The sequence below is a fragment of the Corallococcus sp. EGB genome, assembly GCF_019968905.1.
Taxonomy (GTDB): domain Bacteria; phylum Myxococcota; class Myxococcia; order Myxococcales; family Myxococcaceae; genus Corallococcus.
In genome coordinates this window covers 8,631,996-8,688,107 of record NZ_CP079946.1, presented here as the reverse complement: position 1 = coordinate 8,688,107, position 56,112 = coordinate 8,631,996, and the positions used below count along the sequence as shown (strand labels likewise).

General features: G+C 70.9%; 51 protein-coding genes and 1 pseudogene (2 of these 52 running past the window's edge). 30 read left to right on the top strand and 22 right to left on the bottom strand.

Features of this window, described 5'->3' with window-relative positions:
• From KYK13_RS35435 to KYK13_RS35405, 7 genes and pseudogenes are all read right to left on the bottom strand, one after another.
• Positions 1-448: the 5' portion of a hypothetical protein gene (locus KYK13_RS35435; RefSeq protein WP_223638986.1), read on the bottom strand. Its footprint begins 1,124 nt before the window's first position; the window shows 448 of its 1,572 coding nt (coding positions 1-448); its start codon is at positions 446-448; the stop codon falls past the left edge of the window.
• 190 nt (positions 449-638) lie between these two features.
• Positions 639-1,883 (bottom strand): hypothetical protein, encoded by a 1,245-nt coding sequence (locus tag KYK13_RS35430; protein WP_370645222.1) that lies wholly within the window; start codon positions 1,881-1,883, stop codon positions 639-641.
• Positions 1,884-1,891: 8 nt separating this feature from the next.
• Positions 1,892-2,203: a 4a-hydroxytetrahydrobiopterin dehydratase gene (locus KYK13_RS35425; RefSeq protein ID WP_223638984.1), complete on the bottom strand. Its 312-nt coding sequence runs from the start codon at positions 2,201-2,203 to the stop codon at positions 1,892-1,894.
• Positions 2,204-2,287: 84 nt separating this feature from the next.
• Positions 2,288-3,770, bottom strand: a pseudogene (gene glpK / locus KYK13_RS35420) (glycerol kinase GlpK).
• 213 nt (positions 3,771-3,983) lie between these two features.
• Positions 3,984-4,211: a hypothetical protein gene (locus KYK13_RS35415; RefSeq protein WP_223638981.1), complete on the bottom strand. Its 228-nt coding sequence runs from the start codon at positions 4,209-4,211 to the stop codon at positions 3,984-3,986.
• Between the two features lie 362 nt (positions 4,212-4,573).
• On the bottom strand, positions 4,574-5,560 hold the full coding sequence (locus KYK13_RS35410; RefSeq protein ID WP_223638978.1) for an SDR family NAD(P)-dependent oxidoreductase: 987 nt from the start codon (positions 5,558-5,560) through the stop codon (positions 4,574-4,576).
• Positions 5,561-5,859: 299 nt separating this feature from the next.
• Entirely contained in the window at positions 5,860-6,480 is a 621-nt protein-coding gene (locus tag KYK13_RS35405; protein ID WP_223638975.1) for a TetR/AcrR family transcriptional regulator, read from the bottom strand.
• A 78-nt stretch (positions 6,481-6,558) separates the two neighbouring features.
• On the opposite strand from KYK13_RS35405, the gene KYK13_RS35400 reads away from it, so the two are divergent.
• Entirely contained in the window at positions 6,559-7,452 is an 894-nt protein-coding gene (locus KYK13_RS35400) for an NmrA/HSCARG family protein (RefSeq protein ID WP_223638973.1), read from the top strand.
• Here the strand turns inward: KYK13_RS35400 and KYK13_RS35395 are convergent.
• Positions 7,388-7,795 carry a helix-turn-helix domain-containing protein gene (locus KYK13_RS35395; protein WP_223638970.1) on the bottom strand — a complete coding sequence of 136 codons (408 nt, stop codon included), beginning with the start codon at positions 7,793-7,795 and terminating at the stop codon, positions 7,388-7,390. The genes KYK13_RS35400 and KYK13_RS35395 overlap by 65 nt on opposite strands.
• Positions 7,796-7,894: 99 nt before the next feature.
• Between KYK13_RS35395 and KYK13_RS35390 the strand changes: the two genes are divergently transcribed.
• Together KYK13_RS35390 and KYK13_RS35385 are read left to right on the top strand one after the other, a co-directional pair.
• Positions 7,895-8,296: a Dabb family protein gene (locus tag KYK13_RS35390; protein ID WP_223638969.1), complete on the top strand. Its 402-nt coding sequence runs from the start codon at positions 7,895-7,897 to the stop codon at positions 8,294-8,296.
• Positions 8,297-8,379: 83 nt separating this feature from the next.
• On the top strand, positions 8,380-8,793 hold the full coding sequence (locus KYK13_RS35385) for a DUF6194 family protein (RefSeq protein WP_223638968.1): 414 nt from the start codon (positions 8,380-8,382) through the stop codon (positions 8,791-8,793).
• A gap of 1 nt (position 8,794) precedes the next feature.
• Here KYK13_RS35385 and KYK13_RS35380 read toward each other — a convergent pair whose 3' ends face one another.
• Genes KYK13_RS35380 through KYK13_RS35370 form a run of 3 tightly spaced genes read right to left on the bottom strand, consistent with a single transcriptional unit; the run spans position 8,795 to position 13,260 of the window.
• Positions 8,795-9,991, bottom strand: coding sequence for a lipocalin-like domain-containing protein (locus tag KYK13_RS35380; protein ID WP_223638967.1), 1,197 nt, complete (start codon positions 9,989-9,991; stop codon positions 8,795-8,797).
• A 3-nt stretch (positions 9,992-9,994) separates the two neighbouring features.
• Positions 9,995-12,535, bottom strand: a complete 2,541-nt coding sequence (locus KYK13_RS35375; RefSeq protein WP_223638966.1) for an ABC transporter permease — start codon at positions 12,533-12,535, stop codon at positions 9,995-9,997.
• Positions 12,532-13,260, bottom strand: coding sequence for an ABC transporter ATP-binding protein (locus KYK13_RS35370; protein WP_223638965.1), 729 nt, complete (start codon positions 13,258-13,260; stop codon positions 12,532-12,534). The genes KYK13_RS35375 and KYK13_RS35370 overlap by 4 nt, the downstream gene beginning before the upstream one ends.
• A 224-nt stretch (positions 13,261-13,484) precedes the next feature.
• Here KYK13_RS35370 and KYK13_RS35365 point away from each other — a divergent pair, with 224 nt between their 5' ends.
• Complete coding sequence (locus tag KYK13_RS35365; RefSeq protein WP_223638964.1) at positions 13,485-15,602, top strand: ATP-binding protein; 2,118 nt, start codon at positions 13,485-13,487, stop codon at positions 15,600-15,602.
• Here KYK13_RS35365 and KYK13_RS35360 read toward each other — a convergent pair.
• Complete coding sequence (locus tag KYK13_RS35360; protein WP_223646921.1) at positions 15,556-16,377, bottom strand: carboxylesterase; 822 nt, start codon at positions 16,375-16,377, stop codon at positions 15,556-15,558. The two genes, KYK13_RS35365 and KYK13_RS35360, sit on opposite strands and share 47 nt — an antisense overlap.
• 70 nt (positions 16,378-16,447) lie before the next feature.
• Between KYK13_RS35360 and KYK13_RS35355 the strand changes: the two genes are divergently transcribed.
• From KYK13_RS35355 to KYK13_RS35310, 10 genes are all read left to right on the top strand, one after another.
• Positions 16,448-16,741, top strand: coding sequence for a DUF3467 domain-containing protein (locus KYK13_RS35355; protein WP_223638963.1), 294 nt, complete (start codon positions 16,448-16,450; stop codon positions 16,739-16,741).
• 59 nt (positions 16,742-16,800) lie between these two features.
• Positions 16,801-17,553 carry a hypothetical protein gene (locus KYK13_RS35350; protein ID WP_370645461.1) on the top strand — a complete coding sequence of 251 codons (753 nt, stop codon included), beginning with the start codon at positions 16,801-16,803 and terminating at the stop codon, positions 17,551-17,553.
• A gap of 43 nt (positions 17,554-17,596) precedes the next feature.
• Positions 17,597-18,496: an oxygen-dependent coproporphyrinogen oxidase gene (gene hemF / locus KYK13_RS35345; protein WP_223638959.1), complete on the top strand. Its 900-nt coding sequence runs from the start codon at positions 17,597-17,599 to the stop codon at positions 18,494-18,496.
• A complete protein-coding gene (locus KYK13_RS35340; protein WP_223638957.1) occupies positions 18,496-19,008 on the top strand; it encodes a hypothetical protein in 513 nt (170 codons plus the stop codon). The genes hemF and KYK13_RS35340 overlap by 1 nt, the downstream gene beginning before the upstream one ends.
• A 168-nt stretch (positions 19,009-19,176) precedes the next feature.
• Positions 19,177-20,256 carry an Immediate early protein ICP0 gene (locus tag KYK13_RS35335; protein WP_223638955.1) on the top strand — a complete coding sequence of 360 codons (1,080 nt, stop codon included), beginning with the start codon at positions 19,177-19,179 and terminating at the stop codon, positions 20,254-20,256.
• Positions 20,257-20,317: 61 nt separating this feature from the next.
• On the top strand, positions 20,318-20,932 hold the full coding sequence (locus tag KYK13_RS35330) for an RNA polymerase sigma factor (RefSeq protein WP_014400131.1): 615 nt from the start codon (positions 20,318-20,320) through the stop codon (positions 20,930-20,932).
• Positions 20,933-21,016: 84 nt separating this feature from the next.
• Complete coding sequence (locus tag KYK13_RS35325) at positions 21,017-21,676, top strand: anti-sigma factor (protein ID WP_223638954.1); 660 nt, start codon at positions 21,017-21,019, stop codon at positions 21,674-21,676.
• Positions 21,673-22,125 carry a hypothetical protein gene (locus KYK13_RS35320; RefSeq protein WP_223638952.1) on the top strand — a complete coding sequence of 151 codons (453 nt, stop codon included), beginning with the start codon at positions 21,673-21,675 and terminating at the stop codon, positions 22,123-22,125. Before KYK13_RS35325 ends, KYK13_RS35320 begins: the two co-directional genes overlap by 4 nt.
• Positions 22,126-22,734: 609 nt before the next feature.
• Complete coding sequence (locus KYK13_RS35315) at positions 22,735-22,971, top strand: chaperonin (protein WP_223638949.1); 237 nt, start codon at positions 22,735-22,737, stop codon at positions 22,969-22,971.
• 60 nt (positions 22,972-23,031) lie between these two features.
• Complete coding sequence (locus KYK13_RS35310) at positions 23,032-24,645, top strand: phospholipase D-like domain-containing protein (protein WP_223638947.1); 1,614 nt, start codon at positions 23,032-23,034, stop codon at positions 24,643-24,645.
• Between the two features lie 3 nt (positions 24,646-24,648).
• On the opposite strand, the gene KYK13_RS35305 is transcribed toward KYK13_RS35310, so the two are convergent.
• Positions 24,649-25,998 (bottom strand): hypothetical protein, encoded by a 1,350-nt coding sequence (locus tag KYK13_RS35305; RefSeq protein ID WP_370645221.1) that lies wholly within the window; start codon positions 25,996-25,998, stop codon positions 24,649-24,651.
• Between the two features lie 119 nt (positions 25,999-26,117).
• Positions 26,118-26,705: a hypothetical protein gene (locus KYK13_RS35300; RefSeq protein WP_223638944.1), complete on the bottom strand. Its 588-nt coding sequence runs from the start codon at positions 26,703-26,705 to the stop codon at positions 26,118-26,120.
• Between the two features lie 348 nt (positions 26,706-27,053).
• On the opposite strand from KYK13_RS35300, the gene KYK13_RS35295 reads away from it, so the two are divergent.
• The 5 genes from KYK13_RS35295 to KYK13_RS35275 all read left to right on the top strand — a co-directional run bounded on the left by KYK13_RS35295 (position 27,054) and on the right by KYK13_RS35275 (position 33,378).
• Positions 27,054-27,434 carry a BlaI/MecI/CopY family transcriptional regulator gene (locus KYK13_RS35295; protein WP_223638943.1) on the top strand — a complete coding sequence of 127 codons (381 nt, stop codon included), beginning with the start codon at positions 27,054-27,056 and terminating at the stop codon, positions 27,432-27,434.
• A gap of 5 nt (positions 27,435-27,439) precedes the next feature.
• The gene (locus KYK13_RS35290; protein ID WP_223638942.1) at positions 27,440-29,725 is read left to right on the top strand and encodes a M56 family metallopeptidase; all 2,286 of its coding nucleotides are present in this window, start codon (positions 27,440-27,442) and stop codon (positions 29,723-29,725) included.
• A gap of 86 nt (positions 29,726-29,811) precedes the next feature.
• On the top strand, positions 29,812-31,527 hold the full coding sequence (locus KYK13_RS35285; RefSeq protein WP_223638941.1) for an aldehyde dehydrogenase: 1,716 nt from the start codon (positions 29,812-29,814) through the stop codon (positions 31,525-31,527).
• Between the two features lie 52 nt (positions 31,528-31,579).
• On the top strand, positions 31,580-32,752 hold the full coding sequence (locus KYK13_RS35280; protein ID WP_223638940.1) for a tetratricopeptide repeat protein: 1,173 nt from the start codon (positions 31,580-31,582) through the stop codon (positions 32,750-32,752).
• A 74-nt stretch (positions 32,753-32,826) separates the two neighbouring features.
• A complete protein-coding gene (locus KYK13_RS35275; RefSeq protein ID WP_223638939.1) occupies positions 32,827-33,378 on the top strand; it encodes a hypothetical protein in 552 nt (183 codons plus the stop codon).
• An 89-nt stretch (positions 33,379-33,467) separates the two neighbouring features.
• Here the strand turns inward: KYK13_RS35275 and KYK13_RS35270 are convergent, their stop codons facing one another.
• The gene (locus tag KYK13_RS35270) at positions 33,468-34,607 is read right to left on the bottom strand and encodes a cyclic nucleotide-binding domain-containing protein (RefSeq protein WP_223638937.1); all 1,140 of its coding nucleotides are present in this window, start codon (positions 34,605-34,607) and stop codon (positions 33,468-33,470) included.
• Positions 34,604-36,193, bottom strand: a complete 1,590-nt coding sequence (locus KYK13_RS35265) for a sodium:proton antiporter (protein WP_223638935.1) — start codon at positions 36,191-36,193, stop codon at positions 34,604-34,606. The genes KYK13_RS35270 and KYK13_RS35265 overlap by 4 nt, the downstream gene beginning before the upstream one ends.
• 170 nt (positions 36,194-36,363) lie before the next feature.
• Here KYK13_RS35265 and KYK13_RS35260 point away from each other — a divergent pair, with 170 nt between their 5' ends.
• Both KYK13_RS35260 and KYK13_RS35255 read left to right on the top strand, forming a co-directional pair.
• On the top strand, positions 36,364-37,134 hold the full coding sequence (locus KYK13_RS35260; protein ID WP_223638932.1) for an ABC transporter ATP-binding protein: 771 nt from the start codon (positions 36,364-36,366) through the stop codon (positions 37,132-37,134).
• Positions 37,131-37,934, top strand: coding sequence for an ABC transporter permease (locus KYK13_RS35255; RefSeq protein WP_223638929.1), 804 nt, complete (start codon positions 37,131-37,133; stop codon positions 37,932-37,934). The genes KYK13_RS35260 and KYK13_RS35255 overlap by 4 nt, the downstream gene beginning before the upstream one ends.
• On the opposite strand, the gene KYK13_RS35250 is transcribed toward KYK13_RS35255, so the two are convergent.
• Positions 37,931-39,103 (bottom strand): sorbosone dehydrogenase family protein, encoded by a 1,173-nt coding sequence (locus tag KYK13_RS35250; protein ID WP_223638927.1) that lies wholly within the window; start codon positions 39,101-39,103, stop codon positions 37,931-37,933. The genes KYK13_RS35255 and KYK13_RS35250 overlap by 4 nt on opposite strands.
• Before the next feature lie 166 nt (positions 39,104-39,269).
• On the opposite strand from KYK13_RS35250, the gene KYK13_RS35245 reads away from it, so the two are divergent.
• Together KYK13_RS35245 and KYK13_RS35240 are read left to right on the top strand one after the other, a co-directional pair.
• On the top strand, positions 39,270-39,848 hold the full coding sequence (locus tag KYK13_RS35245; protein ID WP_223638923.1) for a type 1 glutamine amidotransferase domain-containing protein: 579 nt from the start codon (positions 39,270-39,272) through the stop codon (positions 39,846-39,848).
• A gap of 414 nt (positions 39,849-40,262) precedes the next feature.
• Positions 40,263-41,162, top strand: coding sequence for a hypothetical protein (locus KYK13_RS35240; protein WP_223638920.1), 900 nt, complete (start codon positions 40,263-40,265; stop codon positions 41,160-41,162).
• Positions 41,163-41,239: 77 nt separating this feature from the next.
• Here KYK13_RS35240 and KYK13_RS35235 read toward each other — a convergent pair whose 3' ends face one another.
• Positions 41,240-42,166, bottom strand: coding sequence for a DUF1684 domain-containing protein (locus tag KYK13_RS35235; RefSeq protein WP_223638917.1), 927 nt, complete (start codon positions 42,164-42,166; stop codon positions 41,240-41,242).
• A 108-nt stretch (positions 42,167-42,274) separates the two neighbouring features.
• Here KYK13_RS35235 and KYK13_RS35230 point away from each other — a divergent pair, with 108 nt between their 5' ends.
• Both KYK13_RS35230 and KYK13_RS35225 read left to right on the top strand, forming a co-directional pair.
• Positions 42,275-43,117: a 2-oxo acid dehydrogenase subunit E2 gene (locus KYK13_RS35230; protein WP_223638914.1), complete on the top strand. Its 843-nt coding sequence runs from the start codon at positions 42,275-42,277 to the stop codon at positions 43,115-43,117.
• A gap of 28 nt (positions 43,118-43,145) precedes the next feature.
• Complete coding sequence (locus KYK13_RS35225) at positions 43,146-43,376, top strand: hypothetical protein (RefSeq protein ID WP_223638912.1); 231 nt, start codon at positions 43,146-43,148, stop codon at positions 43,374-43,376.
• A gap of 25 nt (positions 43,377-43,401) precedes the next feature.
• Here the strand turns inward: KYK13_RS35225 and KYK13_RS35220 are convergent, their stop codons facing one another.
• Positions 43,402-44,151: an SDR family NAD(P)-dependent oxidoreductase gene (locus KYK13_RS35220; RefSeq protein WP_223638909.1), complete on the bottom strand. Its 750-nt coding sequence runs from the start codon at positions 44,149-44,151 to the stop codon at positions 43,402-43,404.
• A gap of 145 nt (positions 44,152-44,296) precedes the next feature.
• Between KYK13_RS35220 and KYK13_RS35215 the strand changes: the two genes are divergently transcribed.
• Positions 44,297-44,902, top strand: a complete 606-nt coding sequence (locus KYK13_RS35215) for a TetR/AcrR family transcriptional regulator (protein WP_223638907.1) — start codon at positions 44,297-44,299, stop codon at positions 44,900-44,902.
• 93 nt (positions 44,903-44,995) lie between these two features.
• Positions 44,996-45,565 carry a hypothetical protein gene (locus KYK13_RS35210; protein ID WP_223638905.1) on the top strand — a complete coding sequence of 190 codons (570 nt, stop codon included), beginning with the start codon at positions 44,996-44,998 and terminating at the stop codon, positions 45,563-45,565.
• A 54-nt stretch (positions 45,566-45,619) separates the two neighbouring features.
• On the opposite strand, the gene rsgA is transcribed toward KYK13_RS35210, so the two are convergent.
• Complete coding sequence (rsgA, locus tag KYK13_RS35205) at positions 45,620-46,708, bottom strand: ribosome small subunit-dependent GTPase A (RefSeq protein WP_223638903.1); 1,089 nt, start codon at positions 46,706-46,708, stop codon at positions 45,620-45,622.
• Positions 46,709-47,065: 357 nt separating this feature from the next.
• On the opposite strand from rsgA, the gene KYK13_RS35200 reads away from it, so the two are divergent.
• Entirely contained in the window at positions 47,066-47,803 is a 738-nt protein-coding gene (locus tag KYK13_RS35200; protein ID WP_223638901.1) for a MerR family transcriptional regulator, read from the top strand.
• A gap of 77 nt (positions 47,804-47,880) precedes the next feature.
• Here the strand turns inward: KYK13_RS35200 and KYK13_RS35195 are convergent, their stop codons facing one another.
• A complete protein-coding gene (locus tag KYK13_RS35195) occupies positions 47,881-48,675 on the bottom strand; it encodes a hypothetical protein (protein ID WP_223638898.1) in 795 nt (264 codons plus the stop codon).
• 160 nt (positions 48,676-48,835) lie between these two features.
• Positions 48,836-49,546 (bottom strand): transglycosylase domain-containing protein, encoded by a 711-nt coding sequence (locus tag KYK13_RS35190; protein WP_223638895.1) that lies wholly within the window; start codon positions 49,544-49,546, stop codon positions 48,836-48,838.
• A 160-nt stretch (positions 49,547-49,706) separates the two neighbouring features.
• On the opposite strand from KYK13_RS35190, the gene KYK13_RS35185 reads away from it, so the two are divergent.
• Both KYK13_RS35185 and KYK13_RS35180 read left to right on the top strand, forming a co-directional pair.
• A complete protein-coding gene (locus KYK13_RS35185; RefSeq protein ID WP_223638892.1) occupies positions 49,707-50,606 on the top strand; it encodes a hypothetical protein in 900 nt (299 codons plus the stop codon).
• A 225-nt stretch (positions 50,607-50,831) separates the two neighbouring features.
• On the top strand, positions 50,832-56,112 hold the 5' portion of the coding sequence (locus KYK13_RS35180) for a HAMP domain-containing protein (RefSeq protein ID WP_223638889.1). It continues 2,153 nt past the right edge of the window; 5,281 of the gene's 7,434 nt are visible here — the first part of the coding sequence; the start codon lies at positions 50,832-50,834; the stop codon falls past the right edge of the window.

The window sequence follows — 56,112 nt, the reverse complement described above, 5'->3', positions numbered from 1 at the left end:
CGGTGCGCCGCGTGAGGACCAGCTCCACCGCGTCATCCGTGGGCGCGCGCGCGTCCAGGTCGTCGTAGCCGTGCGCGGCGGCGGTGAAGAGGTCGCCCGTGGCGCCGTCCACCGCCAGGTCCAGCGCCAGGTCATCCTGCGCGGTCCCCTCCTTCACGAGCCACAGCGTGGCCCCCGACGCCGGTGGCGGCGTCTGCGGCTGCGTGGCCGGAGGCGGCTGGGTCTGCGGATTGCCGTTGCCCGGCGGCGTCTGCGTGCCGCTGCCCGGCGGGGGAACGTCGACGGGGACCGAAGGTTGATCCGCCGGCGGACACCCCGTCTTCGAATCCTGGCAGTTGCCCGGAGCGGGCTTGTCGGCCCCGCCTCCGCACCCCCACCCTCCGCCCGCCGCGAAACCCAGCACCGTCGCACCCACGACAGCCCGGCGCCACCCCCGCCCCAGATGCATGGAACCCCCTCCGTCTACGGCAGGGTTCGCATGCCATCCCACACCGGCAAATACGGCACGGAAGGTTGCTCGGCTGGCCGCTGCGCGACGGCGGATCCGTCGCGCGGATGGGGCTGTGGAAGCCGTGGATGGGCGACGCGAGCACCCACGAGGGTCCTCGCGTTTACCCACCCATGGTCAATGGCAGACACTACCGCCAGAAGCCGATGGAGACGCCCCAGTTGGAGTAGCGGCTCGCCAGGTCGAACGAGGCGGTGAGCGACCAGTCCTCCCAGTAGCGCAGCACGAACAGCTCGAAGCCGCCGGTGAGGTGCGGCCGGGGGTTGCGGCCCTGGAAGGGGGACGGCTCCAGCCAGGTGCCCGCGCGCAGGCGCAAGAGGCCCGGGAAGGTGTCCCACTCCGCGCCCAGGCGCGGCTGGAAGAGGGCGGTGTCGCCCACGAACTGCGGCGCCGTGGTGGTGGCGAGCGAGCGCGCCGCCACCGCGTTGCTCACGCTGGAGATGAGGTCCACCTGCGCGGTGATGAGCCAGCGTCCCGCCAGCGCGTCGCGGGGCTCCTCCTCCGGCACCGGCAGTGCGTCTCCGTCCACCTGCAGCTGCCGCCGGGCGGCGGGGGACAGCCGGTTGTAGCGGTGCGCGCCCTCGCCCAGCCGCCAGCTGGCGCCCAGCGACAGCACCGCGGGTGACACCACGGCCGCGTAGACCTGCCGCCCCACGATGAAGGGGCTCTGGTCGTCATCGCGGCGCCAGCCCGCCACCACCTCCGGACGCACCGACACGCCGATGCGGTAGGGCCGCCCGTGCGGACGGAAGAGCATGTCCACCGCCACGCCGGTGTCGCCGTAGCGCCAGGACTCGTCGCCCAGGGCGTTGAAGCTGGCCTGCGCGGAGAAGATGCCCAGCGACAGGATGAAGTCGTCCTGGCCAAAGGCCACCGAGCCCGCGAGCACGGACTGGGTGAGGGAGATGCGCAGCTTGTCGCCCTCGCCGCGGCAGCCCAGGGTGATGCAGTAGCCGGTGCGGCTGTTGCGCCACAGGAAGCCGATGCCGAAGCGCTTGTATTGCAACATCAGCGCGCCCAGCAGCTGGCGGCTGTCCACGGTTTCATCCGCCAGGCCGTCGTTGTCCACGTCCCGGCGCTTGGTGCCGGTGAAGGGCAGGTCCAGCCAGGACAGGGTGACGCCCAGGTCCCAGTCCCGGTCCAGGGACGGGCTGCGCTGGGCCAGGGCGGCCAGGTTGCTGGACACGCCTGCCGCGCCCTCGGCGATGCCCACGTAGGCGCCGCCCAGGCCCACCACGCGCGCGGAGCCCAGGAGCGCGCCAGAATTGAAATACAGACGCTCCGGCCGGGGCTCGGTGGGGACGTCTTGCTGGGCCAGGGCCGGGAGCGCGGCGAGGGACACCGCGCAGGCCAGGGCCGCCAGGAGACCGCGCACGCCGGGAATCACCGGGCCGCGGCCCCTTCGCTGAAGAGGCGGTCCGCCTCCGCCGCCAGGGCGGTGTCGCGCGAGGTGAGGCCGCCCGCGTCGTGCGTCACCAGCGCCAGCGTCACCTTGCGCCACCGGATGTCGATGTCCGGGTGGTGGTCCGCGGCCTCGGCCGCCTTCGCCACGCGCTCCACGAAGGCGATGCCCTCCAGGAACGAGGGCGCCTCATAGGTGCGGCGGATCATCCCGCCCTCGTGCTTCCAGGCGGGGTGCTGGGTGAGGAAGGTCTGGAGCGCATCCGGGGAGAGCAACGTGCGGTCGTAGGCCATGGCGGCCGTTCTACCCGCTCCCCCGCCCGATGGAAGCCCCGGCGCGTTCAATGCGCCGGGCCCCGGTGTTTCATCTGTCTCATGTCAGGCGCGCGAAACCGCCTGCTTCCATTTTTCCAGGTGGCGCGCGCACCTCGGGCTTCATCTTCGGCTTGAAGGTCCGGTCCGCCTTCCACGCGCGGCGGATGGCGTCCGGGCTGGTCCACACGCCCGCACCCAGGCCGCCCAGGAAGGCCGCGCCCAGGGACGTGGTCTCCAGGTTGCGCGGACGGACCACCGGCACGCCCAAGAGGTCCGCCTGGTACTGCATGAGCAGGTTGTTGGCCGCGGCGCCGCCGTCCGCCTTGAAGACGGGGATGTCCCGCCCACTGTCGCGGCGCATGGCCTCCGCCAGGTCGTGGATCTGGAGCGCCACGCCCTCCAGCGTCGCGCGCGCCAGGTGCGCCACGGTGGTGGAGCGGTCGATGCCGGCGAACAGGCCGCGCGCCTCCGGGCGCCAGTGCGGCGCGCCCAGGCCCGCGAGCGCCGGGACGAAGACGACGTCCCCGGAGTCCTTCACGCTGGCGGCCAGCGCCTCCACGTCCGGGGCCTTCTTGATGACCTTGAGCCCGTCGCGCAGCCACTGCACGGCGGCGCCCGCGATGAAGGAGCTGCCCTCCAGCGCGTAGTGCGTGGTGTTGCCCAGCTTCCACGCCACGGTGGTGAGCAGCCCCGCGGTGGAGCGCACCGGCTGCGTGCCGGTGTTCATGAGGAGGAAGGCGCCGGTGCCATAGGTGCACTTGGATTCGCCGGGCTCGAAGCACGCCTGCCCGAAGAGGGCCGCCTGCTGGTCGCCGGCCATGCCCGCGACGAGGATGCCGTCCGGCAGGCTGCGCATGCCGCGCGTGGTGCCGTACACCTCCGCGTTGCCGCGGATCTCCGGCAGGCAAGAGCGCGGCACGCCCAGGAGCGAACACAGCTCGTCATCCCAGCTGAGCGTGCGCAGGTCCATGAGCAGCGTGCGGCTGGCATTGGACACGTCCGTGACGTGGGCGGCGCCGCCGGTGAGCTTGAAGACGAGCCACGAGTCCATGGTGCCGAAGCACACGTCTCCGCGCTCGGCGCGCTTCCTGGCGCCCTTGAGGTGATTGAAGAACCAGGTGAGCTTGGTTCCGGAGAAGTAGGGGTCCAGCACCAGGCCCGTCACCTCGCGCACGCGGGGCTCCACGCCCTGCGCCTTGAGCTGCTGACAGATGTCCGCGGTGCGGCGGTCCTGCCAGACGATGGCGTGGGCCAGGGGCTCGGCGGTCTCCCGGTCCCAGAGGCCCGTCGTCTCACGCTGGTTGGTGATGCCCACCACGGCGATGTCGCTGCCGGTGAGGCCGGCGCTCTTGAGGGCGCGGGCGATGCACCACTCGCTGGTGTTCCAGATGTCGATGAGGTTGTGCTCCACCCACGACGGCTTGGGGAAGTGCTGGGGCAGCTCCTTGTAGGAGCGGCCCACCACCTGCAACCGGGTATCGAGGATGGAGACGTGGGTTCCCGTGGTGCCCTGGTCCAGCGCCAGGACGTATCTCGCCTTCGCCATGCGTGCGGAGCCTCTCTCGTCGGCCAGTGGCCGGACACGGAAGGGGACCCTACTCCAAGCGGAGGCGCCGCCACTGACGGAGCGTGCGAGATGTCAGGCACCGGGAGCTGTCCGTGGAACGCTCCCGTGCCCGCGTGGGGGTGCCATGGCGGTGCGCCTTGCCGGGGGAAGTCCACGGTACTTCCCGGCGTCACCGTGCACGGCGACCCGCTTTCAGTACCCCGTGGCTCGCGAGCGGTTGTTGAGGAGGCGGCGCAGGCCGTAGGCGCCCAGGCCCGCGAGAATCATCCGGCCCAGCGAGCTGCCCGCCCCGGAGGACCTGCGTCCCCGGTAACCGTAGCCGATGGGATGGCGGCCGTAGGCGGTGCGGCCGCGGTTCCAGTCGCGGCTCCCGAAGCCGCGCCGTCGTGGCGCGCCCAACAGGTTGGAGAGCAATGCCATGGTGTCACTCCGTGGTGAGGGGTCCTGGCCCGTGCGCCGTGAAGGACGCGCGTGCATTGAAAGGTGGGCCTCACGCCGTGTGACGACACCCCGTGTCGAGCACGGCCCCCGGAGCGTCGAGTCCCGGGCCGGAGGGCAGGCGGGCGGTTTGCGAACGCGACGGCTACGGGAATGGGGTGGAGCCGGATGCACGGCATTGGACCCAGGGGGCACTGGCCGCCTGCCCCTCGAACGAAAGCGTCGGACAGGGGAGGCGTGGCCCACCCGGTTCCCTGCCCTGGAGGGCGTCTCCAGATTTCGCTCCAGTCGGGTGAAACGCATGGGGGTTCGTCATCCCTGTGGGACGGACCCCCATGTTCTCCTCAGGCGCGAGGGATGTGTCCCTGCTCACGAAGGAAGGCCACGGTGCGGGCCACGCCGTCCGCGAGCGGGGTGGGGCGGAAGGCCAGCTCCCGCTGGGCCCGCGCCGCGTTGACGCGCGCCTCCCAGCGCATGAAGGACAGCTGTCCGGGCGCGACGAGCGGCGTGAAGGGGAACACGCGCGCGAGCGGCGCGGACACGCGGGCCATGGCTTCGATGAGGAAGACGGGCGCGACCGGGGGCGGCTTGCCGGCAACCCCGGCGGCCAGGTGGATGGCGAGCGCGAGGTCCGCGTTGCTGACGAACTGGTCGGACACGAGGTAGCGCTCGCCGTTGACGCCATCCTTCGCGGCGGCGAGGTGCACGTCGGTGCAGCCGTCCACGTAGACCACGGACATGCCGCCCGGCGGCAGCAGCGGGGCCTTCTTGTTGAGCAGCTGGATGAAGAAGGAGTTGAGTCCCACGTGCACGGGGCTGGGGCCGTAGACGGCGGCCGGGTTGACGTAGACGACGTCCAGGCCCTGCTGGCGGATGGCCTCCACGGCGCGCTCGGCGTCCTGCTTGGAGCGCTCGTAGGCGGTGGGCTTGGGGTGCGGATCGACGTTGGCTTCGGTCAGCTCACCGCCCCGGGGCGCGGCGAAGACATCCATGGTGGACGTGTAGACCACGCGGCGCACTCGCGCGGCGTGCGCGGCGGACAGGACGTTCACGCTGCCCTGGCGGTTCACGCGGTCGAAGATGGAGTCATCCCGGTGCCACTGCTCCGGCATGCCCGCGGCGTGGAACACGAGCTCCACGTCATGCATCGCGGCGGGCAGGGTGCCCGGGGCCGTGACGTCGCCCTGGATGAGGTGCACGTTGGACGGGAGCAGCTTCGAGGCACGGGCCACGTCCCGCACGAGCGCGCGGACAGCGGCACCCTGCTTCACGAGCCGATGGGCAATGGCGTTGCCGATGAGGCCGGTGGCCCCGGTGACGAGGACGTTCATGAGGCCCGCAATCTAAGCCCCCGGACCTCCAGGCTGTACACCACCCCTCTGACGCGGACTTTCAAAAACCGGCCCGACAGTCGGACAGGTTCTCCGTGGCTCGCGTGGCAGGGCCGCCCCCTGCTGGGTCGCCCCATCTTGTCCGACAGTCGGACAGGTTCTCTCAGCCCCCTGCCGACGGGGAGGCCCTACGGCGTTCTTGCCTTCTCATCCATGACGACACGTTCATGCCCGAAGGGCTGGCCGGGCCTCCGTGCATCGTGGATGGCCGAGCCTTCGTGGCCATGAGGACCGCCGCGTCAGCGCCGCCGCGAGCCGCGCGCGCCGAGGGGCTCGGGGCGGGAGCGCAGCCCGTCGAAGAACATGGCGGTCAGCCGGGGAAGACGCTTGGGGTCCGGGGCGTCCTGCGCGGCGGCGAGGGAGATGGCCATCGCCATGCACACCACGTCATCCAGGAGGATGTCGCGTCGCACCTCGCCCGCGCGCTGGGCGGCCTCCAGCAGGCGCTGCCCTTCGGCCGTCGTCGCGTCACAGCCCGCGGTGTGGCTCTTGAGGACGATGCCCAGTGACGCCGCGAGCCCTTTGTACATGCCCGCGGAGTGCACGAGCTCCGACAGGAAGACGCGCAGCGCTTCGAGCGGGGGCTGGGCCTCCGAACGTTCGCGGCTCTCCCTCGCGAGCAGCAGGAGCCGTTCGTCGCACGTCGCGGCGAGGAGCGCCTCCCGCGACTCGAAGTGACGGTAGAGCGTGCCGATGCCGACCTCCGCCCGCTTCGCCACGTCATTGAGCGACGCGTCCGCGCCGCGCTCGGAGAACACCGCATGCGCCGCCATGAGCAGCCGCTCCCGGTTGCGCCGCGCGTCCGCGCGCAGGGCTCCGCCCGTCGCGTCCTCCACCGGTTGATTCTTTGAGTGCTTCATCGCCACTTGAAAAACGGAGGATAGCTCCGTATTCAACCGGAGCAACCCTCCGTTTGGCAAGGGAAAGGCAGGATCCCGATGGCGACGAAGCGTGAAACCGTGTTGGTGCTGGGTGCGACAGGCGTGCAGGGAGGCGCGACGGCGCGGGCGTTGCTGAAGGACGGCTGGCGGGTCCGCGCGCTCGTGAGGGAGCCGGCGGGCACGAAGGCCCGGGCGTTGGAAGCGATGGGGGTGGAGTTGGTGCGTGGAGACATGGGGGATCGCGCGTCGCTCGACCACGCGGTCGCGGGGGCCTATGGCGTCTTCAGCATCCAGCCCAGTTCGGGGCAGCAGGTGTACGGCGTCACGGATGAAGACGAGGCCCGCTTCGGAATGTCCATCGCGGACGCGGCGAAGGCCGCGGGCGTGGAGCACTTCGTCTACACGTCGGTGCTGGGGCTGCGTCCCGGGACGGGCGTGGGCCACTTCGAGAGCAAGTGGCGCATCGAGGAGCACATCCGTGCGAGCGGCCTGCGCGCGACCATCGTGAGGCCCGCGACGTTCATGGAGTTGCTGCTGATGCCGAACTTCACCCCGTCACGAGGGGCGCTGCAGTTCTTCGCCCATCCGGACCAGCCCATGCAGTTCATCGCGGGGGAGGACATCGGCGTGCTCGCGGCGCGCGTATTCGCGGATCCACGCACGCATGTGGGGACCGCGCTGGAACTGGCGGGGGATTCGCTGACCGGCAACGCGCTCGCGGAGAAGATTGGCCGGGCCACCGGGACATCCATCTCCTACGGGCGCTTCCCGCCAGAGGTGCTCGCGGCGCTCCCGTTCCTGGGCCGGATCGTGGAGTTGGTGGATGCCGGATGGGTGACCGGGGTCGCGGACATCGCGGCGCTGCGGCGGCTTGCGCCGGGCCTGCTCACGTTCGATGCGTGGCTGGAGCGCGGGGGCGCCGAGGCGTTCCGGGAGCGCTTCGCGGCATAGCGTCCTGCATGCGCTGGAGCTTCATCCCCACCTGCACGATGGTTTCGATGACCGGGAGGAGTTCCCGGCCCAGCAGGGTCAGCGAGTATTCGACCGACGGCGGTGAACTGGCGACGGCGTGACGCGTGAGCACGCCGTTCGCCTCCAGGGCGCGCAGCTTCGCGCTGAGCACCTTGGCGGAGATGCGAGGGATGTCGGAGCGCAGCTCGCTGAAGCGGCGAGGGTCTCCGCTCAGGCGCCAGACGATGTTCGCGGTCCACGCACCGCCAAGAAGACGCATGCATTCCGTGAGCGGGCAGAGCGGCGGAAGTGGCGGCGTCTTGTTCTTGCGGCGGCGGAGCATGCGCACCTCTCCGAATGGGTTACCAACGGGAAACCCCATTGTGGTGGTTACCGGAGGTTACCGCCTGTCCCGACGCGGCCGCGTCGTTATCCTCCGTGCATGTTCATCAACCTGCTGCGCTTTCGCTTCAAGGACAGCGTGTCCGAGGCGGAGAGGGCTCAAGCCCTGGAAGCCATCACCCGGACGGCGAAGTCGGAGGCCGTGTCGTTCTCTGTCGTCGGGAGGGACCTGGGGAACCCGGCTGACGGTTTCACCCACGCGTACTGCGTGGGCCTCGCGGACCTGTCCGCCCTGCGCCGTTACTTCGATGAACCCCTGCACCGCGCGGGGGACCTGCTCTTCCTGCCGCGCGTGGGAAGGCTCTGGCGCATGGCGCTGACCGACGATGCCGACCCCGCGCTGGGCGAGAAGATCCAGGCGATGCACGCGGAGAAGATGGCGGGGGACCCCGAGTGGGCCGCGCTGCTCGCCGCCATCCCCGACCTCCAGCTTCAGGGCTGACCAGGGGCATCCGCACACGCCCTGTCCCTGACTGCTTCGTCGCGTGCTAAGTCCCGCACGGTTCGACCTCAGGGGAGGGCGTCATGACAGGAGCCATCAGCCTGGAAGCGCTGGCGGCGTACATCCGGGACGCGTTCAGGGACGTGCACATGGATACCAGCACGCCGGACCTCTTCTTCTTCGCGGGGGAAGAGCGGAAGTTCCCCTTCGCGACCATCGTCACACACGACACCGAGCACGACTACCACTCGGAGCTGGACCGCGACGGCGTGTTCCGGCTGAACCTGGGCGTGAGCAAGGAGAGCTTCCAGAAGCTGTTCCCGGAGCCCGACCCGAACGTGGACTACGCGGACCTGGATGTGGTCCTGCCGCATCCGGTCTACGCGCGCATGTTCTGGCTGTGCGTGCTCAATCCCAGCCACGAGACGCTCCACGTGCTGCGCCCCTACCTGAAGGAGGCCCACGCCATCCAGCTACAGCGGGGCGCCCGGGGTTGAATCACGGCGTGCGGCTGCGCACCGTCTGCTCGTTCCGGGGCACGTCCGCGTACCCGGTCATCTCCAGGTAGCCGCGCCCCTGCACGGGCTGGCCCTCGCGCGTGCCATCCACCGTCACCGCGCCCTCCCAGTAGCGCACCAGCACCGGCAGCTCCTGGTCCGGCAGCTTCGGCGTCACGTTCAGAGACAGGGACACCTTGGGGACCTGGACGCGCCAGCCCGCCGGGTACTCGCCGCCGCGAGGGCTCTTCCAGGCGCCCTTCGGCTCCAACTGCATGTCGTCCGCGGTCAGGTGCACGGCGTCGCCCTTCGCGGGGACATACGTGCCCGCGCTGAACGCGTCCTTCGTCCCGTCCTTCTTGCGCAGCTGGTAGAGCATCAACTCGCTGCCGTCGGAGAGCTGGAGCGCGAACCAGTCCCAGCCCACCTGATCTCCGCTCAGCGCGCTGGTGCTCCATTCGCGGTCCATCCAGCTTTCACCCTGGACCTGCACCGTCTGCCCATCCACCGACACCGTGCCCCGCGAGGGCATGCGCGACAGCGAGTAGTAATAGGACGCGTTGCCCCGCTCCGGTCCCTTCTGGCTCAAGCCCCTGTCTCCCTCGAGCACCGGCGGCTTGCCCTCGTGCAGCGTCAACTCCAGCGTCACCCCGTCGCCCTGCGCGCGCAGGTGCATGGGCCACGTGTCGCTGCCTTCGCTGCGCACGTCCCAGTCCTGAAGCCAGACATGGAACGGCGTTCCCTCCGCGCCCGCCAGTCCCTGCGCCGCGCGGCTGAAGCGCTCCGTGACGTGGAAGCGACCGGCGCTCACGTCCGTCAGCGTGAAGTGCCCCATGAAGACCTGTCGCGTGGCCCAACCGGACTCCCGCTTCGACTGCTCCGGTGTCAGCGCGCTGCGGAACAGCGTGAACTGGTAGCCGAAGGCGCGCCCGTCCTGCGTCTCCAGGTTGCCCGTCCAGTACCACCACTCGGTGCGGAAGTCGGGGTGGGGGCCGTGGTCCTCCGGGAACTGGAAGGGCCGGGGCTCCATCGCGCGCGCGTAGCCCTCCGCGCCGCCGTCGCCGCCCATCGCGGACGCGACCGTCATTCCGCCAGCGTTCGCGGGCCCGCTGTTCTCCGTGTCCCGCAGCACCACGCCCACCGCCACGCCCAACGCGGCGAGCACCAACACCACCCCGATGACGAGTCCCCGCCCCATGTCTCACTCCTCCCGCAGCGCCATGGCCGGGTTCGCGCGCGCCATGCGCCACGCCGGGTACAGCCCCGCGAGCGCCGCTGCCACCAAGGCCAGCACCACCGCCTGGCCCACCACGCCGGGCGACACCACCAGCTGCAACGTCCACCCGAACGAACGTTGGTTGATGACGTGCACCAGCACGTAGGCCAGCGCCAATCCCAACGGCACGGAGAACAACCCCGCGAGCAATCCCAACAGCCCCGTCTGCAACGACACCATGCCCCACAGTTGTCCCGGCGTGAGCCCCGTCGCGCGCAGCACCGCGAACTCTCGAGCCCGCTCCAGTTGCAGGGACATCAGTGCGCTCAGCACGCCGACGAACGCGACGCCAATGGCCAGCAAGCGCAGCACCTGCGTGATGGTGAAGGTGCGGTCGAAGACCTCCATCGATGCCTGCCGCAGCGCCCGGTTCGCGCGCACGTTCAACGCCTGCTCACCGCCCGCGCGGTCGCGCACGTGGGCCACCAGTTCGTCCACGTCCTGCCCGGGCGCGGCGAAGAGGGACAGGCCAGACACACCCCGGTCCTCGTACCAGTGCTCATACGTGGCGCGCGGCATCAGCACCGTCCCCACATCCGAGCCATAGTCGAAGTACACGCCCGCCACGCGGAAGTCGTGCGGCCCCTTGTCCGTGGCGACCCGCAGCGTGTCGCCCACGTGCACGTTCCGGTGGAACGCGAACGGCTCCGACACGATGAGCGCATCCGTTGACGCGTCCAACTGCCGCCACACGTCCTCCGCGCGCCCTTCCTTGAAGCGGTACGTCCGCTCGTGGCCCTTCGCGAAGTCCACCGCGAGCAGGTCCGTGTCCACGTCGTTGATGCGCACGTGGATGACCCGGATGGAGCCGCTCGCCTCGACGCCGGGCGTGGACCGCAGCTTCTCCGCGAGCCCCGGCACCAGCGACGAGTCCCCGCGCCGCGCCACCAGTGACGGCGGCGACACGAACACGTCCGCTTGCAGCGCGGACTCCAGCCACGCCGCCACCGTGCCCCGGAAGCTGGACACCATCAGGCCCACGCCCACCGTCGTCGCCACCGCGACCATCAGCGCCGCCAGCGCCACCGCCGTGCGCGACAGGCTCGCAGTCACCCCGCGCGCCGCCATGCGTCCCAACGGACCGAACATCGCGCCCAGGGGCCGCGCCGCCGCCACGGTCAGCTTCTCCGTCACCCAGGGCACCAGCAGCGCGCTGCCCAGCAGCACGCCGAAGAGGCCCGTGTACGCTGGCAGCAGCGCCTGCGTGGGCCACGCGAGCACCGCCGCCGCGACGGCCAGGAGGACCAACCCCAGCACCGCCAGCCGGGGCGCCCGGCCGCGCGACACGTCCTCCACCGTCGACCGCCGCAGCGCTGTCACCGGCGCCGCCCGAGCCGCCTCCCACGCGGGCACCAGCGCCGCCAGCACCGTCGCGCCCAGCCCCAGGCTCAAGCCCTTGAACAACGTGAACGGCTCCAACGACAGACGCCGCACGTTCACCACGAAGTACAGGTCATTGATGGTGCGGGTGATGAGGCCCACCAGTCCGCTGGCCATCAGGATGCCCAGGAGCAGCCCCGCCGCGGTGCCCACGATGCCCAACAGCAGCGCTTCACCCAGCACCACCGCGAACAGCTCCCCGCGCGTCACGCCCACCGCGCGCAGCCGGCCCAGCATCCCGCGCCGCTGCACCACGGAGAACGTCATCGTGTTGTAGATGAGGAACATCCCCACCACGAGCGCCAGCAGCGACAGCGCGGTGAGGTTGGTGCGGAACGCCCGCGTCATCTGCTCCACCGTGCCCGCGCGCCCGGAGGTCTGGAGCAGCTCCGCGCCCGGCGGCAGGGTGGCTCGCAGCAGTGCGGCCTGCGCCTCTCCGCCCTTCAAGCGCAGGTCCACGCGCGTCAGCCGGCCCTCCATGCCCAGCACTTCCTGCGCGGTGGAGATGTCCGCGATGAGCAGCGACTCCAGCGCGCGCTCCGTCGTCTCCTGCGCGGGCGTCAGCAGGGCGGACACGCGCAGCTCCCGGCGAAGCCCCGTCACCGTCACCGGCAGCGTGTCCCCCGCCTTCACGCCCAGGCTCCGCGCCGTCTTCGCGCCCATCACCACCGTGCCGGGCCGCGTGAGCAGTGTTCCAACGTCTCCCACCGCGCCGCCCGTGGAGAAGTCCCGGAAGGGCGCCTCCGCGAACGGATCCAACCCCAGCAGCGTGAGCGTGCGGTGGTTGCCGCCCTCCACCTGCACGAAGCCCTGCACCACGGGCGCCGCGTCCGGCGCGTCCGGCCGCAGCTTCAGCGCCGTGTAGACACCCTCCGGCAGTCCGGACGTGCCTCCGGTGATCTGATGCGTGGCGCGGCCCGCGACGACGTCCGTGGACTGCTCGAAGGCGCGCAGCGCGCTGCCGCTCGCCAGGTCGATGGACACCACCACCGCCACGCCCATGGCGATGCCCAACAGCGACAGCGCCGTGAGCCACGGGTGCCCGCCCAGGTGCCGCAGGCTGGAGCGTGCGAGCAGCGCCCTCATGGCGTCCTCCGGCCGCGCGCGCCGCCGGGCTTCTCCACCAGCCGCCCGTTCTCCATCATCAGCACGCGGTCCGCGCGCTCCGCCATCGCGGGCTCGTGCGTGACGATGAGCGCGCACGCGTTGCCCTGCCGGGTGAGCCCCTCCAGCAGGTCCAGCACCTGACCGCCCGTCTCCTCGTCCAGGTTGCCCGTGGGCTCGTCCGCCAGCAGCAGCGGCGGGGAGTGGGCCAGGGCTCGCGCCACCGCCACGCGCTGCTGCTCACCGCCGGACAGCCGGTCCGGGAAGCTGTTCGCGCGACCACCCAACCCCACGCGCTCCAAGAGCTCCCGTGCCCGCGCGCCGGCCTCCGCGCTCGAACGGCCGAGCAGCTCCAGCGGCAGCCGCACGTTCTCCTCCACCGTCAGCGTGGGCAGCAGGTTGAACGCCTGGAAGATGAAGCCGATGCGCTCGCGGCGCAGCAGGGTGCGGTCGCGCTCGGGGAGGCGCCCCAGGTCGCGGCCCTCCACCCGGATTTCGCCGTGCGTCGCCTGGTCGATGCCGCTGATGAGGTTGAGCAGCGTGGACTTGCCGGAGCCGCTGCGGCCCAGGAGCACCACGAACTCGCCCCGGTGCAGGGCGAGCGACGTGCCGGAGAGCACCTCGCGCACGGAATCGCCTTCCGCGTAGGACTTGGTGACGGCGCGCAGCTCGACGAGGGGAGCCGAATCAGGAGGAGAGGAGGGCATGCCTGTCATCCGACATAACGGATGTCCGGCGGCCGTGAGCGTCTACCTGACCCGGAGGGACGGATGCCCGCTACTGGACGCCAGCAGCGCCAGGGAGCGCTCAGCCCATGACACCTGGCAGGTTGTCCGAGTTGCTTTTCGTGCGTGCCGGCACGTCCCGGTGTTTGATGGCTGCCTCTTCTCGCCGGAAGCCTTGCCTTCCGCCGGGGTAGGGGGGGCCACACATGAATGAAGCCCAGGCCGGGTGGGTCGCGGCGTCCGGCGGTGCGCCTCCGCGACTGCATGAGCTGCTTCAGCAGCTTCCGGCCTTCTTCGGCCTCTACCGCGGCCCCGGCCACCTCATCGAGTTCAGCACCTCCACGCGCCTGACGCTGCTCGACACGCGAGGCCAGGTGGGCGTCCCGCTGCGCGAGGCCTGCCCCCAGCTGGCGGGCCCCGGCTGGCACGACGCCTGGGACCGCGTCTTTGCCACCGGCGAAGCGCTGCACCTGCGCGAGGCCTCCGCCCGCGTGCGTCCAACCGACGAGGAGCTCTTCTTCAACATCTCCCTCCTGCCGCGGCGCGACACGCAGGGACAGGTGGAGGGCGTGCTCGCCTTCGCGGTGGACGTGACGGAGCTCGTGTGCACCCGCCGCGCCGCGTGGACCACCGCCGCCTGGCGCACCGAGCGCCTCCAGGCGATGACCGCCGCGCTCTCCGAGGCGCTCACCCCCGCGCAGGTCGTGGAGGTGGCCGCGCGCGAAGGCGCCCTCGCCATGGGGGCCCTCACCGGCCTGGTGGTGGTGCCCACGGGCTCGGCCCAGGACGTCTTCGAGCGCGTCGCCGCGCACGGCTTCTCGCCCGGCGAGCTGGAGGATTGGCAGCGCTTCGAGGTCTCCGCGACCTGTCCCCTCACGGACGTGACGCGCACCCGCGAGCCCCGCGCGCTGAGCACATGGACGGAGTGCATGGCCCGCTACCCGCGCCTGGCCCAGTTATCCCGTGAGCGGACCCTGGAGGCGTGGGCCGCCGTGCCGCTGGTGAGCGGGGGGCGCGTGTTCGGCGCGCTGGGCCTGGGCTTCGGCGACGCGCGCGACTTCGACGCCGCGGAGCACGCCTTCCTGCTGACGGTGGGCCGCTTATGCGCGCAGGCGCTGGACCGGGCCCGGCTCTATGACGAAGAGCGCGCGGCCCGCGGCGTCGCGGAGGCCGCCAGCCGCGCCAAGGACGCGTTCCTCGCCACGGTGTCCCATGAGCTGCGCACGCCGCTCACGTCCATCCTCGGCTGGTCGCAGATGCTGCGGCAGGGCCTGCTGGGCGAGGACAAGCGCCAGCGCGCGGTGGAGGCCATCGAGCGCAACGCCCGCGCCCAAAGACAGCTCATCGAGGACCTGCTCGACATCAGCCGCATCGCCAGCGGACGTCTGCGATTGGAGCCCGTGCCGCTGCAGCTGGGCCACGTGGTGGAGGCGGCGCTGGACGCCGTCAAGCCCACGGCGCTCGCGCGCGAGCTGACGCTCCACGTCTCCGTGGACGCGGACGGCGTGCCGCTGTTCGGCGACCCGGACCGGTTGCAGCAGGTGGTGTGGAACCTGCTCTCCAACGCCATCAAGTTCACCCCGCCCGGCGGCCACGTGACGGTGACCGCGCGCACGCGCGACGACGGCGCGGAGCTGGTGGTGCGCGACAACGGCGAGGGCATCCCGGCCGACTTCCTGCCGTTCCTCTTCCAGCGCTTCCAGCAGGCGGACACCGGCGTGAGCCGCCAGCACGGCGGCCTGGGCCTGGGCCTGTCCATCGTGCGGCACCTGGTGGAGCTGCACGGCGGCACCGTGACGGCCGCCAGCGACGGACAAGGCAAGGGCGCCACCTTCACCGTCGTGCTGCCGCGCATGCGCGGCAGCACGACCCCGGGCTCCTCACGCGAGCCGCGCCCCGTGGAGGGCCTCACGCTGCCGCGCTTCCCGGAGCTGGAGGGCCAGCGCGTGCTGGTGGTGGATGGCCAGCCGGACGCGCGCGAGTGGATGTCCGTGCTGCTCACCCGCGTGGGCGCGCACGTGCTCACCGCCACCAACGTCACCGACGCCATGGACGAGGTGCGCCGCTCCCCGCCCACGGTGCTGGTGACGGACGTGACGCTGGCCGGCGAGGACGGCTATTCGCTCCTGTACCGGCTGCGCGCGCTGCCCTGGGAGGCTGGAGGCGGCGTGCCCGCGCTCGCCGTCACCGCCGCCGCGCGCCGCGAGGACCGTGACCGGGCCCTGCGCGCGGGCTTCAGCGCCTTCGTCACCAAGCCGCTCGACGCGGTGGAGCTGCTCACGGCGGTGGCGCGCCTGGCGCCGGCCCTCCCGGCCAGCCCCTGAGGTCCTCCTCTTCGCGCCACGGCTGGAGGAAGTCCCCCACCTCGCGGGCGAGCCTCGCTCCGCACACGTCGCGCGGGATGATGTGGAAGCCCTCCGGATAGGCCACGAGCCGCACCTCCCGGGCCGCCGTCATCCGGCGCGCGAGCCAGCGTCCTCCCTCCGGATCCACCACGTGGTCCTGCTCCGCGGTGGCCACCAGCACCGGGCAGCGCACGCGGGGCGCGTCCACCACGGCCAGGTCCTGCAGCGCGCACAGGTCGCGCAGCCGGGCCACCGGGAACGCGGGCAGCACCGGCGCCTGCGCCAGCGCCTCCGGGTCGGAGATGTCCGTGCCGCCCTTGTCCACCCACGGCGTCGTCCACTCGAGCAGCGGCGTGCGGCACAGCTGGCGCACCAGCGCCATGCGCGCGCCCCGGAAGCGCACCGCGGGCGCCACCAGCGCCAGCGCGTGCACGGCCTCCGGCTGGTGCGCGGCCAGCCGCAGCGCCAGGAGCGCGCCCATGGACAGTCCGGCGACGAACACGCGCCTGTACCCGGAGAGCGACGCCAGCGCCTCGTCCGCGCAGGCCTGCCAGTCGTGGAAGTCCACGTCCAGCATCGCCTCCGGCGTGGTGCCGTGGCCCGGGAGCCTCGGCGCCACCACGCGCATGCCCCGCGCCGCCAGGGCCTCGCCCAGCGGGCGCACCTCCCACGGGCTTCCGGTGAAGCCATGCAGGAGCAGGCAGGCGTCCTTCCCCCGCCCCAGGGCGAAGGGCGCGGTGGACTCCCCGTCGATGTCCCGCCAGCGCGTGCTCACGGGGAGGACACTGGCCACGGCGGGCCCCAGGCGCTATGCCGCCTGACTCATGGCCGACACTCCGACGAAGCCCCCCGAAGTGCAGCTCCAGGTGCAGATGACCGAAGAGGTGGCCAATGGCCAGTACAGCAACCTGGCCCTGGTGAACCACACGGACACGGAGTTCGTGCTGGACTTCCTCTACGTGCAGCCGCAGCAGCCCCTGGCCCGCGTGCGCTCGCGCATCATCACCAGCCCGCGCCACCTGAAGCGCTTCCTGAAGATGCTCCAGGACAACCTCCAGCACTACGAGGCGCGCTTCGGCACCATCCCCCTGGGCGAGGACGAAGGCCCCCGGCACTGAAGAAGGCGGGGTCAGCCGGGACTTTCCCTCGCGGCCATTCCCGGCGCACACTGCGCGGCATCGTGTTCCGAGCCCTCGTGTTCGCCGCTGCCCTGCTGTCCGCCGCCCACGCCTCCGCCCAGTGCACCGGGGACGGAGTGCAGCTGTACCCCGCGCCCGGCGGCATCGTCCCCACCAACATGCGCCTGCTGCTGGAAGGCGTGGGCACCGCGAAGTCGCCGGTGCTGGGGCTGGTGGGCAAGCCACTGAAGCTCGTCTCCACCGACCACGAGGTGAAGCTCAAGGTCACCAAGGGCTGGGAGAGCTCCCTGGGCCGCGCCACCATCATCCTCAAGCTGGCGGAGCCGATGCAGCCCGGCAAGCGCTACTTCCTGAACCTGCAGGAGGTGCTCCCCAACGTCGCCCTCCTCAATGGCCAGGTGGGCGCGCAGCCCTCGTGGATGAGCGGCAAGGGGCCGGACACCAACTCCCCCAAGTGGGTGAAGCGCCCCGCCGTGTCGGAGGGCTTCGTGCGCCGCTCGCCCCAGGGCATCGCGCGCTTCGTGAAGCTCAACCTGGCCCTGCGCGAGGAGAGCCCCGCGTTCCTGGTGGTGAAGCTGTCGCCGCGGCGGCTGGGCCTGTCCCCGCAGCAGTACATGCTGCCCGTGCAGGGCACCACGGCTTATCTGGGCCATGAGGCCTGCGGGGGAGCGTTCGCGCTGGAGGACGGGCGCAGCTACCGCGCGCGCATCGAGGCCTTCGACGCGGCAGGCAACCTGGCGCCGTCCACGCCACCCGTGGACTTCGAGGCCCCGTCCGCCCAGGGCCCCTAGTAGTGTGTCCGCCCGTTCAACCCGAGACAGGGAGACAACGGGCATGACGGCGACGGTGGACGTGGAGGGCTTGAAGGGGCGCATGGCCGCCTTCATCCAGAAGCTCCAGGACGACATCTGCGGAGCGCTGGAGGAACTGGACGGCCAGGGCCGCTTCCGCGAGGACGCGTGGAGCCGCCCGGGCGGCGGCGGTGGCCGCAGCCGCGTGCTGGAGGAGGGCGCCGTCCTGGAGAAGGCGGGCGTGAACATCTCCATCGTCCACGGCGAGCTGGAAGAGGCCTTCGCGAAGAAGCTCCAGGGTGAGGGCCGCACCTTCTGGGCCGGCGGCCTGTCGCTGGTGCTGCACCCCAAGAGCCCGCACGTGCCCACCGTGCACGCCAACTACCGCTTCATCCAGCAGGGAGGCCGCGCGTGGTTCGGCGGCGGCGCGGACCTGACGCCGTACTACCTGGACGAAGCGGACGCGGCCCACTTCCACCGCGTGCACAAGGCCGCGTGCGACGCGCACGACCCCGCGTACTACCCGCGCTTCAAGGCCGCGTGCGATGCGTACTTCCACCTGCGCCACCGCGGCGAGGCGCGCGGCGTGGGCGGCCTCTTCTTCGAGAACATGGGCGGCGACCTGGAGCGCGAGTTCGCGTTCGTGCAGGCGTGCGGCAACAGCTTCATCCCCGCGTACCTGCCCATCGCGAAGAAGCACAAGGACACGCCGGTGACGGACGCGCAGCGCTTCTGGCAGGAGGTGCGCCGCGGCCGCTACGTGGAGTTCAACCTCGTCTACGACCGGGGCACCATCTTCGGCCTGGAGACGCAGGGGCGCACGGAGTCCATCCTCATGTCGCTGCCGCCGCGCGTGCGCTGGCGCTACGACCACCACCCGGAGCCCGGCACGCCCGAGGCCCGGCTGGTGGAGGTGCTGCGCAATCCCCGGGAGTGGGCCTGATGGCCCCGGCCCCGGAGCCCGGCCCCGCGCGCCCTCGCAACACGGCGGTGCGCGTGGGCATCGCCGTCACCGTGTTCGCGGCGGTGGCCGCCACCGCCCTGTTCATCTTCTGGCTCCCCGCGATGAAGGGCGCCGGCGGCGCGACACCGCAGCAGGTGGCCAACGAGGCCCGCGTGCAGGTGCTGGCCCTGTGCGACGCGGTGCAGGGCTTCCGCGACGAGCACGGCGACTACGTGCCCATCGCGCCCTTTCCCGTCCCCGTGCCCCAGCACGGCGAGGCCGTGCCCTTCCCGAAGGACCACGAGGACTTCCGCCGCATCGGCTTCGACCCCGGCCCCGTCACGCACCTCCAGTACGAGGTGCGCGTGGAGGAGAGCCCCGTGGGTGAGCCGGAGGTGTCCTGCTTCGCCCGCGTGGACACGAACGGCGACGGCCTCAACGCCGTGTACCGCGTCCGCCTGGATGCCAACGGGATGACGACCCCCGTGGAGGTGGAGCACGAGGGCGAGTAGCCCCCCATGCAACTCGGGGTTCTCGTTGTGAGAGAATCCCCCGTGATGGGAAACGTCGGCGACATCCGCGGGCCCCGCGGTCCTTCCGGCTCCGGTGGGCCCCGCTCCGGCGGTGGGCCCTCGGCGCCCGCGACCCCGTCGCCAGCGTCTCCGTTCCGCGATGACGGGATGGAGACCTCCACTCCCACCACCTCGCCCGGCGACCGCACCCGCATCGGCGCTCCGCCCATGGGGCTTCCGCCAGCGGCGGATGGCGGCGCTCCGCTGGAGCCCGGAGGGGAGCACGTCGACGCGGGCCCCCCCGGTGACGAAGGCCTGGAGACCGGCGCCTCCCCGGAGAGCGGCGGCGCGGAGGGCACTCCCAAGGACGTGGGCGCGCGCTCGGCCCGCGTCGGCGTTCCCTCCCGGAGCAGCGGGACGACCCGCGCGCCCCGCGCGGACGCCGGCACGGGCTTCGAGTCCCCCGGCACGGCCGCCCAGGCGCCCCGCCGCAAGGGCAGCGATGGCTTCCGGACGCCGGGCGCGGAGGGCCCCATCACCGCCAGCCCCTACCTGGGCGCGGGCGAGGCGCGCGGGCCGGTGCTGGACGTGGAGTCGCTCATCCCCTCCGACCTGGAGCACCTGGAGGGCCAGCTCGCGGTGGGCAAGCGCTTCGCGTCGGACGGGGCGCTGCTGGCCGCGCAGGTGCGGCCCTCGTCGCTGCCCTCGTCGGACCGCGTGGCCCGGCTGTGGACCTTCTTCGCCGCCTACGCGGAGGCCGCCGCCCGCTATCCCCCCACGCCGGAAGGCCAGGCCGCCTTCGCGCAGGCCCTCAAGGACCAGGGCTTCGCCGGGCTCCAGGACGCCCACACCGGACAGAACGGCGTGGAGGCCGGGATGTGGGTGATGGACGCGCCCTCGCCCGAGGAGGCCCGCGAGCGCGCGGACGCCGTCCGCCTGGAGCCTCCGCCCGACGTGCGCCACTCCGAGCAGGCCGCCCCGCTCACCCCCGGCCTCTACCAGCCCCTGCCCGGGCCCTTCGCGCGCCGGGACGCCCACGGGCAGGGCCTCCAGAACGACGACCCCCGCGACCGCACGGACCGGCGGTTGGGGGGCCGCATGCTCTGGAACGTGCTCCACGCCTTCCGCGCCGGCCCGGAGGAGGAGACGGCCGTCAGCCAGGCGCAGTGGGACCGGATGGTGTTCGGGGCGCTGCTGGCCATGGTGGGCCTGGCCCTGGCCGCCATCGCGCTCGTCAGCTCCCTCTAGCGGCGACCGGGCGCGTCGAAAGCCTTGGGCTTCGCGTGGCCTGTGCTACGGTGCCGCGCACTTGGCCACCGACGACCTCACACTCGTCAAGCGCGTCCGCAGCGGGGACCAGCGCGCCTTCAAGCTCCTCGTCGAGCGTTACCAGCGCAAGGTGTACGCCGTCGCGCTCGGAATGCTGAAGGACAAGGAGGAGGCGATGGACGTCTCCCAGGAGGCGTTCGTCAAGGTCTACAAGTACCTGGACCACTTCAAGGGCGACGCGTCCTTCTACACGTGGCTCTACCGCATCACGTCGAACATCTGCATCGACGTGCTGCGCAAGCGCCGCGGCGGCGGTGAGCCCGTGGAGTTCGACGAGACGCAGGACGTGGACCTCTCCGAGGCCCGCATCGGCGCGCTCGGCAGCCGCCTGGGGACCAACCCCCAGAAGAGCGCCCTCCGCAAGGAGCTGGCGGAGAAGATCCAGGAGGCCCTGGCCACCGTGCCGGAGAAGCACCGCGCCATCCTCCTGCTGCGCGAAATCGAGGGAATGTCCTACGAGGACCTGGCCCGCACGCTGGACATCCCCAAGGGCACGGTGATGAGCCGGCTCTTCCACGCGCGCGCCAAGGTGCAGAAAATCCTCGGGGATTATCTGGAGTTGGACGAAGCCAAGAGCGGAGTGGGCAATGAATGAGGGTGCCGGAAAGCACCCTCGAATATCCGTGGGGCGCCGCCCGTCCCCACCGACGAATTCCCACCAGCCCGCAGGGTGAAGAGTATGGCCGGAAATCCCGCGTGTGAGCGTTTCGTACCGCTCCTGTCTCCCTACATCGACGGTGAGCTCGCTCCTGGCGAGCGTGTGCACGTGGAGCGGCACCTGGCCGCCTGCCGGGACTGCACGGGCCGCGCGGCGGACCTGCGCGCCGAGTCCGGGCTGCTCCGGGTGGGCCTGGACATGGCGGTGGACGACGTCGACTTCAAGGACTTCGCCCAGAAGGTCATGGCGCGGGTGACGCCGGAGAAGCCGCCCCTCCTGGAGCGGATGCGGCTGGCCCTGTCGGAGATGTTCCTCTACCAGCGGACCGCGATGATCTCGTCGCTGGCCACCGCCGCGGTGGTGGTGCTGGTGGCGCTGCCGCTGGTGCTGCGCGACAACGCCCCGGAGGGCTACGCCGCCGAGCGCATGACGGTGAAGTCCATCCAGTCCTACCAGGGCGCCCGCGTGGCCCCGGTGGTGATGGAGACCGAAGGTGGCGGCTCCATCATCTGGATGGTGGACGAGCAGGAGCAGGCCCCCGAGCCCGCGAAGGACGCCGCCGGGCAGAAGAAGCCGGGCGTGACCGAGCCCCAGGAATCGAGCGTGGAGTCGCAGGACGAGGAAGGGCCGCCGTCGCCGGCTCCGTCCGTCCCGCCTCGGCCCACCGGAGGAGCACTATGACGAAGCCGACGTGGGCGGTGCTGACGCTGCTGTTCGCCGTGGGGTGGGTGCTGGGGCCCACGACGGCCTTCGCCCAGGAGCAGAAGGTGAAGGTCCAGGTGGAGGTGGTGCTGGCCTCCAACAAGGGCACGGTGGTGGACCCGCCGGAGCTGAACAAGATGAAGGAGGCCTTCCAGAAGCAGAACTTCAGCTTCACCTCCTTCAAGCGCATGTCGCTGGACACCGTGGAGGTGAGCGCCCAGAAGCCCACGGAGGTGAAGCTCCCCAACGGGACCAACGCGTCGCTTCAGCTGCTGGGGATGAAGGACGGCACCGCCACGCTGCGCGTCACCATCCCGAACCAGTCCTCGGTGGAGGTGGAGCTGGGCCGCCAGGGCGCCGTGTACCAGAAGGCCGGCAAGCACGTGGGCGGCGAGCTCATCCTCGCGCTGGTGCCGCCGTCGAAGTAGCGAGGTGAGACGTGAGTCGTGACGGATGCGCGCCGCCCTGGAGGCAGGCGCCGTCCGGTGAATCCCGGCCCTGACGCCTGGATGGCCCCCTCCTCCCCGGGCGGCCCCGCGTCAGGGCTTCTTCGTTCCTGAATCCCGCCCGTTCCTCGCACATCCACCCCTGCGTGGACGGAGCGCGGCCCTGGCGCCGGAGGGCTCCGTCCCGCGCCTGACGTGCGCCCGGGTGCGCGTGGCACCGGAGGGCAGGAAAGAGGGCGGAACTACCTGGAGCCGGGCTGAAAGAATGTCAGTCCTTTCCATTTCCTAGAAAGGGATCCGGCCTTTCTTCCCTCGGAAAACGCAGGGTTGGGCGGCGGCACGGCAGTTGCTCTTGGGTCTGAGGGCAGGGCGGGCGGGACGGTGGGCGGGCAGGGCGGCGGGGCGGGACGGGGCAGCAAGGCAGGACGGGGCGGGGCAGCAAGGCAGGACGGGGCAGGGCGGGTCGGGGCGGTACGGGGCAGGGCGGGACGGGGCAGCAAGGCGGTACGGGCGGGACGGGGCAGGGGCGGTACGGGGCGGTACGGCGCAGCACGCAGACGGGCAGACACTTCATCCTCGGAGAGCAAGACCATGGCGACCAAGACCCAGAAGCAGACCATCCAGCGCAAGGCCCGTCAGATGAAGGCGAAGACGGTGAAGGCCGTGTCCAGCGCGGGCAAGCAGGCCAGGCGCGTGCAGGTGACGCTCGGCGACCTGATCGCCGCGGCCTTCGACACCGTGGGGGGCGAGGCTCGCAAGGTCGCCAGGGTTGTCTCCTCGACCGACATGACGCTGGCGACCGGAAAGCACATCGTCTTCGTAGGGTGATGCTTCCGCCGGCCGGGCGCGGACGACATCAGGAATCCACTCCAGGGCCAGGTGACCGACGTGAAACGCATCCTCATCCCCGGACGCAACTGCTGGACGCGTTCGGAAACGCATGACGCGGGCGTGCTGGTGGACGCCCGGGCTTATTACCGCGAGCTGTACAGGGCCATCCGCAAGGCCCGCCGCTCCATCGTCATCACCGGTTGGCAGTTCGACAGCGACGTGACGTTGCTGCGCGGTGACGACCTGGAAGAGGCGAACGGAGGCGAGGTCCGGCTGCTGCCGCTGTTGGACCAGATGTGCCGGGAGAACCCGGAGCTGCACGTCTACATCCTCGCCTGGGACTTCAGCATGCTGCTCGCCATGGAGCGCGAGTGGATGCAGAACGTGCTCTTCAACTGGACCACGAACGAGCGGCTGCGCTTCCGCTTCGATTCCTCCAGCCCGCTCTACGGCGCCCATCACCAGAAGCTCGTCGTCGTCGACGGCGTGATGGCGTTCACCGGCGGCATGGACGTGTGTGACTGCCGCTGGGACGACCGGGACCACCCCGCGCGCTCGAAGCTGCGCTGTGACTCCGGACGCGACCCGCACGGGCCCTACCACGACGTGCAGACGGTGCTGACCGGCCCCGCGGTGAAGCCGCTCGCGGAGCTGTTCGAGGCGCGCTGGGCGCACTCGGGCGGAGGCGAGCTCCACCTGGAGCCCGTGAACCGCGACGACCTGACTTTCGAAGCGACGATGCCCGCGCCTCCGGGCCCGGTGGCCATCAGCCGCACCTTTGGAAAGACCCTCCTGCCTCCCCAGGAGGAGGTGCAGGAGATCCGCGCGCTGTACGTGGACGCCATCGACGCGGCCGAGCGCTTCATCTACATCGAGAACCAGTACTTCTCTTCACGCGCCATCTACGACGCGCTCGTCAAGCGCATGCGCGCGGCGGGACGGCCGCGGCTCCAGGTGATGCTGGTGCTGCCCCGTCAGCCGGAGGCGCTGCGCGAGCAGATCGCCATGGGCGTGGCCCAGGTGCGCCTCCTGCGCTCGCTGCGCGAAGTGGCCCGGGAGACGGGCCACGGCTTCTCCGTGTACGGCTCGGCGGCGAAGGACGAGGACGGCTCGGACGTCTTCACGTACATCCACTCGAAGGTGCTCATCGTGGATGACGCCTTCATGACCATCGGCTCCGCGAACACGACCAACCGCAGCCTGGGGTTGGACTCGGAGCTCAACCTGAGCTGGGAGGCGGAGCGCCCCGGGGACGCCGTGTCGCGCGCCATCCGCCGCGTGCGCGTGTCGCTGATGGCGGAGCACGCGGGCCTCTCGGGGGTCACGGCGCTGCGCCCGCTGGTGGACGCGGCGCACGTGGTGGAGACGCTGGACCCACTGGCCCAGGAGGGGCAGCACCGGCTGCGCCCGCACCCGCTGGAGACGGTGTTCGACCAGAACCCCCTCTTCAAGCCGCTGGAGCCGGAGGAGCTCCTCATCGACCCGGAGGAGTCGGTGCTGGACGAGTCCCTCTTCGAGGCGCTGCACAAGGGCGACGACGGCCTCTTCGCCTCCGGCGTGCGCCTGCTGTCGCGCCTGCTCGTGGGGCGGTCGTGCGACACGGCCCGGCGGCACAGCGCCATCCTGCCCTGCGCTCCCGTGCAGGAGGAGGGCGGGACGGCGGAGCACTGAAAGCTAGCGGCGGGCGAAGTCCACGCCCACGCCAGCGCCCGCGCTCACGCCCTGCACCAGCGTGCCGTCCGGCTGCGGGAAGGTCTGCGTGGAGCCGGCGCCCCAGATGTACATCGCGGGCAGCACGCGCTGACGGAACTCCGCCGCCACCGAGTAGCGGGGCTTGTCACCCAGCCCCACCACCACCACGCGCGCGATGCCGCGCGACTCGCCGCCCGGGCTGCTGAAGCTCAGGGACAGGTCACCGTCCGCGCGGCCGAAGGCGGAGTACTCCACGGCGCCGCTGGCCACCACCTCCGGAGAGTCCGGCCCGTCACCTCGCGCCACGGACACCTCCAGGTAGCCGGAGAAGTCCTTGGGCACGCGCTGGTCCGACTGCGGCTCCTCGGAGAGGCCCACGGCGGAGAAGCGCGACAGCTCGTAGCCCGCGCCGAAGTAGCCGAAGCGGAAGCCGCCGCCCTGCCGGCGCCCCTGCACCGTGACGCTCAGCTGCGTGCCCTTGAAGTTGCCCTCGAACGCGACGCCCAGCAGGCCGCCCACGTCCTGCGCGCCACCGTTGAGCCGCGCGCCGCCGGCGACCAGGGCCCACGAGCGCAGCCGCTCGCCCTTGTACATGGCGAACTCGCCGCCCACGGACGCCACCGTGGCCGCGGGCGTCACCCCGCCGGCCTCGCCGAAGTCGTGCGCCGCGGACGCGCGCACCAGGTAGCGGTCGTGGTTCCCCTCGCTGTCGCTGGCGATGCGGCCGATGTCCAGCAGCAGCTCGCCGGAGAACACCCGCGCGGCGAGCACGTCGCTGGCCAGCAGCTGCACCCGCGCGGGCCCCGCGGTGAACGACAGCGTGCCGCCCGCCGGGTGGTAGTTGGGGTTGAGCTGGTTGTCGTAGCGGTTCACCAGGTAGCCGCGCCCCAGCGACTCCTCCAGGAACGGCTGCACGCGCAAGCCGAAGCGGCCGGACTCGTCGCCAATGCGCAGGAGGCGCACCACCTGGCCGTAGTCGCTGCGCTCGTCCCAGTCCTCGCGCCGCAGCCACGCGCCGTAGTCCTGGTCCTTCTGCTTCGGCTCGCTGTCCAACAGCCGGAAGCGCAGCGGCGCCCCCAGCATGAACGCGAAGTCCTCGCCGCCATCCACGCCCAGCGACGGGTACGCGTAGCCGAACAGGTCCTGTTTTCCGCCCCGCGTCCCGGACGGGAAGCTCAGCGGCCCCACCTCCAGGAGCGCCCGGAACCCGATGCCCCCGGAACCCCCCGGGCTCCCCGAGGACTCCGGCGCGGAGAAGCTCTCCTGCGGCGGATCATTGGGGACCTCCTCGATGGTGGAGGACTGGGAGTGAAGCAGGGCGATCAAAGCCACGAAGGGAGCACCAGTCATTGGTGCTCACTCTAGTTGGCGAGGCGCGAGGTGGACAGACGAATACCCGGTACGGCCCGCGAGCGGGCTTTCCCGGGTATCCGAATTCGCGTGGGGCGCGATCAGTTCGTCGGATCCGGCGTGGCGTCCGTCTCCACCTTCGATTGGGTCGTGGAGGTGTCGTTGCTGGAGCTGTCGGCGTCGCTGTTGAGGGCGCCGGAGCCGGTCTCGTCGCTCACGTCGCTCTTGCCACTGGTGTTGGTGGAGCCGGAACCGCCGGTGCCGCCCAGGTTGCCCTTCTCATTCGGGTCGCGGTTCTGGTTCACCGCGCCGGAGGGAGTCTGGCTGTCGCCCAGGTCCGTGGGCGTGTTCGGCTGCACGTCCCATTTCTGGCCGTCCTTCGTCTTCACGGTCTCGTCGGGGGCGCCGGAGCCGCCGGTGGCCTCGCCCTCATAGACGGTGGGCGCGTTCATGCGGTCGCGCTTCTCCAGGGCGGGGACGTTGGCGGTCTCGCCGGGCAGTTCGTGCTCGGGGTTGGAGGCGTCCGAGGCCGAAGCGTCGACGCTGCTGCTGTCCTGGGTGCTGCCCGCGCTGCCCGAGCCGCCCACGGCACCGGCTTCCGGTGACGAGGCCTCGCGCGTGTTGGCGTTGTGGCTGGCGCAACCGTACAGCGACAGGGCGGCGATCGCCGCCATCAGGGGAAGCTTCATGGGAACTCTCCGTGCGTGTCGGGTGGGTTCAAGTCGGCTACCGGAAAGTGGGGTTGCCCTTCCGGCAGGGACAAGGACACACACGGGCTCCCGCTACCCGACCCTTACCTGAGCAGCCGAGGAGGCGGGCGCTCGTGCGCAGGCCAGGTGCCTCAGGGCTTCGTGCGCTGCTTCGCCGGGGACGCGCTGGCGTCGAGGGCGTCCGCCTTGCGCTTGTCGCCCGCCACCGCGGCCTCCTTGCTGGAGGTCTGGGAGGCCTGAGGAGGCCGCCGACATCGGCTTGACTACGCCTGTAGTCAGGCGTACCTTCCGTTCTGACTACAGCTGTCGTCATGAAGGGCAGGGCGCATGAAGAAGCCGGTGGGAGAGCAGGAGCTGGCGGTGCTGCGGTACGTGGCCGAGCACGGCCCGGCGACGGTGGGGGAGGTGGCCGAGCGCTTCGGTGAGGCGCAGGGGCTGGCGCGCTCCACCATCCTGACGGTGATGGAGCGGCTGCGGCTGAAGGGGCACCTGACGCGGACGAAGGTGGACGGGGTGTTCCAGTACGCCTCGCCGGTGGCGCCGCAAGAGCTGCTGCGCGACGTCGTGGGGAACTTCGTGCAGCGCACGCTCTCCGGGTCGCTGTCGCCGTTCGTGACCTACCTGTCGGAGACGGAGGACGTGTCCGACGAAGAGCTGAAGCAGCTCCAGGACGTCGTGGCGCGCCTGCGCCAGAAGCGGAAGGAGTGAGCCCCATGGCGCCTCTTCTCTTGACCTCGTCGTGGTGGTCGTCGTGGCCGGAGTCGGTGTGGCGCGCCTCGTGGCAGGGGGCGCTGTGCGCTTTGGCCGTCTGGGTGGTTGCCCGGACGCTGCCGCGGCTGCCCGCGGCCCTGCGCGCGGGCCTGTGGTGGCTGGTGGCCCTCAAGTTCGTTCTCACGCTGGGCTGGCCCAAGCCCATGCCGCTGGCGCTGCTGCCCGTGGAGCCCGCGACCGCGCAATCCCAGACGGTCCGCGTGGAGGGCGCCCAATCCCAGACGCCGGAGATGATGAGCACGATGCGCGCCACGCCGGATGCCGTCACGCGCATCCAGGCGTCCAGGCCCGAATCACGGACACGCGCCTCCGCGGTCGTGGGCATCGACGAGCCCTCGTCCGGAACCCGGCTCGCGTCCTTCATCCAGGGCGCGGTGGCGTCGCTGCGCGCGCATCCGTGGACGGTGGCCGTGGGATGGACGCTGCTCATGCTGTGGGGCGCGGGCGTGGCGTGGAAGGTGCGGGGCCACGTGAAGGCGTGGCGTCAGGTGCGGGGCATGCGGGAGCGCGCGCGGCCCCTGCGTCACCCGGTGCTGGAGGAGGAGGCGGAGTTCCTCGCGAATGAAGCGGGCCTGGGCCGTCCGCCCACGCTGCTCGTGTCGGACGAGGTGGTGAGCCCGCTGGCCGCGGGGCTGGTGTCGCCGGTCATCGTGCTGCCCGCGAAGGCGCTGCGCGACCTGCCGGAGTCCGCGCTGCGGATGGCGCTCGCGCATGAGGTGGCGCACCTGCGGCGCGGGGACCTGTGGCTGGGCTGGGTGCCGGCGCTGGCGGAGACGGTCCTCTTCTTCCACCCGCTCGCGCGCCAGGCGGCCCGCGAGTACGCGCTCGCCCGGGAGGAGGCGTGCGACGCGGAGGCGCTGCGCCTCACCGGCGCGGAGCCCGCGGACTACGGCGAGTTGCTCATCGCGTTTGGCATCACCCGGCCCCCGGGCAGCGCAGCGGCGCTCGGGGCGTCGGCCCACCTTCACGCGCTGCACAGGAGGCTCCGCATGTTGGAACATGTCGACGTCGTCCCCACCCAACCCCGCCGGTGGCTGAAGGGCGCGCTGTTCGCCCTCGGCGCCGTCGTCCTGATGCCCTTCCAGGTCGTCGCCAAGGCGCCCGCGGAGGACGCTGCCCCGCCCGCGAAGGACGCGCCCCCCACCCCCATCAAGGTGGGCACCGTCCGGCGGCTGCCCGAGGACGCCGCGCCGGCCTCCAACGCGAAGCCTGCCCCCGCCCCGGCGCCAGCCCCCGCGTCGAAGCCCACCGTGACGGAGCACACCGCGAAGGCACCCGGCACGCCCGTGGACGCGCGGCCGCTGCCTCCGCTTCCCGCGCTGCCTGCTCACACGCCGGGGACGACGCGGACCGTGCAGCTCACCACGCCCGTCCCGCCGCGTGCGCCCGCGCCCATCCCGGACCACGACAGGCTGGCTCCGGTGCCGCCCGCTGCGCCCGAGCCCCCGGCCGTCCACGGCGCGCTGGCCCCGCTGCCGCCCGTGCGCCCTGCGTCGCCCATGCTCGCCGCCGTGCCGCGTCCGCCGCGTCCGCCGGCGCCTCCCGCTCCCCCGGACGGCATCGATGACGCCAACGCCTTCGCGTACCTCTCCGACGGCCGCACGATGATGGCCGGCTCCACGGAGGACCTCTACCTGGCGCGCACCTTCAAGCAGAAGGGCCAGGACCTGCTCTTCGTGCGCCGCGACAACAAGCCCATGCTGATCCGCGACGCGAAGACGCTGGAGCAGGTGCGCAAGCTGATGGAGGACGCCGGCAAGCTGGGCGACGCGCAGAGCACGCTCGGTGAGAAGCAGGCGGAGCTGGGCCAGAAGCAGGCGGAGTTGGGCCAGAAGCAGGCGGAGCTGGGCTACCCCCTGTCCCAGCTCGTCGCGAAGCACGCCGCCATCGCCTCGAAGCGCGCGGAGATCGCCATGGAGCGCGCCCGCCTCCACTCGCTCGCGGACGGCCCGGAACGCGACCGCCAGGAGGCGGAGCTCGACAAGCGCGACGAGTCCTTCGACCAGGAGATGGAGGAGCTCGACAAGCAGCAGGAGGAGATCAACCGGAAGATGGAGGCGCTTGGCGAGGAGCAGCAGGAGCTGGGCGAGCAGCAGGCGGCGCTCGGTGAGCAGCAGGGGGAGCTGGGCGAGCAGCAGGCCGCCCGGAGCCGCGAGAACGTCAAGAAGGTGATGGCCGTCATCGACGAGGCCATCCGCAAGGGCCTGGCCGAGCCTCTGCCCACCTGAGGACGGAGGGCGCGGCCCCACGGTGACGGCGCACGCGGGGGTTCCCTATACCGGGACCCGGTGTGAAGCCTGTCTCGGAGGTCGCCATGTCCGCCGCCGTCCCGCAGTCCACGTCACGCACCACCATCGACATCCTGGTGCGCCGGGTCCGTGAGGGCTCGAGCGCGTGGGTGAAGCTCGCCCTGACGGAGCGCATCAGGCTCCTGGAGGACCTGCGCCACGCGTACGTCGCCATCGCGGAGCCCAGCGTGCGCGCGGCCTGCGAGGCGAAGGGCATCGACCCCGGCGGTCCACTCGCGGGTGAGGAGTGGCTCGCCGGGCCCATGGTGGTGGTGCGCAACCTGCGCCTGCTCTCGGAGTCGCTGAAGGACATCCAGAAGCACGGCGTGCCCGTCATCCCGGCCAGGCACCTGCGCACGCTGGAGGACGGCCGGCTCGCCGCACGGGTGTTCCCCCGGGACCGGCTGGAGGGGATGCTGCTGCCCGGCACCACGGGCGAGGTCCACTTCCAGCCCGGCGTCACCGCGGCCAACCTGCGCGAGCACCAGGCGTCCTTCTACCGCAAGCCCCACAAGGGCCGCGTCTGCGCGGTGCTGGGCGGCGGCAACGTCAACTCCATCCCGCCGCTGGACTGCCTCTACAAGCTCTTCGTCGAGGGCACCGTCTGCGTGCTCAAGATGAACCCCGTCAACGCGTACCTGGGCCCGTTCCTGGAGCAGGCCTTCGCCTCGCTGGTCGCGCGAGACGCGCTGGCCATCGTGTACGGCGGCGCGGAGGAGGGCTCGCACCTGGTCCACCACGACGCGGTGGATGAGGTGCACATCACCGGCAGCGACAAGACCCACGACGCGCTCGTGTGGGGCCCGCCCGGCCCGGAGTCCGACGAGCGCCGGAGGAGGAACGAACCGCTGCTCGCGAAACAGGTCTCCAGTGAGCTGGGCAACATCTCCCCCGTGGTGGTGGTGCCGGGGCCGTACTCCGACGGCGAGCTGCGCTTCCAGGCGGACGACATCGCCGGCATGGTCTCCAACAACGCGTCCTTCAACTGCAACGCGGCGAAGCTGCTGGTGCAGCCGAGGGATTGGCTCAAACGCGGCACGCTGGTGGACCGCATCCAGACGAGCCTGGGCCAGGCGCCCGTGCGCCGCGCGTACTACCCGGGGGCTCAGGAGCGCTGGCACCAGTTCACGGACGCGCGCCCGAACCTGCGGCTGGTGGGCAACCCCGGCGAGGGCGACCTGGCGTACGCGCTGATTCCGGACGTGGATCCGGCGAAGACGGACGATCGCGTCTTCCGCCACGAGCCCTGGTGCACGGTGCTGTCGGAGACGGGCCTGCCGGGCTCCGACGAACCGGTGCGCTTCCTGGAGGCCGCGGTGGCGTTCCTCAACGAGAAGGTGTGGGGCACCCTCAACGTGACGCTCATCGTCCACCCCAGGACGCTGCGCGAGCCCCGGGTGCGCGCGGCGTTGGAGAAGGCGGTGCGGGACCTGCGCTACGGGACGGTGGCCATCAACACCTGGCCCGCGGCAGCGTACGCGCTGGGCAGCCTGCCCTGGGGCGGCCACCCGTCCTCGTCCTCCCGCGACGTCCAGAGCGGGCAGGGCTGGGTGCACAACACCTTCATGCTGGAGTCCATCGAGAAGGCGGTGCTGCGCGCCCCGCTCACGTCCCTGCCCCCGCCCCCGTGGGTTCCCGGTCACAAGGGCATGGCGGAACTGGGCCGCCGGTTGGTGGAATTCGAGCAGTCCCCGTCCTGGTGGAAGGTCCCCGGTGTCGCCCTGGCCGCGCTGCGCCGGTAGGGGCAGGCGGGGAGGCGGTGAATCGGGAGGCTCGTGGTAGGTAGGGGGCACCATGGCATCCAGGTACGCGCAAGAGGGTGGGCAGTTGCTGCAGCAGGGCCAGCCCGCGGAGGCGGTGAAGAGCTTCCAGAAGGGGCTCTCCATCGACCCCAAGGACGTGGACTGTCTGATGGGCCTGGTGCGCACCCACCTGAGCACCGGCGCCGCGAAGGAGGCCGAGGCGGCCGTGACGCGGCTGTTGCAGGTGCAGCCGGACAACACGGAGGCCCAGGCCCACCTGGCCATGCTCAAGGCGCAGGCCGGCGACCCGGTGGCGCTGGTGACGCTCAAGGCGCTGGCCGCCGCGCCCACCGCCGGCTACTTCGAGCGCTTCAACCTGGGCACGCTCCTGGCCGAGCGCGGAGACCTGGAGGGCGCGAAGGCCGCCTTCGAGGCCGCCACGGTGGTGGCGCCCCACAGCGTCTACCCGCACTTCGAGCTGGGCCGCATCGCCATGCAGCGCAAGGACACGGCGGCGGCGGCCACGCACTTCCAGCAGGCCGCGTCGCTGGCGCCCCAGGAGGCCCTGCCGCACCTGATGCTATCGCGCGCGCAAGCGGCGAACGGCTCCCTGGGCGTGGCCATCGCCTCGGCCACGAAGGCCCTGGAGCACGCGCAGGGCCGCACGCGCGTGGCGGTGCTGCAGGACCTCTTCCGGCTCTACCTCCAGGCCAACAGCCACGACGCGGCCCGCCGCATCATCCTGGAGCTGCGCGAGCTGGACCCCGCGCAGACGGGCTACGTCCACATGCACGGCCTGGGCTGCATGCTGGCGGGGGACCTGGCGGAGGCGAAGGCCCTCTTCATGGAGGCCCTCCAGCGCGCCCCGAACCAGTGGGACATCCGCCACTCGCTGGCGCAGGCGCACGAGGCGCTGGGCGAGCGCGCCGAGGCCCGCAAGCTCCTGGAGGAGATCGTGACGGTGGTGCCCCACGAGCCCGGCCCCACCAACGACCTGGTGCGCCTGCTGATGGGGGACCAGGACCACGCGCGGGCCCGCGTGCTGCTGGAGCGGGTGCTGGAGGCGAACCCCCAGGACGCGCTCACGCACCTGAACCTGGCGCGCGCCACCCAGCCGTTCGACCGGGCGGAAGCCACCCGGCACGCGAAGCAGGCGCAGGACCTGGGCGCGGACGTCACCGTGAAGGAGCAGGCGGCGCAGCTCCTCACGGAGCTGGGCGGCTGACACACCCCGTCTTCCCCTGCCCCGGGCCCGTGCCTAGCTTCATGCGCGGTCCAGGACATGGGCAGGGGGGCGTGATGCGCAAGGCGGAGCAGGGACTCATCGAGCAGCTGGAGGCGCGCTTCCGCGAGGTGACGCAGCTGCTCTACACGACCTCCATTCCCGCGTCGGTGCTGGAGGCGGAGCTGCTGCCGATGCTGGCGGAGGACATCACCTTCACCGACCCCTGGCAGAAGGGGGGAGGCAAGGAGACGTACCGCAAGGGCGCGGCGGGCTTCCACTGCATGTTCCGCTTCGACTTCGACATCTTCCAGCTCAACGTCCAGCTGGAGCCGGACGGCAAGCGCGGGCGGGCCATCGTGGACGGGGTGATGAACCTCAAGCAGTTCGCGTGGCTCTACACGTACCCGCTGCGCACCCTCCTGGTCTACGACTTCACGCTCCAGCGCGCCGGGGACGGCGGCGAGGTGCTGCCGCTCATCCACGCGCACGAGGAGATGTGGAGCTTCGGCGACATGATCGCCAACGTGCCCGGCGTGGGGAGGCTCTACGACCGCTTCCGCAACGCCTTCAGCGTGGGCTTCCTCGCGGCGTCCGCGGTGTGCGGTCGCCTCAAGCAGGCCACGTAGCGGACGCTCTCAGGCGGGGAGGCGCTTCTCCGCCTGGAGCTGGCGCATCAGCGCGACCCTCGCCTCCCTGTCGGAAGGGGGCTGTCTGGTCAGCGCCCGAACAGCCCGCGCCGCTTGCTCTGTTGGAGGGCTTGTCCACCCATCCGCGACAGGCGCTGGCCCAGGATGCGGCTCATCTCCAGCGCGACGGCGGGGTTGGCCATCATCACGCCGCGGAAGTCCTCACGGCCCACCGCGGCCAGCTCGCACGGCGTGGTGGTGACGGCGGTGGCGTTGCGCGGCTCGCCCGTGAGCAGGGCCAGCTCTCCGAAGAAGCCGCCCTGCTTCACCGTGGCCACCGTCTGCCGGTTGCCGTCCTTCATGGCCACCTCGCCGGAGATGACCACGTAGAAGGTCTCGCCCGCGTCGCCCTGGCGGAACAGCTCCGTGCCCGCGGGCGCCTGGAGCAGCTCCGCGCCGCGCGCCACCGTCTCCAGCTCGTCGTCACTCAGGGGCGCCAGGAAGTCCAGCTTGCGCAAGGTCGTCGCCAGCGACGACGCGACGCCCGCGCCCAGCGGCGGCTCCGCCGTGAGGAACTCCACCGCCCTCGCCACCTGGGAGCGCCGCGCCACGAGGATGACGTTGTGTCCCGCCTTCAGCTGCGTGTTGCCCTCCGGAAGCGCGGTGTGGCCCTGCGGATCCACCATCGCGATGAAGATGCACTCGCGAGGGAAGCCCTCCATGCCGCGCACCTGCGCCACCGTCTGCCCCGCCACCCGGGCCCGCACCGGAATGGCCAGCTCGAAGAGGAGCGCGTCGCCGCTGCTGAGCGGCAGCGACCCGGACACCTGCGGGAAGTCGATGGCGGTGGTCATCTTCGAGACCACCACGTCCGCCTCGGCCACCAGCTCCTTCACGCCCGCCAGCCGGTACGCGTCGCGGTAGCTCGTGTCCAGCATCCGCACCATCAGGCGCGCGCTGGACGTGGAGCGCACCAGCATGGCGAAGGCCAGGTTCGCCGGGTCGTGCGCCAGCACAGCCGCCGCCACGTCCGCCGTCCCGATGCCCGCGGCCTCCAGCACGCGCGGGTTGGTGGCGTCCCCGCACACCGTCACCACGCCCACCTCCTCGAAGAGGCGCGCGCAGATGGCCGCGTCGCGTTCGATGACCGTCACCGTGTGCTGCTCCGACACGAGCCGCGCCGCCAGCGCGCCGCCCACCCGTCCTCCCCCCGCGATGACGATCTTCATGACGCCTTGTGCTCCTTGCTGTCCGTGTTCGCGTGCCCGCCGTGCAGCACCTTCTCCAGGTCCAACATCCGCGCGTCCAGGTGCGCCAGCATCTCCTCCGCCGTCGCCTCCGGAATCAGGCCGTTGCGCCGGGCCCCCTGCAACGCCGTGCGCTCCGCGTCGATGAGCCGCCTGCGCGTGCTCAGCAGGTCCTTCGCCCCTTCGGCCAGGTGCTGCTCGCTGATGCGCCTGAGCTCCCGCTCCGCCCGGGCGATGTTCACCTGATACTCGCTGCGCAGGTGCTCGTAGGCCGCGCGCGGCAGCAGGCCCTGCGAATGCAACGCGTCCAGCTCCACGTGCGCCGCGCGGCTGGCGATGAGCTTCCCGCGCTGCTCCGCCATCTCCAGCGCCACCGCGTCCTGCTGGAACAGCCCCAGCGCCTTGAGCGCGCCCGTGAGCATCAACCCCTGGCCCACCATGGACACCAGCGTGACGCCGAACGCGATGGAGACAATCTGCTCGCGCGCGGGCGTGGACTCCGGGAGGCCCAGGGCCAGACCGATGGACAGCGCGCCCTTGATGTTGCCCACCAGGAACACGTGCTGCCAGCGCACCGGGATGGACTCCGCGGGCTTGAACAGGCGCAAGAGCAGGAAGGGCAGGTAGATGGCCACCGCGCGCCCCACCACCACCGCCACCACCGCGATGCCCACGCCCGGCAGGTGCCCCTGGAGCGCCTCCGGCCGCGTGTCCAGGCCCACGGAGAGGAAGAGGAACGTGTTGACGCCGAAGGTGGCGTACTCCCAGAAGGAGTGGATGGCCACCTGGCTCTGCGGCGCCACCTCCCGCCGCAGCGTCACGCCCACCGCCAGCCCCGCCACCACCGCGGAGATGGCGCCCGACAGGTGCACCTCTTCCGCCATCACGTAGGACGCCAGCGCCACCGCCGTCGTCACCATGATCTCCGCGAGCGGATCCTCCGCGCGCCGGATGACGAAGCCGCCCAGCAGGCCCAGCGCCAGCCCCACCACCGCGCCGCCCACCGACGCGAGCAGCACATGGCCGCTCAAGGAGCCCAGCGAGGGCGCCGCGCCGCCCGCCACCACCGACGCGATGGCCGCGTACGCCACCAGCGCGGTGCCGTCGTTGAAGAGGCTCTCGCCCTGGATGATGCCCGCGAGCCGCCCGGGCACCGGCGCCCGGCGGAAGGCGTAGAGGATGGAGACGGTGTCCGTCACCGCGAGGATGGAGCCCAACAGCAGCGCGGGTCCCCACGGCAGGTGCAGCATCAGGTGCAGCGCGGTGCCGGTGGCGCCAATGGCGAGGATCATCCCCAGCGTGGACAGGACACCGATGGGGACTGCGTTCGCGCGGATGCCATTGAGGTCCGCGGTGATGCCGCCCTCGAAGAGCAGCAGGGGAAGACAGATGAGGAACACCAGCTGGGGATTGAGCGGTGGAACCCCCGGCAGCAGGTGTGCGACGGAGATGAGCAAGCCACCAAGCACCAGCGCGACGTTGTACGGCACGCTGGCCCGCTTGGCGGCGATGGCGAGTGCGATGGCGGCCACCATCAGGCCGATGAGGATGGGTACTTCCAGCAGCACACGGACTCCATCAAGGCCAGGAGAGGGCGCGAAGCTTTCCAGATTCGCGTGGGCCGTGCACGGCCACCGTCCGCTTTTCGTCGCCCGGCCCGAGGCCCCGCCCGCCCGCCTTCCTTCCCTCGAAACGCTCCCTGGCGGCGGGACGTCCGCGTGGTACAGCAGCAGCCCTGATGAAATCCGGCTCGCTGGACACCCTGGTGCTCTCCGTCACGGACCTGCGAAAGACGTATGGCGGCCGTGCGGCCGTGGACGGCATCTCCTTCGACGTGCGCCGCAACGAAATCGTGGGGCTGCTGGGCCCCAACGGAGCGGGCAAGAGCACCACCATCAACATGCTGCTGGGCGTGCTCCAGCCCACCTCCGGCTCCATCCGCATCGAGGGCACCGACCTGGGGACCCAGCGGGTGAAGGCGCTGTCCTGCACCAACTTCGCCGCCGTCTACGCGCCCCTGCCCGGCAACCTCACCGTGGCCCAGAACCTGCGCGTCTTCGGCCTCATCTATGGCGTGAAGGGGCTGTCCGCCCGCATCGAGGCCCTGCTGGAGGAGTACGACCTGAAGCGCTTCCGCGACGCCAAGTGCGGCGTGCTGTCGTCCGGTGAGCAGACGCGCGTGTCCCTGGCCAAGGCCATGCTCAACGAGCCCCGCCTGCTGCTGTTGGACGAACCCACGGCGTCGCTGGACCCGGCCACCGCGCTGGACATCCGCACCCGCATCAAGGCCTTCGCCGCGAAGGGACACAGCAGCGTGCTGTGGACGTCCCACAACATGTACGAGGTGGAGTCCGTCTGCGACCGCGTCCTCTTCCTGGCGCGCGGCAAGGTGCTGCTGGAGGGAGACCCGAAGACGCTGCCCCGCGAGCACGGCAAGGCCACGCTGGAGGAGCTGTTCATCGCCGTGGCCAACGAGCCGCTGTTGCTCGAGAGGACCGAAACGCCATGAACCTGAACCACGTCGCGGGCATCGCGCTGCGCCAGTTCTATCTCTACAAGGGCAACTTCGCGCGCGTGGTGCCGCTGTTCGCGTGGGTGGCCATCGACATGGTGCTGTGGGGCTTCATGACCCGGTACCTCAACCAGGTCACCGCCTCCGGTTACGACTTCGTGCCGGCGCTGCTGGGCGCGGTGCTGCTCTGGGACTTCTTCGCGCGCGTGATGCAGGGGCTCACCACGGGCTTCTTCGAGGACGTCTGGTCGCGCAACTTCCTCAACGTCTTCGCCACGCCGCTCACGCTGCCGGAGTACGTGGGCGGCCTGGTGGTGACGAGCATCGCCACCAGCGCCATTGGCCTCACCGTCATGCTGCTGATGTCCACGGTGGTGTTCGGCCTGTCCTTCGCGGCCTACGGGGCGATGATCATCCCCTTCGTGATGGTGCTGTTCCTCTTCGGCATCGCGCTGGGCATCCTCGCCAGCGCGCTGGTGCTGCGCCTGGGCCCCGCGTCGGAGTGGTTCGTCTGGCCCATCCCCAGCCTGCTGTCCCCGTTCGTGGGCGTCTTCTATCCGCTGTCCACGCTGCCCCAGTGGATGCGGTGGATCGCGAAGCTGCTGCCCCCGTCCTACGTCTTCGAGGGCGTGCGCACGCTGGTGGCCGGCGGCGAGTTCTCCGGCGCCACGCTCGGCTGGGGCTTCGCGCTGGCGCTGCTGGACATCGTGCTGGCGGGCTGGGTCTTCCAGCGCGTCTACCGCTACGCGGTGCGCACGGGGCTGCTGGCCCGCTACAGCGCGGAGAGCGTGACCTAACGCCGCACGCGCAGGAGCAGGTCCTTGCTGGGGCCGCACTCGCCCCGGCCGTCGCAGTTGCTGGTGGTGACGTACAGGTGGCCGTCCGGGCCCATCAGCACGTCGCGCAGGCGGCCCCAGGTGTTGCGCAGGTACACCTCATGCTTCGCCACGCGGCGCGGCTCCCGCGCGTCGAACTCCACCCGGTGCAGGTGCTGGGACTTCAGCGTGCCCACCAGCAGCGACCCCTTCCACTCCGGGAGCGCGCTGCCCGTGTAGATGGCGGCGCCGCCCGGGGGCATGGCGTCATCGAAGGTGAGGGACGGGGTGACGCGCCCGCCCTGCGTCTCGCACGAGTAGATGCCGGGCCATCCCAGGTTGTCGCCCGCCTTCACCACGTTCACCTCGTCGTGGCCAAAGCGCATCGTCTCGCCGCTGGGGCCATGGTCGGTGACGTACAGCGTGGTGGCGTCCTTCCAGTCAAAGCCTTGCGTGTTGCGCACGCCCAGCAGGAACACGGGCGAATGGGGAAAGGGATTGTCCCCGGGCACGCCGCCCTCCGGCGTCAGCCGCAGCAGCTTGCCCGAGGGGCTGGCCATGTCCTGGGACAGGTCCGGGTCGCGAGCGTCGCCCGTGCCCACGTACAGCATGCCGTCCGGCCCGAAGCGCAGCCGCCCGCCGTCGTGGTACTTCGCGGACGGGATGTCGCCGAAGATGACGCGCTCGAAGGTCGCGCTCGTGCCCTCCGGTGACAGCGTCCAGCGCTCCACCCGGTTCTGCGCCTTCCCGTCCGCCTGGGTGGTGACGTACAGGTAGAACCAGCGGTTCGTCGCGAAGTCCGGGTGCGCGGCGATGCCCAGCAGGCCGCCCTCGCCGTTCGCCGACAGGGGCAGCGTGGCCACGGGCGCGGGCTGCAGCTGGCCCTGGCGCAACAGCCGCACGCGGCCCGGCCGCTCGGTGATGAGCGCATCGCCGTCCTGGCCCGGCAGGAAGGCCACGCCCCAGGGGACCTCCAGCCCTCCGGCCACCACGTCCACGGTGATGGGCACGCTGCCGTCCGGCCCCCAGCCGTCCTCCACCAGGATGCAGTCCGCGGGGGAGGCCGTCCCCTGCGCCTGGCTCTTGCGGCAGGCGGAGGCGGAGGCGGTGAGCACCACGAGGGCGGACAGGAGCAGGCGTCGGGAGCTCATGGACGCAATCTAGCGTTGGTGAACGGGGCCTACCGACCTGGAAGGGGGGCAGGCGGGCGCATTCACGACTGGGAGACGGTCCGGGATGGCGTTGTCCCCGCTCCTGTCGTGGGCACCTTGCTCGGGCGGGTTCAACGACACCAGGGCTCAAGCGGGAGGCAATTCCATGGCGCGCATCGCATTCATCATGGCGAACGACTTCGAGGACTCCGAGTTCCAGGTCCCCTACGACAAGGTCAAGCAGGCGGGCCACGAGCCCGTCGTCATCGGCGTGGAGGCAGGCAAGACGCTCAAGGGAAAGAAGGGCGCGGAAGTCCGCACGGAGAAGGCGGTGAAGGACGTGAAGGCCTCGGACTTCGCCGCGCTGGTGATTCCCGGCGGCTACTCGCCGGACCACCTGCGCATGGACATCGCCATGGTCGGCTTCGTGCGCGACTTCTTCAAGGCGGACAAGACCATCGCCGCCGTCTGCCACGCGCCGTGGATGCTGGTGGAGGCGGACATCGCGGACGAGCGCACCGTCACCTCGTTCCCCTCCATCAAGACAGACCTCATCAACGCCGGCGCGCGCTGGGTGGACCGCCAGGTGGTGGAGGACGGCAACCTCATCACGTCCCGCAAGCCGGATGACCTGGACGCCTTCAGCGCCGCCCTGCTGCGCCAGCTGAAGGACGGCATCGCCCCCCGTCTGGAGTCGCCGCTGGCCCCGGAAGCCGCCGCGGACCGCGCACCGCCAGTGCATTGAGCCGCCAACAGGGCGGATGTGGTCCAGTAGGACCCAGGCCCCCGGGGTGCCGCACGCGCTCCGGGGGCTTCTACGTGCCGCGCGGGAGGATGGATTTTCCCTTCGTGCAGCTGCCCTCACGCCCCCCATTTCCAGAGGGAAGATGTTGGCGAACGGACCCCTCTTCCGTCCGGTACATCGCGCTGTCCGGCCCATGCGTCGGGTTTTCGTCCAACTGGAATTGTTCCGTTGTCTTGGGTCCTCCGGTACAAGACACTCGGATATTTGTACGGGGTTTCTCCAACCCCAGGGGAGTCATTAAATCCCAGAATTTTACATCTGAGTTGAGATTATGCAGCGTCATTGTTTATATTTCCGGCCGCGATGCCTCCTTGACGGACTGCGCCATCACGGGCGGTGACTGTGGACTCTCCCATGAATCCGGCTGCTCGAAACATGGTGTCCCCGCCCCGTCAGGTCGTCCGGGCGGTGCTGAACGAAGCGCTGGAGAGCAAGCTGGGCGGTGAGGTGGTGGTGAAGTCCACCACGGTCTCTGGCCGCATCTTCGTGGTGGAGCGCAAGGTGGCGTGGACGGTGCTCACGGGCCCGGGCGCGCGCAGCTTCTCCACGGCGCTCATCGACGCGAAGCTGGTGAGCCGCGACGACGTCGAGCAGGTGATGGCGGAGTGCCGCAAGAGCGGCGGCAACTTCTGCGAGACGCTGGTGGCGTGGGGCCTGGTGCCGCGCGACACCTTGCGAGACCTGCTGTGCCGCCACGTGGGCGCGCAGTTGGAGACGCTCTTCGGGCTGACGGAGGCCCAGGCCCTCTTCGTGCCGCAGCCGCGCTCCTATTCCAGTCAGCTGACGTTCGAGCTGGCGGAGCTGGCGACCGAAACAATGCCGGCGCAGCAGGCTGCCGCAACGCAGTCGCAGTCTCCCTCGGGTCCCCCCGTCCTACTGGAAGGTGAAGTCATGGCGAACGTGAAGCAGGCGCTGGAAGAGGCGATGAAGATTGAAGGGGCGTTCGCGGTCTGTCTGGCGGATGCGAACAGCGGGATGACGCTGGGGAGCATCGGGTCCGCGGGGTTCAACATCGACGCGGCGGCGGCGGGCAACACGGAGGTCATGCGCGCCAAGCTGAAGACGATGAAGGCCCTGGGCATCAAGGACCGCATCGAGGACATGCTCATCACCCTGGGCGAGCAGTACCACATCATCCGCCCGCTCGCGTCCCGCGAAGGCCTGTTCCTCTACATCGCGCTGCACCGCGCGAACGCGAACCTGGCGATGGCGCGCTTCCGGATGGCGGACGTGGAGAAGAACATCCAGCTCTGAGGCTTCAACATCCCTGGGAAGGGACCCTGCCGCCCGTCTTCCTCTCAAAGGGAGGCGGGCGGTGGTGTTTCAAGGGCTCAGTGGTCGCCCGCGCGCTTCTCGCCTGCCTCCACGCGCACGGCCAGGCGGTTGCCGCGCGGAGGCAGCGGGCAGGTGGCGAAGCGCGTGAAGGCGCAGGGCGGGTTGTAGGCGCGGTTGAAGTCCAGCACGACGCGCCCGTCCTTGTCCGGCAGCGGCGCTCCGAGGAAGCGGCCGGCGCCGTAGGTGGTGTCGCGGTTCGTCTCGTCGCCGAAGATGATGAACAGCTCGTCCGACCCCTCCTCCAGGACGGGCATCAGGCGGTACTCCTTGCCCGCCACCGTGAAGACGAGCGTGCCGGCGGACTTCATCTCCTCCGCGTACCCCAGCACCGTGGGCACGCTGAGCGTGCGAGGCTTTTCGTCCGGCACCAGCCGCGCCTCCACCTTCCACGCCTCGCTCGCCGGATACGTTGGGATGCCATGGAATTGCTTGCGCGCCGCGGCCTCTGAATCCTTCACCCGCACGCCCAGCCGGTCCTGCCGGCGGATGATCTGAAAGCTGACACCTTCCAGCCGCACCACATCCGGCGCGCCCTTCTCGTCTGTCTTCAGCGCTCCTCCCGCGAACGGTTTGCCCTCCAGCGTGAAGGCCGCGCCCGGGGCGGGCTGGAAGCTCACGGTGTCGCCGTGACGCACGAAGGTGCCCGCCTTGGACGGCGCCGGCGCGGGCAGGGGCACCTCGCTGTCGGGCGCGGAACCGGCCGTCTGCTCGCCCTCCTTCAGCCACGTGAGCCCCACCAGCGTGAGCCAGCCGTCCGGCGACGTCAGGCGTTGCAGCCGCTCCGCGTGCCACGCCTGGGTGGCGGCGGAGACGTCCTCCGCGGGGGCCTTCTTCTGCGCCGTCTGCGCGGCGGGCTTGGGGAGGGGCTTCGCGGGGGGCGAGGTTTGCAGGGCCAGGGACAGGACCAGGGCGAGGGTGCTCATGCGGATGGGCCTCGAAGAAGGGCGTGGAGCGCTGGGGGAGATGTCTAACAGGAGCCGGCTTTCGTTGCGCGCGGTGCTCCCGCCGTGCGAAGCCTGGGGAACCTATCCGTGAACCTGGACCTCCACCCCGCGTCTGAAGCCAGTGCCCTGCGCAAGCTCGCGCTGGGGGCGTGGCGCGCGCCCCGCGACCCCAGCGCCTACGCGTCGCTGGAGGTCCGCATGGAGCCGGCGCTCGCGTTCATGGCCACGCACCGCACGCGCACGGGCCGCCGGCTGACGGTGACACACCTGGTGGCGAAGGCCGCGGCGGACGCGCTGCGCCGCTACCCGGAGGCCAACGTCGTGCTCCGGGGCCAGCGCCCGTGGCTGCGCGAGGACGTGGGCGTCTGCGTGCTGGTGGTGCAGCCTGCGGCCGGTGCGTCGCGCGTGGACCTGACCACGGCCACGGTGCACCGCGCGGATGAGAAGTCATTGGAGGCGCTGGCGGACGCCATGGAGGCGCGGGTGTCACGGGTCCGCGCGCGCGAGGACGTGGAGATCGAGCGGGGCAAGCGCCGCTCGTCGCTCCTGCCCGGCTGGTTGATGGGGCCCGCGCTGCGGCTGTTGTCCTTCGTCTGGTACGGCCTGAACGTGGACCTGCGCCGGGTGGGCATGCCGTTTGACCCGTTCGGCTCGGTGGCGGTGACGAACCTGGGCTCGCTGGGGCTGGAGCAGGGCTTCGTCGCCATGGTGCCCTACACGCGCGTGCCGCTGCTCCTGGCGCCCGGGCGCGTGCGGGACGTGCCCGTGGTGGAGGCTGGCGCACTGGTGCCCGGCAAGGCGATGACGCTCACCTGCACCTGGGACGCGCGCCTCATCGACGTGGACCTGGCCGCGCGGGTGCTCCGGCACATCGGCGGCGCGCTGGAGGATCCCCGGGGGTGGGATGCACCAGGGACCGAAGCGCGGTAGAACGGGGCGTCATCCGGAGGTCAGCGCCATGTCCGTGGATCCCTATCGCCGCGTCGGCTCGTCCCGTCCCATCGGGCGGGTGCTGAGCGGGCAGGACCGCTTCGAGAAGGAAGCCCTGGAGGGGCCTCCGGAAGGCCCCCTCGCCATGGACCGCCGCCAGCGCATGGCCGGCGGCCCGCTGCCGGTGAACGGCGAGAGCCCCTTCGCCGCGAAGCTGCGCAAGCTGGCCGCGTCCAACCCGGACGGCAAGGCGGACTGAGGCGCCTGCCTTCGCGCGCCGGGCCTCAGACCTGTCCGGCGCCGCCGTCCACGAAGAGCTCCGCGCCGTTGACGAAGCTGCTGTCGTCCGACGCCAGGAACAGCGCCGCCTTCGCCACCTCGTCCGGCTGCCCCATGCGGCCCAGCGGGATGAGGCTGGTGAGGAACTCCTTCAGCTGCGTCGCCCCCGCCGCGTCGGGCGCCAGCCCGTTGAGTCCCGGCGTGTCGATGGGGCCCGGGCTGAGCGTGTTCACCCGGATGCGCCGCCCCTTCAAATCAGACGCCCACGTGCGCGCGAACGAGCGGATGGCCGCCTTCGTCGCCGCGTAGACGCTGAACGCCGCCGAGCCGTCCGAGCCCGCCGTGGAGCCCGTCAGGACGATGGAGCCGCCGTCCTTCAAGAGCGGCAGCGCCTTCTGCACCGTGAACAGCGTGCCCTTCACGTTGACGTTGAACGTCTGGTCGAAGTGCGCCTCCGTGATGGAGCCCAGCGCTGCGAACTCGCCCAGGCCCGCGTTGGCGAACACCACGTCCACGTGCCCCGCGTCCTCCTTCACCCGCGCGTAGAGCCGGTCCAGGTCCGCCATCACGGACACGTCCCCGCGCACGCCCACCGCGCCGTGGCCAATCTCATGCACCGCCCGGTCCACCTCCGCCTGCCGGCGCCCGGTGAGGAACACCTTCGCCCCCTCCTGCGCGAAGCGCTTCGCCGTCGCGAAGCCGATGCCCGTGGTTCCACCCGTGACGACCGCCACCTTCCCGTCGAGCCTGCCCATGGTCCTGCTCCTTGCTGTGGGGGCCCCTGACGGACCCTGTGAAGCGCCAGCCCACCTGCTCCCCGTGTCGCCGAGGAGTTATGGACTTTGTGGTCCATATCTAAGAATGGTGGACCGAACGGTCAATAACTTTTAATTTCGGGTCATGGCTCGGCCTCGGACATTCGATGAAGCGCAGGTGCTGCGGGCGGTGCGCGACCAGTTCTGGAGCAAGGGCTACGCGGCGACCTCCATGGATGACCTGATGCAGGCCACGGGGCTGGGCAAGGGCAGCCTCTACGGGGCCTTTGGCGACAAGCATCAGCTCTTCTTGAAGGTGTTCGACGCGTACTGCGTGAGCTCCCTGGAGTCGGTGAAGAAGACGCTGGAGGGCCCGGACGCCGGGGCGCTGGAGCGGCTGCGCCGGTTCATGCTGGGAGCGGCCACCGCGTCAGCGGCGCCCGCGAACCGGCGCGGGTGCCTGCTGGCGCGGGGCACGTCGGAGCTGGCGTCGCAGGACGCGCAGGTGGCGGACCGGGCGCTGGAGACCTTCCAGGGGCTGGAGGCCGCGTTCGTGCGCTGCCTGGAGCAGGCCAGGGCGCATGGGGACCTGGCGGCCCACGCGGACCCGAGGAGGTGGGGCGCCATGTTGCTCGCGGTCTTCCGCGGGCTGGAGGCCGTGGGCAAGGCGGGCATGGATGAAGCCCACCTGCGCGGCATGGTGGAGACGGCGTTCGAGGGGCTGCCCGCCACGCCGAGGCGGCGCCGCTAGGACCGCCCCTCTTCCGGTGACCCCCGCCTTCGGGCTAGGCACGGGGACCTGACCGCTGGTGCCGGCGGTCACTCACCGGGACTGGGGGTACTGATGCGCAAGGTACACGCGGTGGCGGCGTCGATGGCGGTGCTGATGCTGGGGCAGACGGGCTGCTATCGGACGAGCATCGTCACGAGCCTGCGGCCGGAGCCCACGGTGCATCAGGACCGGCAGTGGTTCACGGTGGCGGGCCTGGTGCCCGTGTCCCGTCCCCCGGGCAGCGAGTGCAGGAACGGCGTCGCGTGGGCGCAGAGCCGTGTGACGCCCGGGGACTTCCTCATCCAGGCGGGCCTGGCGGTGGCGGGCGCGCTGGTGGGAGGCGCGGTGTGCGCGGGCGGCCACCGGACGGACGAGGAGCGCGGCAACTGCGCCGCGGTGGGCATGCTGCTGCCCTCGGTGCTGGTGGGCTCGCGCACCGTGGCGTACGCCTGCGCGTCGGAGTACCAGGACGTCAACCCGCGCCAGGACCTGTCGGGCCAGGGCTCGGGCTCGGAGACGCCGCTCCGTGTCCCGGACGAGGGGAACATGCCGGAGGAGGGCGAGGTCCCGGTGCCGCGGACGCCGACCCCTCCGCCGCTGCCGCCTCCCGGCGCGGTGCCGGAGTCGAGCCCCGGGCTCTGAGCCATCTCCGGACGCGGCGCGCGAAGGCTCCCGCGCCGCGCCCGGAAGGTCTGTCTATTCGCCGCGCCGCTTCGAGCGTGTGCGCGCCCAGCCCGCGTTGGACTGGTTGCGTTGCGCCCGCTTGTGCTCGCGTTGCGCGGCGGCGTCCGTCTGGCGGTGCTGGAAGGCCTGTTCGCGCAGGAGCTTCTCGAAGCTCGCGCGCCGCTCCTCGGTGAGCGTGCCGTCCTCCACCGCCGCCCTCACCGCGCAGCCCGGTTCGCCCTGGTGGCCGCAGTTGCTGAAGCGGCAGCCGGTGGCCAGCGCGAGCACGTCCGCGAAGGCCTGGGCCAGCCCCTCCTCTTCGTCGCCCCACAGGCCCAGCTCGCGCATGCCGGGTCCGTCGATGATGAGGCCGCCGTGCTCCAGCACGAACAGCTCGCGGTGCGTGGTGGTGTGACGGCCCTTGTCGTCCTCCGGCCGCACGGGCTGGGTGACGAGCTTCGCGGCGTCCAGCAGCCGGTTGGTGAGCGTGGACTTGCCCACGCCGGACGAGCCCAGCAGCACGCCCGTCCTGCCGGGAGGAACCCGGGCGCGCACGCCCTCCACGCCCAGGCCGGTCCTCGCGCTCACCGCGAGCACGTCCACGCCGGGCGCCAGGGCCTCCACCTCCAGGACCCGCGCCGTGGCGTTGTCCGCGAGGTCCGCCTTGCTCAGGAGCACGACGGGCGTGGCGCCGCTGTTCCAGGCGAGGGTGAGGGCGCGCTCGATGCGGCGGGGGTTGTAGTTGCCGTCCAGCGCCGCGACGAGGAACACCACGTCCACGTTGGCGGCGATGAGCTGGCCGTCGTGTTCGCTGCCCGCCTCGCGCCGCTTCAGGAGGCTGCGGCGGGGCAGCACGGTGTGCATCAGCGCCTCGCCGTCACCGGACGCGGGCGGTTGCAGGAGGACCCAGTCGCCCACGGTGGGCAGGGCCTCCACGCCCTGGGCCTGATGGAGGAGGCGCCCGGCCGCGCGAGCGAGGAAGGCCGCGCCCGCGGTCTGCACGGTGAGCAGTCCCCGCTGCTGGCGCACGACGCGCCCGGGGACGAGGGAAGAAGACTGCGAGACGAGTGAGGTCAGCGCGAGGTCGAGGTCGGGACCCCAACCGAGGGTTTCGAGTGACACGTGAGGAACTCCGGACAGCGCGATGCCACGGACGCGCGGGAGGCGACTCCCGGGCGCCGGGCGTGAAGGAGGCGGGGCTCGCGCTGCGACGGACGACGGTGCTGCGACCGGCTCAGCGGATGGGCGCCCGCGTGGCGGACAGGGCCGCGACGGCGACAAGGGGCGGGGTCATCTGGACAGGCCTCCTCGAGGGTGCTCGGAAACTCCGGCGGACATCGCCGTTCCGTGCGGGGGACCCTAGCAATTCCCGGCGGCGGCTGGCCACCCCGTGCGTTTTCCCCCTTGAACCTCACGCGACGTGAGGTTGTAGCCATCCCATCCAGTCACGCGAAGGCCATGGCTGGAAAGGGGTGAGGCATGCAGCACACGGAGCTGAAGGTGGGAGAGCTGGCCCGGCGCACGGGGCTGTCCATCCGTGCGCTGCACCATTACGACGAGATTGGCTTGCTCAAGCCCTCGGCGCACACGGCGTCGGGGCACCGGCTCTACACGGCGGCGGACATCGCCCGCCTGAGTCACATCCTGTCGCTCAAGCAGCTCGGGTTCTCGCTGGAGGAGATTTCCGAGACGTTGGGCCGGGCGGACTTCTCCGCCCTGCGCGTGGTGGAGCTGCGGCTCCAGCGGGCCCGGGAGCAGCTGGCGGAACAGCGTCAGCTCTGCGACCGCCTGGATTCCCTCGCACGGCAGCTGCGCGCGGCGGAGCCGGTCTCCGCCGACGACTTCCTGAGGACCATCGAAGCCATGACCCTGTTCGAGAAGCACTACACCCCGGAGCAGTTGAAGGAGCTGGAGGCCCGCCGCCAGGCGATGGGCGACGAAGCCATCCAGCAGGTGGAGGCCGAGTGGCCCCGCCTCATCGCGAGCATGCGCGAGCAGATGGAGCAGGGCGCAGACCCCGCCTCCGAGCCGGTGCGCGCCCTGGCCACGCGCTGGCGCGAACTCATCCGCGCCTTCACGGGAGGCAACCCCGGCATCGAGAAGTCGCTCCAGAAGATGCACCAGCAGGAGCCCCAGCTGGCTCAGCGCCAGGGCCGCGACCCGAAGCTCATGGAGTACGTGGGCCGCGCCATGGCCTGTCTGGACGCGCCGAAGTAACGCCAGACATGGCGACAGCCGTCAGCGGAAGGGCTGGCGGCTGTCGTCGTCATTCAATGGCATCCGAACGGGGAGGACTACTGGCCGTCGACGGTGCCGGTCGAAGAACCGCTGGTCCCGCCGGTGCCCGTGCCGCCCACGCCGCCGATGGTGCCACCGGAGCCGCTGGTGCCGGAGCCGCCGACGCCGCCCGTGCCGGTCGTGCCGCTGGTCCCGGTGCCGCCCGCGCCCGTGCCACCCCCCGTGCCGCCCGGGGTGATGACGGTGGAGCCGCTGCCCTCGGTGCCAGGCACGGTGGTGGTGGAGCCGGTGCCGGTGCTGGTGCCCGTGCCCCCGTAGGTACCGGTGCTGGTTCCGGCGCCGCCGCCCACGGTGCCGGTGCTGGTGCCCGTGCCGCCGTAGGTCCCGGTGCTGGTGCCCGTGCCCGAGCCGCCGTAGGTGCCGGTGCTGGTGCCCGTCGACGGCGCGGTGCTCCCGGTGCCGTAGGTATCCATGCCGGAGCCGGTCGTGCCGGTGCCGGTGCCGGTGCCCGTGCCGATGCCATTGGTCCCGGTTCCGCCGGTGCCGGAAGTGGTGCCGGTACCGGTGCCGGTGGTGCCCGGAGTCGGGTTCACGCCGGTGCCGGAGCCGCCCGTGCCGGTGTTGCCTGTCTGTACGCCCGTCGAGCTGGTGGTGCCGGGCGAGTACGTGCTGCCGGAGCCAGCGGTGCCCGTCGAACCGTTGTTGATCATCTCCGGAGAGCCGCCCGTGGACCCGGACGTCGTCCCGGTGCTCGAACCGGTGCTCGAACCTCCGCCCGCCTGCTGGGCGAGCGCGCTGGTGGAGAGCAGGAAGCTGAAAGCCAATGCCGCGGTGCCAATGGAGCGTCGCATGTGAAGAACCCTTTCCGTCGCTTGAGGCGTAAAGGTGTGTGCTTCACCCGACAGGGCAACCCGCTGAAAGGAGCCGGCACATGGCAGCCCGGCAGCTCGCAGGTCGGTCATGGGACGAAGCGTGCGGGACACGGGGTGCACGGATGCGGCCGCTGCGCGGTCATGGCGGTGGGCAGGGATGCTGCGCGGGAGGCGGGAGGCTCAGGACGACAGGCCCGGCACGCGCCTCCGCTTCCTCTTCGGGTGTCAGCATTCCGGCCAGGCGCATGTGGCGCAGCTGCCCATCCCTGCGTGGCTGAAGCCGGTCGATGAAACATTCAGGATGGCTCCGCGACCGTGGATCCTCAATCATCGTCACGAGCAGCGCCGCCTCCGCCAGCGAGAGGTCCGAAGCCTCCTTGCCCAGGTAGTGCCGGGCCGCTTCGGGTAGATCATGGAGGCCGTGCCCCAGCGGCATCCGCCGCGCCTTGAAAGCCAGCAACTCCTCCGCCGACCAGTGACGCGTGAGCCAGATGCCCAACGTCAACCGCTCACTCCACCGAGGAGGAGGCGAACCGTCCGGGCTCCATTGCCGGGCGACCGTGTCCGCGAGCGTCCATCCCGGAGGTACGTGCATCGATGAAGGCCTGGACACGATGTTGCGCGCGACGGTCCACACGGCGGTCCAGGTCCACGCGGGCTCCACCGTCATCGCGCCCTCGCGCTCGAACAGGCTCCAGTACACCCGGGCGACGTTCGCGGGCAGCCGGTCGGTGGCGTCCGGCGGGGTGGGGAGCGAGGGAAGCCTTCGCAGCGACACCTGGTACGCCCCCTCCACCGCGGCCAGGAATACCATCCACATGAGGCCCAGCCCGCACAGTCCGAGGCCCACGAGCCGCATCCGCCGACGGAGACGAAGTGAGAGAGGCATGCCCTCCGCGGATTGCAGGGCATGTGCCAGGTCCAAGGTGTCCAGCAGGCGGGCATTCGTGTCGCGGTGAGCAGTCTTCGCCCCGTTTCTGTGCTGTCCTCCGTTCCAGGAAGGAGCGTGCGTGAGCGGACGGGAGGGGCACCTGCTGACGGGCCGCAAGAGCGTGCGCGGCGCGCGAAGCATGAGCGCCCGCGCATGGCCGCTCACGCTCGTCATCGCCGCGGGCCTGGGCCTGCTGCTCTACGTCGCCACCACCAGCCTTCCGTATCTCATCGCCTCTCCCGCCGGGGACGCGCACCTGGGCGCGCTCAATGATTGTCTGGCGCGGCAGCTGGAGGGGGCCACGCGGCTGGGCTGGGCCGTGGCGCCGGATGCGTCGCGCGCGGCGGTGTTCGCGCCTCGCGTCGTCGCGGTCTGCGGCACGGACGGTTCGCACTCGCGGCTGGAGGTCCCAGGCACCACCGCGCTCGCCTTCGACGGCGAGGGCCGCCTGTGGGCCGCCGCCGGAGGCCACCTGCTGCGTGAACGAAACGGCGCGCTCCTGCCGGTGGGGGACATCGCTCCCCCGGAGTGGCTGATCGGCCACGCGGGCGGTGTCGTCGCGCTGGATGCCGCGGGCCAGCTCGTCTCCGTGGCGCCGGATGGCAAGGTGCTGGGCCAGGCGCAGGTGCCGGGCCCGGGAGGCCGCCTGTCCGTGGGCCCTGGCGGCACGCTGGCCGCGGTGGAGTGGGGCGGCGGCGTCCTCGTCTACGACGCGCGCACGCTGGAGCTCGTGCGGGCGGAGGCTCCGTGCACCGTGGAGTTCCTGTGGTGGCTCGACAGCACGGATCAGGTCCTGCTGGCCTGTGGCGGGCCTGCTTCCCAGGACGCACCGGGGCCTGCCGCGCTCCGCTACGACGTCCGCACCGGCGCTCGTGAAGAGGTGCCCGCACGCACGCGCGCGCCTGCCCGAAGGCTCTCGGGGCGAGCGTTGTATGTGCAGGGGTGCGACGGCTTCCCGTGCACGGCCTCACCTCCCTGAAACTGTTATGGGAGGGCTTCTCCCCGGGCCGGTGGTGACGTCGCTCCGGGGCTTTCGGGGATGGCTGGACCCGTGCCCGGGCACGTCGTTCAGTGCCCGACACAGCGGGCCTTTCCACCTCGGCTTTACATTCGACAAGTCCGCGAACTCATTGGACGTTCCTGGGATCGCGGGCGGGTTTGCAGCACCGGTCGCAACGCTTTTCGCCGATCAGGGGTTTCACTCGTGGACGACACCAAGGTTTCCAGCTCCTCCGCTCCCCGCAAGCGCGCCAATGGCCGAAAGACGGCCGGGACGCCGGCACCTCAGGACGCTGGCCTTCCTGGCACCCGGTCTCAAGCCAACATCGCGGCCAACCGGCTGAGCGACGTGGAGGCGGCGCGCACCGAACCCGCGTCCGGCCGCCGCGCCCCCGCGCGAAGCCGCAACGGCAACAGCCGCCCGGCCGCGGACGACGGCCTGCGCCCCGGCGGTCCGCCTCCGCTCCAGCAGCTGCTGGCGGCGCTCCGGGCCGTCCAGGCCGGTGACTTCACCGTGCGGCTGCCGTCGGGCGCGCAGGACGTGGTGATGGATGAGATCGCCCGCGCGTTCAACGCGGTGGTGACGCTCAACTCCAACCTCACCCACGAAATCGTCCGCGTGGAGCGCGTCGTCGGCCGCGAGGGCCGCATGGGCGAGCGCGTCTCCCTGGGCGACGTGAAGGGCGACTGGGCCACCAGCGTCCAGTCCATCAACGCCCTCATCGGCGACCTGGTGCAGCCCACCACGGAGGTCGCTCGCGTGCTGGTGGCGGTGGCCGAAGGCGACCTCACCCAGAAGATGGCGCTGGAGATCGACGGCCAGCCCGTGAAGGGCGAGTTCCTCCGCATCGGCACCACCGTGAACGCGATGGTGGATCAGCTCAACAGCTTCGCCGCCGAAGTGACGCGCGTCGCGAAGGAGGTGGGCACCGAAGGCAAGCTGGGCGGCCAGGCCGACGTGAAGGGCGTGTCCGGCGTGTGGAAGGACCTCACGGACAACGTGAACGTCCTCGCCGGCAACCTCACCGCGCAGGTGCGAAACATCGCGGAGGTCACCACGGCCGTGGCCCGCGGCGACCTGTCCCGGAAGATCACCGTGGACGTGAAGGGCGAGGTCCTGGAGCTCAAGAGCACCATCAACACGATGGTGGATCAGCTCAACAGCTTCGCCTCCGAAGTGACCCGCGTGGCGCGCGAGGTGGGCACGGAAGGAAAGCTGGGCGGTCAGGCCGCGGTGTCCGGCGTGTCCGGCACGTGGAAGGACCTCACGGACAACGTGAACTTCATGGCCTCCAACCTCACGACGCAGGTGCGCGGCATCGTGAAGGTGGTGACGGCGGTCGCCAACGGCGACCTCACCCAGAAGCTGATGGTGCCGTCGCAGGGGGAGATCGCCGCGCTGGGCGCCACGCTGAACAACATGACGGACACGCTCAACGTGTTCGCGCAGCAGGTGACCAGCGTCGCGCGCACGGTGGGCGTGGAGGGCAAGCTGGGCGCCCAGGCCCAGGTGCCCGGCGCCGCGGGGACGTGGAAGGACCTCACGGACAACGTGAACCTGATGGCGTCCAACCTCACCAGCCAGGTGCGCAACATCGCGGAGGTCTCCACCGCCGTCGCCAATGGCGACCTGTCCCGGAAGATCACCGTGGACGTGAATGGCGAGGTGCTGGAGCTCAAGAGCACCATCAACACGATGGTGGACCAGCTCCGCGCGTTCGCCGCGGAAGTGACGCGCGTCGCGAAGGAAGTGGGTACGGACGGCAAACTGGGCGGTCAGGCCGCGGTGCCCGGAGTGGGCGGCACGTGGAAGGACCTCACGGACAACGTGAACAGCATGGCCTCCAACCTCACCACCCAGGTGCGCAACATCGCCCTGGTGACGACGGCGGTGGCCACCGGTGACCTGTCCAAGAAGATCACCGTCGACGCACGCGGAGAGATCCTCGAGCTGAAGAACACCATCAACACGATGGTGGACCAGCTCAACAGCTTCGCCTCCGAAGTGACCCGCGTGGCCCGCGAGGTGGGCACGCACGGCAAGCTGGGCGGTCAGGCGGAAGTGAAGGGCGTGTCCGGCACGTGGAAGGACCTCACGGACAACGTGAACTTCATGGCGTCCAACCTCACCACCCAGGTGCGCGGCATCGCCAAGGTGGTGACCGCGGTCGCCAACGGCGACCTCACGCAGCGCCTGAAGATGGAGGCCAAGGGCGAGGTCGCGGAGCTCGCGGACACCATCAACGCGATGACCCAGACGCTCTCCATCTTCGCGCAGCAGGTGACGGACGTCGCGCGCACGGTGGGCGTGGAAGGCAAGCTGGGCGCCCAGGCCGTGGTGCCGGGCGTCGCGGGCACCTGGAAGGACCTCACGAACAACGTGAACCTCCTGGCGAACAACCTGACGGATCAAGTCCGCAACATCGCCGAGGTGACGACGGCGGTCGCGAAGGGCGACCTGTCCCGCAAGATCACCGTGGACGCGAAGGGCGAGGTGCTGGAGCTCAAGAGCACCATCAACACGATGGTGGACCAGCTCCGCGCGTTCGCCGCCGAAGTGACCCGCGTCGCGAAGGAGGTGGGCACGGACGGCAAGCTGGGCGGCCAGGCCGACGTGAAGGGCGTGTCCGGAGTGTGGAAGGACCTCACGGACAACGTGAACAGCATGGCCTTCAACCTCACCACCCAGGTGCGCGGCATCGTCAAGGTGGTGACGGCGGTGGCCGACGGCGACCTGTCCCAGAAGCTGGTGATGGAGGCCAAGGGCGAGATCGCCGCGCTCGCGGACACCATCAACGCGATGACCCAGACGCTGTCCGTCTTCGCGCAGCAGGTGACGGACGTCGCGCGCACGGTGGGCGTGGAGGGCAAGCTGGGCGCCCAGGCCGAAGTGCCGGGCGTCGCGGGCACGTGGAAGGACCTCACGAACAACGTGAACCTGCTGGCCAACAACCTCACGGCCCAGGTGCGAAACATCGCGGAGGTGACCACGGCGGTCGCGAACGGCGACCTGTCCAAGAAGATCACCGTGGACGCGAAGGGCGAGGTGCTGGAGCTCAAGAGCACCATCAACACGATGGTGGACCAGCTCCGTGCGTTCGCCGCGGAAGTGACGCGCGTCGCGAAGGAAGTGGGTACGGAAGGCAAGCTGGGCGGTCAGGCCGACGTGAAGGGCGTGTCCGGTGTGTGGAAGGACCTCACGGACAACGTGAACGTCCTCGCCGGCAACCTGACGGACCAGGTGCGCAACATCGCCAAGGTCACCACGGCGGTGGCCAACGGCGACCTGTCCCAGAAGATCACCGTGAGCGTGAAGGGCGAGGTGCTGGAGCTGAAGAACACCATCAACACGATGGTGGACCAGCTGCGCGCCTTCGCCTCGGAGGTGACGCGCGTCGGTAAGGAAGTGGGTACGGAGGGCAAGCTGGGCGGCCAGGCCGCGGTGCCCGGCGTCGCGGGCGTGTGGAAGGACCTCACGGACAACGTGAACGTCCTCGCCGCGAACCTCACGGACCAGGTGCGCAACATCGCCAAGGTGACCACCGCGGTGGCCTACGGCGACCTGTCGCAGAAGATCTCCGTGGAGGCGAAGGGCGAAATCCTGGAGCTCAAGAGCACCATCAACACGATGGTGGACCAGCTGCGCGCCTTCGCTTCCGAAGTGACGCGCGTCGCGAAGGAAGTGGGTACGGACGGCAAGCTGGGTGGCCAGGCCGCGGTGCCGGGCGTCGCCGGCACGTGGAAGGACCTCACGGACAACGTGAACAGCATGGCCTCCAACCTCACCAGCCAGGTGCGCAACATCGCCCTGGTGACCACGGCGGTGGCCAACGGCGACCTGTCCAAGAAGATCACCGTGGACGCGAAGGGCGAAATCCTGGAGCTGAAGAACACCATCAACACGATGGTGGACCAGCTCAACAGCTTCGCCTCCGAAGTGACCCGCGTGGCGCGCGAGGTGGGCGCGGAAGGAAAGCTGGGCGGTCAGGCGGAAGTGAAGGGCGTGTCCGGTACGTGGAAGGACCTCACGGACAACGTGAACTTCATGGCCCGCAACCTCACCACCCAGGTGCGCGGCATCGTGAAGGTGGTGACCGCGGTCGCCAACGGCGACCTCAAGCAGAAGCTGGTGGTGGACGCGAAGGGCGAGGTGGCCGCGCTCGCGGAGACCATCAACAACATGACCGACACGCTGGGCATCTTCGCGGAGCAGGTCTCCACGGTGGCCCGCGAGGTGGGCGTGGAAGGGAAGCTGGGCGGACAGGCCCGGGTGCCCGGTGTGGCCGGCACGTGGAAGGACCTCACGGACAACGTGAACTTCATGGCCTCCAACCTCACCACCCAGGTGCGCGGCATCGTGCGCGTGGTGACCGCGGTGGCCAACGGCGACCTGACCCAGAAGCTCATCGTGGACGCGAAGGGCGAAGTCGCGGCGCTCGCGGACACCATCAACAACATGACCGACACGCTGGGCACCTTCGCGGAGCAGGTCTCCACGGTGGCCCGCGAGGTGGGTATCGAAGGAAAGCTGGGCGGCCAGGCCCGCGTGCCCGGCGCTCGCGGCACGTGGCGGCAGCTGACGGACAACGTGAACCAGCTGGCCGGTACGCTCACCAGCCAGCTGCGCGCCATCTCCGACGTGGCCACCGCCGTGACCAAGGGCGACCTGACCCGCAGCATCACGGTCGTCGCCGAAGGCGAGGTCGCGGCGCTGAAGGACAACATCAACCAGATGATCGTCAACCTGCGTGAGACCACGCAGAAGAACCAGGAGCAGGACTGGCTCAAGACGAACCTGGCGAAGTTCAGCGGCATGATGCAGGGCCAGAAGTCCCTGGACGCCGTCAGCCGCCTCATCATGAGCGAGCTGACCCCGCTGGTGTCCGCGCACCACGGCGGCTTCTTCCTCTCCGACCCCGAGGGCGGCATCCCGTCCCTCAAGCTCACCAGCACCTACGCGTACCGGGAGCGCAAGCACCTGGCGAACCGCTTCCGCCTGGGCGAGGGCCTGGTCGGCCAGTGCGCGCTGGAGAAGAAGACCATCCTGCTGACGCGCGTGCCGTCGGACTACATCACCATCTCCTCCGGACTGGGCGAGGCCGCGCCGCTCAACATCATCGTCCTGCCCGTCCTCTTCGAGGGTGAGGTCAAGGCCGTCATCGAGCTGGCCTCGTTCCACCCGTTCAGCGCCATCCATCAGATCTTCCTGGATCAGCTGATGGAGAGCATCGGCGTGGTGCTCAACATGATCATGGCGAACATGCGCACGGAGACGCTGCTCGCCGAGTCGCAGCGCCTGACGCATGAGCTCCAGAGCCAGTCGCGCGAGCTCACCCAGCAGCAGGACGAACTCAAGCGCACCAACATCGAGCTGGAGGAGAAGGCCAAGGAGCTGGCGGACCAGAACACCCGCGTGGAGGAGAAGAACCGCGAGGTGGAGCTGGCGCGCGTCAGCCTGGAGGAGAAGGCGGAGCAGCTCACCATCA

Coding starts and splice junctions, on each gene's coding strand:
- KYK13_RS35425 (WP_223638984.1), bottom strand. CDS start 2,203: ATGGCCTACGACCGCACGTTGCTCTCCCCGGATGCGCTCCAGACCTTC.
- KYK13_RS35415 (WP_223638981.1), bottom strand. CDS start 4,211: ATGGCATTGCTCTCCAACCTGTTGGGCGCGCCACGACGGCGCGGCTTC.
- KYK13_RS35410 (WP_223638978.1), bottom strand. CDS start 5,560: ATGAACGTCCTCGTCACCGGGGCCACCGGCCTCATCGGCAACGCCATT.
- KYK13_RS35405 (WP_223638975.1), bottom strand. CDS start 6,480: ATGAAGCACTCAAAGAATCAACCGGTGGAGGACGCGACGGGCGGAGCC.
- KYK13_RS35400 (WP_223638973.1), top strand. CDS start 6,559: ATGGCGACGAAGCGTGAAACCGTGTTGGTGCTGGGTGCGACAGGCGTG.
- KYK13_RS35395 (WP_223638970.1), bottom strand. CDS start 7,795: ATGCTCCGCCGCCGCAAGAACAAGACGCCGCCACTTCCGCCGCTCTGC.
- KYK13_RS35390 (WP_223638969.1), top strand. CDS start 7,895: ATGTTCATCAACCTGCTGCGCTTTCGCTTCAAGGACAGCGTGTCCGAG.
- KYK13_RS35385 (WP_223638968.1), top strand. CDS start 8,380: ATGACAGGAGCCATCAGCCTGGAAGCGCTGGCGGCGTACATCCGGGAC.
- KYK13_RS35380 (WP_223638967.1), bottom strand. CDS start 9,991: ATGGGGCGGGGACTCGTCATCGGGGTGGTGTTGGTGCTCGCCGCGTTG.
- KYK13_RS35375 (WP_223638966.1), bottom strand. CDS start 12,535: ATGAGGGCGCTGCTCGCACGCTCCAGCCTGCGGCACCTGGGCGGGCAC.
- KYK13_RS35370 (WP_223638965.1), bottom strand. CDS start 13,260: ATGCCCTCCTCTCCTCCTGATTCGGCTCCCCTCGTCGAGCTGCGCGCC.
- KYK13_RS35365 (WP_223638964.1), top strand. CDS start 13,485: ATGAATGAAGCCCAGGCCGGGTGGGTCGCGGCGTCCGGCGGTGCGCCT.
- KYK13_RS35355 (WP_223638963.1), top strand. CDS start 16,448: ATGGCCGACACTCCGACGAAGCCCCCCGAAGTGCAGCTCCAGGTGCAG.
- hemF (WP_223638959.1), top strand. CDS start 17,597: ATGACGGCGACGGTGGACGTGGAGGGCTTGAAGGGGCGCATGGCCGCC.
- KYK13_RS35340 (WP_223638957.1), top strand. CDS start 18,496: ATGGCCCCGGCCCCGGAGCCCGGCCCCGCGCGCCCTCGCAACACGGCG.
- KYK13_RS35335 (WP_223638955.1), top strand. CDS start 19,177: ATGGAGACCTCCACTCCCACCACCTCGCCCGGCGACCGCACCCGCATC.
- KYK13_RS35325 (WP_223638954.1), top strand. CDS start 21,017: ATGGCCGGAAATCCCGCGTGTGAGCGTTTCGTACCGCTCCTGTCTCCC.
- KYK13_RS35320 (WP_223638952.1), top strand. CDS start 21,673: ATGACGAAGCCGACGTGGGCGGTGCTGACGCTGCTGTTCGCCGTGGGG.
- KYK13_RS35315 (WP_223638949.1), top strand. CDS start 22,735: ATGGCGACCAAGACCCAGAAGCAGACCATCCAGCGCAAGGCCCGTCAG.
- KYK13_RS35300 (WP_223638944.1), bottom strand. CDS start 26,705: ATGAAGCTTCCCCTGATGGCGGCGATCGCCGCCCTGTCGCTGTACGGT.
- KYK13_RS35295 (WP_223638943.1), top strand. CDS start 27,054: ATGAAGAAGCCGGTGGGAGAGCAGGAGCTGGCGGTGCTGCGGTACGTG.
- KYK13_RS35290 (WP_223638942.1), top strand. CDS start 27,440: ATGGCGCCTCTTCTCTTGACCTCGTCGTGGTGGTCGTCGTGGCCGGAG.
- KYK13_RS35285 (WP_223638941.1), top strand. CDS start 29,812: ATGTCCGCCGCCGTCCCGCAGTCCACGTCACGCACCACCATCGACATC.
- KYK13_RS35280 (WP_223638940.1), top strand. CDS start 31,580: ATGGCATCCAGGTACGCGCAAGAGGGTGGGCAGTTGCTGCAGCAGGGC.
- KYK13_RS35275 (WP_223638939.1), top strand. CDS start 32,827: ATGCGCAAGGCGGAGCAGGGACTCATCGAGCAGCTGGAGGCGCGCTTC.
- KYK13_RS35270 (WP_223638937.1), bottom strand. CDS start 34,607: ATGAAGATCGTCATCGCGGGGGGAGGACGGGTGGGCGGCGCGCTGGCG.
- KYK13_RS35260 (WP_223638932.1), top strand. CDS start 36,364: ATGAAATCCGGCTCGCTGGACACCCTGGTGCTCTCCGTCACGGACCTG.
- KYK13_RS35255 (WP_223638929.1), top strand. CDS start 37,131: ATGAACCTGAACCACGTCGCGGGCATCGCGCTGCGCCAGTTCTATCTC.
- KYK13_RS35250 (WP_223638927.1), bottom strand. CDS start 39,103: ATGAGCTCCCGACGCCTGCTCCTGTCCGCCCTCGTGGTGCTCACCGCC.
- KYK13_RS35245 (WP_223638923.1), top strand. CDS start 39,270: ATGGCGCGCATCGCATTCATCATGGCGAACGACTTCGAGGACTCCGAG.
- KYK13_RS35240 (WP_223638920.1), top strand. CDS start 40,263: ATGAATCCGGCTGCTCGAAACATGGTGTCCCCGCCCCGTCAGGTCGTC.
- KYK13_RS35235 (WP_223638917.1), bottom strand. CDS start 42,166: ATGAGCACCCTCGCCCTGGTCCTGTCCCTGGCCCTGCAAACCTCGCCC.
- KYK13_RS35225 (WP_223638912.1), top strand. CDS start 43,146: ATGTCCGTGGATCCCTATCGCCGCGTCGGCTCGTCCCGTCCCATCGGG.
- KYK13_RS35220 (WP_223638909.1), bottom strand. CDS start 44,151: ATGGGCAGGCTCGACGGGAAGGTGGCGGTCGTCACGGGTGGAACCACG.
- KYK13_RS35215 (WP_223638907.1), top strand. CDS start 44,297: ATGGCTCGGCCTCGGACATTCGATGAAGCGCAGGTGCTGCGGGCGGTG.
- KYK13_RS35210 (WP_223638905.1), top strand. CDS start 44,996: ATGCGCAAGGTACACGCGGTGGCGGCGTCGATGGCGGTGCTGATGCTG.
- KYK13_RS35200 (WP_223638901.1), top strand. CDS start 47,066: ATGCAGCACACGGAGCTGAAGGTGGGAGAGCTGGCCCGGCGCACGGGG.
- KYK13_RS35195 (WP_223638898.1), bottom strand. CDS start 48,675: ATGCGACGCTCCATTGGCACCGCGGCATTGGCTTTCAGCTTCCTGCTC.